The sequence below is a fragment of the Streptomyces sp. NPDC002403 genome (assembly GCF_053593015.1).
The window spans coordinates 1-56,813 of record NZ_JBSFBQ010000020.1 but is presented as its reverse complement, the minus strand read 5'-3'; the positions used below and the strand labels follow the sequence as shown (position 1 = coordinate 56,813).

Here is a 56,813-nt window from a genome sequence, read left to right as displayed (position 1 = left end):
CGTGGAACAGGCCAGGGGCCATGTCTCCGATCTCGGCCTCGACGCGATCATCCCGATCGGTGGCGAGGGCACGCTGAAGGCGGCCAACCTGCTCTCCGAGGCGGGGCTGCCGATCGTCGGCGTACCGAAGACCATCGACAACGACATCGCCTCCACGGATGTGACCTTCGGCTTCGACACCGCCGTCGGTGTCGCGACCGAGGCGCTCGACCGGCTGAAGACGACCGCCGAATCGCACCAGCGGGTGCTGATCGTCGAGGTCATGGGCCGCCACACCGGCTGGATCGCGCTGCACTCGGGCATGGCGGCGGGTGCGCACGCCATCGTCGTGCCGGAGCGCCCGTTCGACATCGACGAGCTGACCGAAGTGGTCGGCAAGCGCTTCTCGGCCGGCAAGAAGTTCGCGATCGTCGTCGTCGCGGAGGGCGCCAAGCCCCGCGAGGGCACGTCGATGGAGATCGAGCAGGGCACCAAGGACATCTACGGGCACGAGCGGTTCGCCGGCATGGCCACGCAGCTCTCCGGCGAGCTGGAGCGGCGCCTCGGCAAGGAGGCCCGCCCGGTGATCCTCGGCCATGTGCAGCGCGGCGGCACGCCGACCGCGTACGACCGGGTGCTCGCCACCCGCTTCGGCTGGCACGCGGTGGAGGCCGCGCACCGCGGCGAATTCGGCATGATGACGGCGCTGCGCGGCACGGACATCGTGATGGTGCCGCTCGGCGAGGCCGTGGAGACGCTGAAGACCGTCCCGGCCGAGCGGTACGCCGAGGCGGAATGCGTGCTCTGAGCGACACCCCGTCCCATGAACTGCCCCCGGCCGCAGCTGCGGCCGGGGGCAGTTCTACTCTGGTCGGGATAACCGGCACGAAACGGGGACGCCCCCAGCAGGAGTGAACAGATGGATCACAGCGGGCACGGCATGAACATGGATCTGCCGCCGTTCACGCTGGGACGTGGGCTCCAATTCTCCGCGGACCCCTTCTTCCTCGTCGGCTGTGTTCTCGCCATCGGCCTGTACGGGTACGCGGTGCTGCGGCTGCGCAGACGCGGGGACGACTGGCCGGTCGGCCGGGTCGTGTTCTTCGTCGTCGGCGTGCTGAGCATCGCCCTGGTGATGTGCACCAAGCTCAACGACTACGGCATGGTCATGTTCAGCGTGCACATGGTGCAGCACATGGTGATCAGCATGCTGTCGCCCATCCTGCTGCTGCTGGGCGCCCCGGTGACCCTGGCGCTGCGTGCGCTGCCGGTCGCGGGCCGTGGCCGCACGGGGCCGCGCGAGCTGCTGCTCAAGCTGCTGCACAGCCGGTACATGAGGATCATCACGCATCCGGCCTTCACGATCCCGATCTTCATCGCCAGCCTGTACGGGCTGTACTTCACCCCGCTCTTCGATTTCCTGATGGGCTCGAAGACCGGTCACATCGCGATGATGGTGCACTTCCTCGCGGTCGGCCTGGTGTTCTTCTGGCCGATCATGGGCGTGGACCCGGGGCCGCACCGACCGGGCTATGTGATGCGGATGCTGGAGCTGTTCGCCGGGATGCCGTTCCACGCGTTCTTCGGCATCGCCCTGATGATGGCGACGACGCCGATGGTGGGAACGTACAAGCATCCGCCGGCCTCGCTGGGCATCGATGCGCTGAGCGATCAGGGCTGGGCGGGCGGTATCGCCTGGGCCTTCAGCGAGATCCCGTCGGTGCTGGTGCTGATCGCGCTGGTCTTCCAGTGGTACCGCTCCGAGCAGCGGACGGCGAAGCGCTCGGACCGTCGGGCCGACCGTGACGGTGACCAGGAGCTGCAGGCGTACAACGCCTATCTCGCCTCATTGCAGGCGCGCGGGCAGTAGCGGTGGGCATGCCTCAGGGGTGACGATGGCATCCACGGCCGCACGGCCGATGAGGAGGGTGCGGGCATGTCCGGATCCACGAAGGCCATGGGAGTGCTCACGCTGACCGCGCTGGTCGTGGTCACCGCCTACACGGTGGCGCTGGGGAGCAGCGGCTGGCTCTGGTTCGGCTGGGTGGTGCTCGGCCTGATCACCCTGGGAATGGCGGCGACGCGCGAATCCTGAGCCGCGCCCCTCTTTGCGCCCTGCCGGCCGGGAACCAGGACGCACCCCACGCCCCCTTCATCCGTCGATGGAGGGGGCGTCGGCCGTTCCGCGGGCGGTGTGACGCGCCGCGGGCGGAGCAGTCATCTCCGGTTCGGTACGAGACCGCCCCTCGCCTAGGGTCTTTCGTGCCCGATCGCCCTCGCTTCTCCTGCGTCCGGGAGGCGGTTCTGATTCAAGTGTTGACAGGTGCGTGTCACTGCGTCACCTTGGGAGCGCTCCCACAGTCAAGAGTCGCACACAGCGACGGTCGTGGGTCCGACCGCGGGAGCGTTCCTGAACGCCGGGTTCCGCCATCTGTGGGGCCCGTTCGCACCGTGCACACCCCGTTCGTCGCCCGGCACCTCTCCCCCCACCACGCCACACCGATGGTCACCCCCTGAGCCGCGGGGCCCGGTGTGGGGCAGTGCGCCCCGAGCCGCTGCCCCGGTACGACACATCCCGAGGCCCGTGGGCCGACCACCCGCGGGCACCCGAGAAAACCTGGAGCCGCAATGAGAAGGACAGGCACCACTTCGCGCGGGACGCGCCGAAGGCTCGCCGCGCTCTCCGCCCTCGCCCTGGGCGCGGCACTGACAGTCGCTCTTCCCGCACCGGCGTCGGCAGCCGCCCGGGTCGACAACCCCTACGCGGGCGCCACTCCCTATGTGAATCCCGACTGGTCCGCCAGGGCCGCCGCCGAACCGGGCGGTGGAGCCATCGCCGACGAACCCTCGTTCGTCTGGATGGACCGCATCGCGGCCATCGCGGGCACGGGGGACGCACGGGGGCTGCGCGCGCATCTCGACACGGCACTGGCGCAGGGCGCCGACCTGTTCCAGGTGGTCATCTACGACCTGCCGGGAAGGGACTGCGCAGCGCTGGCCTCCAACGGCGAGCTCGGCCCCACGGAGATCGACCGGTACAAGAACGAGTACATCGACCCCATCGCCGACATCCTCGCCGACCCGGCCTACGCCGGCCTGCGCATCGTCACCCTCATCGAGCCGGACTCACTGCCGAACCTGGTGACCAACGCCGGCGGCACGGCCGGCTCCACCGAGGCCTGCGCGACCATGAAGGCGAACGGCAACTACGAGAAGGGCATCGGCTACGCCCTGCACACCCTGGGCGCGATCCCCAACGTCTACAACTACGTCGATGCCGCCCACCATGGCTGGCTCGGCTGGGACTCCAACTTCGTGCCGGCGGCGCAGGAATTCAGGAAAGCCGCGACCACGGAGGGAGCGACCGTCTCCGACGTGCACGGTTTCATCGTCAACACGGCCAACTACTCGGCCCTGAAGGAGCCCTATTTCACGATCACCGACACGGTGAACGGGACGACGGTGCGCCAGTCCAAGTGGGTGGACTGGAACTACTACGTCGATGAGCTGTCGTTCGCCCAGGCGCTGCGCACCGAACTGGTGGGCCAGGGCTTCGCCCCGGGCATCGGCATGCTGATCGACACGGCGCGCAACGGGTGGGGCGGCTCGGCCCGGCCCACCGCCGCGGGACCGCAGACCGGCGTGGACGCCTATGTCGACGGCGGCCGGGTGGACCGGCGCATCCATGCCGGCAACTGGTGCAACCAGAGCGGCGCGGGCGTCGGCGAACGGCCGGCCGCCGCCCCCGAGCCGGGCATCGACGCCTACGTCTGGGCGAAGCCGCCGGGCGAGTCGGACGGCAACAGCCAGCCCGTCGACAACGACGAGGGCAAGGGCTTCGACCGGATGTGCGACCCGGCGTACACCGGGAACGGCCGCAACGGCTACAACCCGTCCGGTGCCCTGCCGGGTGCCCCGCTCGCGGGCCACTGGTTCTCGGCGCAGTTCCGGGAGCTGGTACGCAACGCCTACCCGCCGCTGAACGGCGGGAGCGTCTGACCCCGGCACCTCCCGCTTCGGGCGGCGGTGAAGCCCGCCCGGACACGGATCGCCCCCTGTCGCTCCCGTGGCAGGGGGCGGCCGCGTCCCCTCAGGCCTGCTGGAGCCCCGGGTGGCCGGCCTCGGTCACGTAGGAGGTACGGGTCGAGACGGGCGCGCCGGGGGTGGTCACGTACGGCAGGACCCGGAAATCGGCGCGGCAGGTGTCCCGGGTCAGCTCGCAGCGTACGTAGCCGCGCTGGAAATTGGTGAACTTGATGTGCTCGTTGGCGGCGAGCAGCTTGGCACCGGAGGGGTCCAGGTCCATCCCGTCCTTGGTGGTGGAGATGGACGAGCCGACGAACTCGACGCCGAGCGTGGGCGACCCCGGATCGTCGAAGTTCTGCTTGAGGTCTGAGGCGAGGTGGCGGTGCATGTCGCCGGTCAGGACGACGGGGTTGCTCACGTTGCGGTCGGTGAGCTCCTTGAACAGCCGCCGGCGGGCGTCCACGTAGCCGTCCCAGAAGTCCATCACGAATGCCTGGCCCGGGCCCGGGTCGGTGTCGACCTGGGTCACGGGGATCTGCTGGGAGATCATGTTCCATGTCGTGTCGGAACGTCCGAGGCCGCGGTACAGCCACTGCTCCTGCTCGGGGCCGAGGATGGTGCGGCCCGGCGTCAGGCGTTCGTCGCAGCCGCTCTTGGTGCCGTCGCCGCAGGGCTGGTCGTCACGGAAGAGCCGGGTGTCGAGGATGTGGAAGGTGGCCATCCGCCCGTAGCGCAGACGGCGGTACATCCGGGCCTCGAAGCCGTTCGGCTTGTTCGGCAGCCGCAGCGGCAGGTGCTCGTAGTACGCCTGGAACGCGGCGGCTGCCCGCTCGCGGAAGACCGCCGGGTCCTGGTCGGGTTCGTTGTCGGCCTTGGACTTGTCGCCCGCCCAGTTGTCCTCGACCTCGTGGTCGTCCCAGACCAGGGCGAACGGGTGGGCCTGGTGGGCGGCGATCAGGTCGGGGTCGAAGCGGTGGAGGGCGTGGCGGTTGCGGTACTGGACGAGGTTCATCGGCTCGGGCCGCAGTTCGGCGGCGACGGGGACGTTGCGTACGCCGCCCATGGCGTCGATGGCGTTCTCGTAGATGTAGTCGCCGAGGTGCAGGACCAGGTCGATATCCTCCTCGGCGAGGTGCCGGTAGGCGGTGTAGAAGCCCTCGAACCACGCCTGGCAGGAGACGAAGGCGAAGTCGAGCTCCTTGGGCCGGCTGTGCGGCGGAGGCGCGGTGCGGGTGCGGCCGACGGGGCTGAGCGTGCCGCCGGCGCGGAAGCGGTAGTAGTAGTGCCGGCCCGGCTGGAGTCCGGAGACCTCGACGTGGACGGAGTGGGCGAGTTCGGGCACCGCGCGGGTCCGCCCCCGGCGCACGACGGACCGGAAGCGGTCGTCGCGGGCGACCTCCCACTGCACGTCGACGGCGTACGGCGGCATGCCGCCGCTTCCGTCGGGCGCGAGGGGCTGGGGGGCGAGTCGGGTCCACAGCACGACTCCGTCCGGCCACGGGTCGCCGGATGCCACCCCCAGGGTGAACGGGTTCTCGCGGAAGTGCGCGTCACCCCAGGCCCTGCCCGCCGACAGGCCGGCCGCGGCCAGGGCCATCCCGACCGTTCCGCCGAGCATCAAGCGTCTTCCGAACACTCCAGTACCACCTGACCCACTGTTCATTTGCATGAAACTCGTCCCTTCGTCGAACGGAATTCCGCCCGGTACGAGGTGGGATCGGCGCGTGATTTCACGCCCGTCCATGTGGTAATCACAGCGTGAATATCACAGGGGAATCATGCGCCACAAGACTACCCACGTATGGTCATTTTGCCGTTCACAGGCGGTTAGTTGGGGATACACCAACCTTTTCCGCAGTGGCCGACGACAGCCCGGCGACACCCTTGACACCCCTTGGAGCGGCTCATAGTCTCCACGCCACAGAATTAACGTTAGATTTCACATCGGGAAATTCGGTGCGACGGAAGGACGTGCTGTGTCCGGTTCCCCGACAGCGGGTGCACCCGCCCGCCATCGCGCCGAGGGCCGGACGGCGGGCCGTTCTGGTGTCCGGAGGCTGCGGCCGTACGCGCTGCGCTGCGAGCACCGCGCCACCCCGCTGGGCATCGACGAACCCGCGCCCCGGCTCTCCTGGCGGCTGGCCTCCGACCTCCGGGGGGACGACCCGGTGGCGTACCGGGTCCGTGTCGCCCGGCGCGCCGAGGATCTGGACGACGGCGGTCAACTCCTCTGGGACACCGGCCGGGTCACCGGTCCCGGTGCGACGGCCGTCGACTACGCGGGGCCGGCGCTCCTTGGCCTCACCCGCTTCCACTGGCGGGTCTCGGTGTGGCCTGCCGGATCGGACGCGCCGGCCGAGGCCGACTCGTGGTTCGAGACCGGTTTCACCCGGGCGGACCAGTGGCGTGCCGTGTGGATCGCCCAGGGCCCGTGTCCGGTCGGCGTCATGGACGCCCCCACCGAGGGCGAGTTCGCGCTGGACGACCACGGGCTCGCCCCGTGCCCCCTGTTGCGCCGCTCCTTCACCGTGCCCGCCGGTGCCCGGGGCCGCGTCCATGTCAGCGCGCGCGGTCTGTACGAGCTGCGGCTCAACGGCGAACGGGTCGGTGACGCCGAGCTGGCCCCCGGCTGGACCGACTACCGCCACCGCGTCCAGTACCAGACGTACGACGTCAGCGCCTTGCTGCGGGAGGGCGAGAACGTCCTCGCGGCCACCGTCGCCGACGGCTGGTGGAGTGGCTTCGTGGGCTTCGAGCCGCGCCGGGCCGGGGCGCACTACGGTTCGTCCCCCCAGTTCCTGGCCGAACTCCACCTGACGGGACCGGACGGCCGAAGCTCCGTGATCGCCACCGACGAGACCTGGCGCACCGGCACGGGAGCGATCCGCCACGCGGATCTGCTGATGGGCGAATGCCACGATCTGCGATGTGCAGCCGACGGGTGGGAGCTGCCCGGTTTCGACGACTCCGGCTGGTCCCCGGCGCTGGTCACGGAGACCGATCACCGCCTGCTGGTGGCGTCCGCCGACGAGCCCGTCCGGGCGATGGCCGAGCTGCGCCCGTGCTCGGTCGAACGCGTCTCCCCCGGCATCCACGTCGTCGACTTCGGCCAGAACCTCGCCGGACGCGTACGGCTGACGGTCCGTCGCCTCGCCGCCGGGGCACGGGTGGTGATCCGGCACGCCGAGGTGCTGGACGGGTCACGGCGGCTGTACACCGCCAATCTGCGCACCGCCGCCGCGACCGATGTGCTCGTCGGGGACGGCCGCGAGCACATCGTGTTCGAGCCGCGCTTCACGTATCACGGGTTCCGGTATGCGGAGATCAGCGGCATCCCGGAGCTGACCGAGTCCGATGTCGTCGCCGTGGCGCTGCACAGCGACACGCCGTGGGCCGGGGAATTCGACTGTTCGGACGCCGAACTGAGGCGGCTCCACGACTGTGTGGCGTGGGGGCAGCGCTCGAACTTCGTCAGTGTCCCCACGGACTGTCCGCAGCGCGACGAGCGGCTCGGCTGGCTGGCCGACGCGCAGGTCTTCCTGCCGACGGCCGCGCTCAACGCGGATGTCGCCGCGTTCTTCACCAAGTGGCTGCGCGACGTCGACGACGCCCGCACCCCGGACGGCGGCTTCACCAATGTCGCCCCGCGCCTCGTGGGAGTCGCCGACGAGGGTGCGCCCGGCTGGGCGGACGCGGGGGTGATCATCCCGTGGCACCTCTACCGCGTCTACGACGATCCCCGGTTCCTGGCCCGGTCCCTGGAGAGCATGTGCGCCTGGGTCGACCTGATCCACCGTCACAACCCCGGACTGGTCTGGCGCCATCGGGTGGGCCCGCACTTCTCGGACTGGCTCGCCCCCGGCACTCCCACGCCGCGTGACGTGGTCGCCACCGCGTACTTCGCGCGCAGTGCCCGGCTCACCGCACGGGCCGCCGAGGCCCTTGGGCGGAAGGATGCCGCAGAGCGCTACCACCGGCTCGCGGACGACATCCGCCGCACGTTCACCGAGCACTTCGTCACCGCCGAGGAGGCCCTGGAGGGCCTTCGCGTGCGCGTCGCGGGCGACACCCAGACCGGGTATCTCCTGGCGCTCGCCTTCGAGCTGCTGCCCGCCGGGCTGGTCGGGGCCGCCGCCCGCCGTCTCGCCGAACTCGTGGAGTCGGCGGGTCCGGCCCTGCTGACCGGTTTTCTCGGAGTGGCGCTCGCCGCGCCCGTACTCGACGCCCACGGACGGGCCGATCTCGCCCACGCACTGCTGCTCCGCGACGAGGTGCCGTCGTGGCGGTTTCCGCTGCGGCACGGCGCCACCACCATCTGGGAGCGCTGGGACGGGTGGACCCCCGGCACCGGATTCAGGGCGCCGTCGATGAACTCCTTCAACCACTACGCGCTCGGCTCCGTCGGCGAGTGGCTCTACCGCGGTGTCGCCGGCCTGGACCAGGCACCGGACTCCACCGGGTACCGGACACTGCGGATCCGGCCGCGCCCCGGCGGGCTCCGCCACGCGAGCGCCCGCTACGAGTCGGTCCGCGGCACCGTCTCGGTGACCTGGGAGCGGCAGGGCGGCCGGATCGCCCTGCGTGTCCTGGTGCCGCCAGGCGCCACCGCCGAGGTGTACGTGCCCACGACGGACCCGGGGTCGGTGCGCGAATCGGGCCTGGTCCCGGATGTCGGGGACCGCCACATCACGGCGGTGTCGACCGCCGCCGACCACGTGCTCTACCGGGTCTCCTCGGGTGCCTACCGCTTCACCGCGGCCCATCCCCCGGTCGGCGACCCGACCGGGGCGGACCGGCCGCGGCCGTCCCTCACTCCGAGCCGACGCACATCAGGACCGGCGGCGAAACCATCGTTCGCCCGTTCGTACGAGGAGGACACACCATGACGACGGGTTCTCGCTTCCGGCCCGACCGCAGCACGGTCGGCCGCCGGGGGTTCCTCCGGATCGGCGGCGGGGTCGCGGCGCTCGCCGCCCTTCCGACCGCTCTGACTGCCTGCTCGGATTCCGGCGGCGCTTCCGGCAAGCTGCGCGTCGTCGGCGTCGCCGACCAGCAGAAGCCGATAGAGGAGCTCGTCGCCCTCTACCGCAAGTCGCACCCCGACGACGGGTTCACCACTTCCTTCGCGCCCACGGACCAGGTGCAGACGGTGGTACGCACCCAGCTCGCCGGGGGCAACGCCCCCGATGTCCATGTGCTCTATCCGGGCAGCGGCAGCGCCATGTCCATGGTCGAGCTCGCCAAGGCCGGACTGCTCGCCGACCTCAGCGCGCAGCCGTGGGCCAAGGAGGTCCCGGCGAACTTCCACCCCGCTTACCGGCACGAAGGAAAAACGTATCTGTACTCGGCGGGAAGCAGCGTCATCGGCGCCATCCACAACAAGAAGGCCTTCGCCGAGGCCGGGGTCGAACCGCCGAAGACCTGGAGCGAACTCCTCGACGTCTGCGCGAAGCTGAAGGCCAAGGGCATCATCCCGATCGCGCTCGGCACGCAGACGCCCTGGGTCACCCAGCTGATCACCTACGCGCTGGTCCCCAACGCCGTCTATGCGAAGAACCCGGGTTTCGACGCCGAGATGGCCTCCGGCAAGGCGCACTTCCGCGGCTCCGGGTGGGCTGATGCGATGGGCAAGTACCAGGAGCTGCAACGCCGGGGCTTCTTCAACGAGAACCCCAACGGTACGACGTACGAGCAGCAGACCTCGATGGTCGCGAGCGGCAAGGCGGCGATGGCCGTCCAGGTCTCCGCCGTGCTCGCCAACTTCCGCCAGGCCGCCCGGAATCCGGACGACCTCGGTATGTTCCCCTTCCCCGGCGGCGACGACGCCGCGGACCTGTGGATCCCGGCGGGCATCGTCGTCGGGCTCGGGGTGTCCGCGCGGACCGGGAAGTCGGCCGCGGCGAAGGAGTTCATCGAGTTCCTCGGGAAGCAGGAGAACGTCGACCGCTGGGCGCAGTCCGTGGCCGCGATCCCGTTCAAGCGCGGCGCCTCGACGAAGACCGACCCGGTCCTGGACGGCTTCCTGCCCCTCATCGACGGCAACCGGGCCGTCCCCTTCATGGACCAGAGCTGGCCCAACGCCGAGGTGCAGCCCGCCCACTTCGCCGCCGTGCAGAACCTCCTCGCGGGCAAGACGGACGTCGACGGCGCGCTGGGGCAGATGGACGAGGCCTACGGGAAGAAGTCGTGACGAGCACCTCCGAGAAGACGGTCCCCGGCCCGGCCGGCACGGCCGGGGACCGTCCGCGGGCCGGTCGCGGCCGCCCGGTCCGGCACCGCGACCACACCGTCCCGCCCTGGCTCTTCGTCGTCCCGGCGCTCGTCGTCTACGGCATCGTCGTGCTCTACCCGAGCCTTGCCGGGGTGATGTACGCCTTCACCGACTGGTCCGGGATCGGCGGATTCTCCTTCACCGGGACGGAGAACTTCCGCACCCTTCTCGACGACGGCCGGGCCCTGGAGTCCGTCGGCAACACCCTGCTCCTCACCGTCGCCGTGGTCGTGGTCCAGAACGGCATCGGCCTGCTGCTCGCACTCGGTGTCCACACCAACATCAAGTCCCGCGCGCTACTGCGGCTGGTCTTCTTCGCTCCGGCCGTGGTCAGCCCCGTCATGGTCGCGATCCTCTGGAAGTACGTCTACAACCCGGAGAACGGCGCCGGCCTGAACGGTCTCCTCGGTGCGGTCGGGCTCGGCGGGCTGCGTCAGGACTGGCTCGGCGATCCCTCGCTCGCCCTGTGGTCCGTCGCGGCGATGGTCGTGTGGCAGTACGCGGGCTACTCGATGGTCGTCTTCCTGGCCGGACTCCAGGGCGTACCCGCCGAACTCCACGAGGCCGCCCGGATCGACGGGGCGGGTTCCTGGCAGCGCTTCCGCTATGTCACCTGGCCGCTGCTGGCCCCGGCGCTGACGATCAACCTGATGCTGTCGACCATCGGCGGACTCAAACTCTTCGACCAGGTATACGCCGCCACCAACGGCGGACCCGGCACCTCCAGCGAGACGCTGTCGACCGTCCTGTACAAGGAGGCCTTCGTCTACGGGAAGTTCGGCTACAGCACCGCTGTGGCCCTGGTCCTCGCGCTGTTCGTCGCCGCCGTCTCCCTGGTCCAGCTCCGCTACCTGCGTGCGAGGGAGGTCACCGCGTGAGCACCTCGACGAGCCCGAGAACACCGGCACCCGGGCACGGACGCCGCCGGCCGCGGTACGGGCAGTACCTCCTCGAACTGGTCATGATCGCCGTCGCGGTGGTCTTCCTGTTCCCGGTGTACGCCCTGATCACCCTGGCGATGAAGGACCCCCGGCAGATCTCCGAATCGCCCCTCTCGCTGCCCTCGCCGCCCACCTTCGGCAACTTCGGCGACGCCTGGTCCTCCGCCTCGCTGGGGCCCGCCCTGGTCAACAGCACGGTCATCACCGCGGTCAGTCTGCTGCTGCTGATCGTCCTCGGATCCACGGGGGCCTACTACCTCGCGCGGTGCGCCCGCGGCCTCGGCTACGGTCTGTACATCCTGTTCCTGCTGGGCATCGTGCTGCCGTTCCAGCTCGGCATGATCCCGCTCTACAGACTCGTCGACGACCTGGGCTGGCTCGGCACGTACCAGGGCATGGTGCTCTTCTACACCGGCATCCAGCTGCCCTTCACCGTCTTCCTGTACACCGGGTTCATCCGCGCGCTGCCGCCGGACTACGCGCAGGCCGCGCTGATCGACGGCTGCAACCACCGGCAGGCGTTCACCCGGGTCGTGTTCCCGCTGCTGCGCCCCATCACCGGCACCGTGATCATCCTGAACGCGGTGTTCATCTGGAACGACTTCTTCACTCCGCTGCTGTACCTGGGCGGCTCCGACAAGGAGACCGTGCCGGTGGGCATCTTCGCCTTCGTCGGCCAGTACGTCTCGGACTACGGACTCGTCTTCGCCGGGCTGGTCCTCGCCGCGCTGCCGATCCTGATCGTCTTCGTGGTCCTGCAACGCTATGTGATCAAGGGCTTCGCGGGCGGTCTCAAGGGCTGAGGAGCTCTCATGACACACCTGGAGGACGGCCCTCTCCTCCCGCCGGACATCGCGGCGGCCCTCGCCGGGCCGCCGCGTGCCTTCTCGCCCGTCGCGATCTGGTGGTGGAGCGGGGAGCGGCTCGACCGGGCCCGGCTGCGGGCTCAGCTGGAGCGCTTCGCACAGGGCGGGGTGCACAATCTCGTGCTCCTCAATCTCGCGCCGTCGGGACCGCTGTTCGGCTCCGACGCCGACGATCCGCCGTTTCTCTCCGACGCGTGGTGGGCGTTGCTCGACGGGGTGTGCGAGGACGCCCGGGAGCTGGGGGTCGCTCTCTGGTTCTACGACCAGCTCGGCTTCTCCGGCGCCGATCTGCAGGCACGCCTCGTCGACGAGCTGCCCGCCCACGCGGGCCGGCGGCTCGACCGGGTGCGGGCCGTGGCGGAGTCCACGGCGGACCGGGCCGGTGAGCTGCGCTGTCCGCCGGACGGCCGGCCGCTCGCGGGCAGCGCCGAACCGCTCGACGCCGACGGCCGGAGCACCGGCCCGGCGGTCCCGGTGACGGTGTCCGACGGAGTCGTACGAGCGCCCGGCCCCGGACGCTGGCGCCTGACGCTGCATCATCATGTGGCACTGGGCTTCGACTACCTGGGCGCCGAGGCCTGTGCGGCGCTGCTGGACCGGGTGCACGGGGAGTTCGAGCGCCGGCTCGGCGACCGGCTCGGGTCCGTCGTCGTCGGCTCGTTCCAGGACGAGCTGCCCTCCCTGCCCACCTGGTCCACCGGCTTCGCCGATGCCTTCCGGCGTCTTCGCGGATACGACATCGGCGAGCGGCTCGACGCCCTGTACGACGACTGCGCGGAGCCGGACGTCCACCGGGTCCGCCGCGACTACCACCTGACCCGGGCCGAACTGGCCGAGGCGGCCTTCTTCCGGCCGCTGGCCGCCTGGCACGAACGTCATGGACTGCTCGTCGGCTGCGACCAGCAGGACCCCGCCCGGGCCGGGCACCCGGTGGCCGGCGTGGAACTGTACGCCGACTACGCGCGCACGCACCGCTGGTTCTCGGCGCCCGGCTCCGACCACCACGGGGATGCCCGCGTCCACTCCTCGCTCGCCCACCTCTACGGCCACCGCCGCACCTGGGTGGAGGCCTTCCACTCCACCGGCTGGGGCGGCACCCTGGAGGAGACCTTCGACTGGCTGCTGCCGTGGCTGCGGGCCGGCGCCACGCTCTACAACCCGCATGCCGTCTACTACACGACCAAGGGCGGCTGGTGGGAGTGGGCGCCGCCCGCGACCGACTGGCGCCAGCCGTACTGGCGCCACCACCGTGTGTTCGCGGACGCCGTGAGCAGGCTGTGCGCGATTCTGAGCCTCGGTCACCATCTGTGCGACATCGCGATCCTGCTGCCCACCACCACCGCCCAGGCGGGCACCGCCCTGGACGGGGTCACCGAAGCGGCGAGGCGCGCCCAGTCGGTGTACCTCGCACTCGTCGGGGACATGGCCTGGTTCCGTACCCGGCCCGGCGTCATGGACCGCCTCGGCCTCGATGCCGACGTCATCGACGACGCCTCACTGGCCCGCGCCCGGGTCTCCCGGCTCGACGACGGGGTACGGCTGAAGGTCGCGGACGAGGCGTACGCCACGATCGTGCTGCCCTCGTGCACCGTCCTGGAACGGGAGACGGCGCGGCGGCTCATCGAATTCGCCTCCGCCGGTGGACGGTTGATCGCACTGGGCGAGCTCCCCGGGCGGCTGGTCGGCCCCGGCACGGCCACCCCGGCCGGGCTGCGGGAGTGCTTCGCGGACGGCCGGGCCGTGCACATCCCCATGACGGACGACCCGACCGGTGCGCTCGCCGCCGCTCTCTGCGGCGCGCACCCGGTCGTCCGGGCCCCGGTCCCCGCGCTCGCACGCCGGGTGGACGGCGCCACGGTGGTGTTCCTGACCGCGGCCGCGCCTCGGGCGACCCGCGCGTCCGTCGCCGCCCCCGACGAGCGGGGCGCCGCACTGGGCTGGCTGGACGCCCGCTACGACTTCGACCCCGGCCGCTACGCGCGGCGGGCCCGGGTGCGGGTGCGGGACGTTTCGGGCCCGGCCGTGCTGGTGGACCCGTTCGGCGGTGCTCCGCGGACGCTGCCGACACGGCCCGCCGAGGACGACGCGCGGGCCGTCGAGGTCGTGGTCCCCTTCGACACGGGGCCCGCGGCCGTGCTGGTCTTCCCGGCGGACGACCGGGAGCCGGCCGCGCCCGTGGCGCACCGTCCCGGACCGGGTGCCACCGTCGCGGAGATCCCTCCGGACGCGGAGTGGGACATGGTGCTCGTCCCGACGCTCGACAACACCTGGGGCGATTTCGCCCGCCCCGCGACGGGTCCGCCCACCGGTACGGCCGTCACCGAGTGCCGGACCTTCCGCCACCGGGTGGAGGCGGCCGGTGAGGACGGTCTCCGGGACGGCTGGGCCGCGCCCTGGGGCCCCGGTCGTTCGGCCGGGACCACGGTCCACGCGACGTTCGGCCCGCGCGCGGTCGTGCTCCGCGAGGGGCCCGGCCGGGACTGGGACGCCTCGGTACTCGAATGGTCGGAGACCCTGGGCGTGTACAAGGACCCGGTGCATCGCGCGGTTCTGGGGCCCAAGGGGCATGTGCCCGAGGAGTTCGCGCACATCGGCCGCGCGGTCGCCGGGGAGGTGGTGCGGCTGCGGGTGGCACTGGGTCTGGACGAGGCCTTCGAGGGTCATTTCGCGATCGGTGCCGCGGCGGCCAAGCGGGTACGGATCGACGGCGTGCCGGTGGCTCTCGACGACGGGGGCCACCTCGCGGTTGGCCCGGTGCGGGCAACGGCCGGAGCCCATCTCCTCGAACTGGACCTGACCCCCGATCAGGACTGCGAACTGCGCGCGCACTTCGCGCTCGTACGGGATCCCGGCCGCTACCGGCGCCCCGAGTGGATCCACGCGCCCGGCACGATGGGCACCGCGCTGCGCCTGTCGGCGCTCCCCGACCGGGGCGTCGTCCAGGTGGCCTCCCGGGCGCCCTGCACTTTGCGGGTGAACGGACAACTCATCGGCGGACAGGGCGGTTTCGACCCGTACGCCGAGCACGCGGTGCCACGTGTGCGGCGGTACGACGTGGCGGCCGCCCTTCGCCTCGGCGACAACGAGATCACGGTCGAGACGTCCGGCGACGGCGAGCGCGCGGTCCTGGTGGACGCGGTCCTCGACGACGGGCACGGAGGGCGGGTCGCGACTCTGCACAGCGACTCCCGCTGGTGGGCCGAGGACGCGCGGGGACGCGGGCCGGTCCGGGTACGCCGGGAGCCGGTGGGTGATCCCGCCGCCCTGTTCCTGCGCCGCCGCCCCCATCCGCTGCCGGGTGCCGCGTGGCTGGACCCGGAGGCCGACGACGGCACGGTGGTGCCGGTACGGTTCGCGGTTCCGGGACGCCGGGGCGGTGTGGAGTGGCTGTGGTGCGAACTCCCGCCCGGAACACATCGGTTGACGACAACGGTGCACGGCGGGGTCACGGTCCATGTGGACGGCGCCGAGTGCCCCGCCGCCGTGACCGCCGTCGACGCCCGGGGGGTGCGCACCGTGACGGCCGAGCTGCCGCCCGCCGGCCGCGGCGGGCCGCGGACCGCGGCGCTGCGGGTCCGGACGCGCCCCGGGTACGAAGGCGGTGCCGCGCTGGCGGGTCCGCTGCGGTGCGCGGTGGGCCCCGGGCGGATCCGGCTCGGCGACTGGAAGAGCCAGGGACTGGCCGAGTACAGCGGCGGGGTGCGGTACGGCCGCGTGCTGACCGTGCCCGCCGATGCCGCGGCGGGTCCGGTGTGGCTGGACCTGGGGCGGGTCCGGGGCACGGCGGAGGTACGGGTCGGGGGCGCCGAGGCGGGGGTGCGGGTGTGTTCCCCGTACGTCTTCGAGCTGACGGGGCTGGTCGTGCCCGGGGCCAATGCCGTGGAGATCACCGTGTTCGGGACGCTGGCACCCCACCTGGACGCGACGAGCCCGACCCATTTCGTCTTTGCCGGGCAGCGGGTCAGCGGCCTGCTGGGTCCGGTACGGCTGCGCACCGGGCGGATGTGACCGGCGGGGCGGGACGCGGTGCGCGACGAACGGCCACCGGCCGGCGCGTACCACCCCCCGCCCGCGCCCGCTCCGAGGGCGGCCGCGGCCCGCCTGCTACCTGTCTCCCGTCAGCATCGGCAGCAGCAGCGCCGCGGACCAGCTGAAGTTGGGCGAGTTGAGCGGCGCCCCGGTGGTCGGGTCGTAGTTCTCCATGATCGGCCCCTTGCCGGCGAGGCCCGACGCATGGGTGAGGAGCCGCTCCGTCAGGGCGTCCGCGTCCTTGCCGTAGCCGTAGCGGCGCAGGCCGCCGAGGGCGAAGTAGGCCTGGTCGAACCAGACCGGGCCGCGCCAGTACGCGGTCGGCGAGAAGTAGGGGGAGCTCTTCGCCACGGTCGGGAAGGGCACGGTGGTGGCGAACTCCGCCGGATCCGTCAGCCTGTCGCGCACGGAGCGGGCCTGTGCGGCGGACGCCGTGCCGGTCCACAGCGGGACGGCACCCTCGATGCCGCGGCCCCGGGAGGTGAGCGGTGTGCCGGTGCCGAGCGCGGTGTCGTGGAACCAGCCGTCCGCGGCGTCGTACATCCTCGTGCGGACGGCGGTGGCGGTGGCGTCGGAGCGCTGCTGCCAGTTCCGGGCGTCGGCACCGCGGCCGAGTGCACCCGCGATGCGCGCCAAGTAGCCCTGGTCGGCGGCGAGATAGGAGTTCAGGTCGACGGACTCCTGATCGGCGGAGTAGCCGAGGAGCGTTCCGTCGGCGGCCCTGTTGGCGACGATGCCGGTGCCGAGGGTGGCGTCGAAGCGGGGCGCGTTGTCCATGCCGCTCTCCCAGGCGGCGGCGAGGCGCCGCTCCTCGGGGGAGTCGTTGGCCGGGTCGACGGTGGCACCGTACTCCGCGAGCCCGTTGTGGTCGTGGTCCCGGTTGCGGTACCACCACGCCTGGTACGCGGCGAGCTTCGGGGACATCTCGCGCAGGAAGGCCCTGTCCCCGGTCTTCTTGTACACCTCCCACACCGCCCAGGCCGCCAGCGGGGGCTTGGAGTTGCGTTCGTTCCAGTTGCCGCCGCCGCGTGCGGGGTCGTTGTAGAAGATGACGTCGGGGATCATCCCGGCGTCCTGGGGGCGGGTCGTGGAGCCGGGACGGATCTGCCAGTCGAACATGGAGCGGATCTGCGACTCGGCCAGCTCGGGGGCGAAGCGTGCGGTGCCCACGGCCTGCTTCCACGTGTCCCAGGCCCAGATGCCGCCGGTGAACCACTTGTAGGAGATCGACGGTGTGATCCCGTCGTGCTTGATCTGTCCCGCCGCACCGCGCCAGTTGGTGACGAGGGTCTCCAGGGACTTCACGGCCGTACGCCGCCGGTCGGCGGGCACGCCCCGGGTGACCCCGGCGACATAGCCACGCCAGCGCGCGTCGGACGCGGACACGACGGATGCGGGGCGGGCGAGCACCTCGCGGGCCTTCGCCCGCTCCTTGCCGCGCTCGGCGGCAGTGAAGGTGTAGGACTCGGTCCAGTCGAAGCTGTGCGAGCGACCGGGGGCGAGGGTCACCGGGTCCGCCGTCTCGGTGCGGTAGCTGTCGCCGTCCACCGTCGTGCGGACGCGGTCCCTGTGGGTGACCTCGAAGCGCTCCGTGCCGTCGGTGAGGTAGTCCCAGGTCTCGCGGACCTTCGCGAAGTCGACGCCGACGCCGGAGCCGGTGGCGGTCAGCGACGGTGCGTCGCGCATCGGCCTGTCGGCGGGCCTCAGCAGGCTGCCCGTCCAGTCGGCGCCCAGGGTGCGGGATGCCGGGCCGGTGTTGCGGACCTCGGCCCTGACCAGGGCGCTGCGGTCGGTGGCGAAGCGGAGTTCCAGGGTGAGGCGAAGGCCCCGGCCGAGGTCGTAGGACTGCAGGAGGCGGCCCGGGAGCGAGGTGAGCCGGGGCGCGCCGCCGCCTGCCAGATCCAGGGTGCGGCCGTGTTCGGTGAGGCGGATGCGGCTGAAGGACTTGCTGAGCCACCAGGGGTATTCCTGGGCGATGTAGAGGGGCCCGGAGAAGCCGCCGTACGCGTCCTTGTCGCCGGCCTCCGGCAGGGCGTAGGCGTGCCAGGCCCCCCGGTCGGCGAAGACGTTGACGGGATTGTTGTCCTCGTCGTCGCCGGGCTCGGCGGCGGCGGGGGCGCCGTGCAGGTCGAGGACGTCGGCGTACGCAGGCGGGGGCTCCGGGTGCCCGTGGGCGGTCGCCGTCTGCGGCACTGCGAGGGCACCGCCCGCCAGGAGGAGTGCGGTCAGGGCGCTCAGGGAACGGCGTCCGGTCGGGTGTCGGTCTCTCCAGCGGGTCATTTCCCGGTCTCTCCAGGTGAGTCGGTGGCGATGCGCAGGACGGCGGCGCCGAGCGGGCCGAGGTCGATGCGGTCGCGGACGGTGTTTCCGGTGAGCAGATCGGTGCCGCCGACGGCGTATCGGCCCGTCAGCGGGGTGCGGGTGATGTGGTCGTTGTGGTTGAGGACGAAGAGGTACGTGCCCTGAGCGCCGGAGCGCACGGTCGCCTCGACGCCCTCGGGGACGTCGAGCACGGGTCGTACGCCCGCCGCCCCCAGCGCCTCGTCGAGCACGGCCGCGATGCCGTCGCCGAGGTGGGCGCTGATGTACCACGCGCTGCCGGTGCCGCAGGGGTGGCGGGTGATCGCGGGTCGACCGTCGAGCTCGCCGGCCGCGTACGAGTCGATGACCTCCGTGTCCGGGCCTCTGGGCTCGATCCACTCGCTCCACAGGGTGGCCTCGGCGCCGGAGGCCAGGGGCACCGCCGCGTCGTCGGGGATCGGCCAGAACTCGTCGACGGACACGCCGAGTACGTCCCTCAGCGGACCGGGTGCGCCGCCGTCGTGGATGTGGTCGTGGCCGTCGACGACGCCGGAGAAGGGGCCGCACACGAGGTGGCCGCCGCCGTGTACGTAGGCGGTGAGGCGTGCGGCGTTCTCGGGCCGCAGCAGATGGAGGTTGGGGGCGAGGACGGCCCGGTAGCCGTCGAGGCGGGCGTGCGGGGGCACGAAGTCGATGGTGACGGCGCGGGCGTGGAGCGCCGCGTACCAGGGGCGCAGCAGCTCGCGCCAGCGCATCCGTGCCGAGGGGTGGTCGTCGGCCTCCAGGGCCCACCAGGAGTCCCAGTCGAGGACGATCGCCACCTCCGCCGGGGTGGTGGTGCCGGTGACCTCGCCGAGCCTGGAGAGTTCGGCGCCGAAGCGCACCGTCTCGCGCCAGCCCCGGGACGCGGTGCCCCGGTGCGGGAGCAGGGCGCTGTGGTATTTCTCGGCTCCGGCACGGGAGGCGCGCCACTGGAAGTACATGATGCCGTCGGCGCCGCGGGCCAGTGCCTGGAGGGACCAGAGACGTTGCAGTCCGGGTTTCTTGGGGACGTTGACCGGCCGCCAGCTGACGGCGGACGGCGCCTGTTCGAGGAGCAGCCACGGCCGGCCGCCCTTGAGGGAGCGCATCAGGTCGTAGTTGAGGGCGGCGTTGACCTGGGCGCGGGGGTCGGCGGGGTCGGGGTAGGCGTCGTCGGAGACGAGGTCCTCGTGCTCGGCCCACTTCCAGTAGTCGAGTGCCTTGAACATGGACATGAAGTTCGTGGTGGCCGGGGTGCCGGGGGCGATCTCCGCGAGTGCCTCGCGCTCGGCCCGGTGGCATTCGAGGAGGGCGTCGGAGCAGAAGCGCCGCCAGTCGAGCAGCTGCGTCGGGTTGACCGGTCCCGGGGCGGTGCGGGGCGGTTCGATCTCGTCGTACGCGCTGTAGCGCTGCGACCAGAAGGCCGTGCCCCAGGCGTGGTTGAGGGCGTCGACGGTGCCGTAGCGGGCGGTGAGCCAGGCACGGAAGTGTGCGGCGGAGCGGGCACAGAAGCACTCGGTTACATGGTCGCCGTACTCGTTGTGGATGTGCCACAGGGCGAGCGCCGGATGGTGTGCGTAGCGTTCGGCGAGGGTGCGGGTGAGCCGGAGTGCGGCGGCGCGGTAGTCGGGCGAGGACGGGCAGTAGTGCTGGCGCGAGCCGAATTCGAGGCGTACGCCGTCGGCCGTGACCGGCAGGATCTCCGGGTGGGCGCGCACCAGCCAGGCCGGCGGTGACGCGGTGGCCGTGGCCAGGTCGACGGCGATGCCATGGGCGTGCAGCAGGTCCAGGAGACGGTCGAACCAGTCGAAGTCCCAGGAATCCTGGCCGGGTTGGAGCCGGGCCCAGGAGAACACACCGACGGTCACCATCGTGACACCGGCCTCGCGCATCAGCCCGGCGTCCTCGGCCCAGACCTCCTCGGGCCACTGCTCGGGGTTGTAGTCACCGCCGTAGAGGACGCCGGGGACACGGGTCAGGCGGCTCATCCCTTCACCGCCCCGCCGAGGAGTCCGGCGACGAACTGCCGCTGGAAGACCAGGAAGAGGAGCATCAGCGGAAGCGTGGCGAGGAGCGAGCCGAGCATCAGGCCCGAGTAGTCGACACGGGAGAGCCCGGTGAGGGTGTTGAGTGCTACGGGCACGGTGTATTTGTCCTCGGAGTTCAGCATGAGCAGCGGCCAGATGAAGCTGTTCCACTGCGCCATGAACGTGAAGATGACCAGGGCGCCGAGTTGTGGGCGCACGCACGGCAGCACGACCTGGTAGAAGGTACGCAGCTCGCCGGAGCCGTCGATCCGGGCCGATTCGAGGAGCTCGTCGGGGAAGTCGACGAAGCTCTGCCGCATCAGGAGGATGCCGAAGGAGTTCGCCAGGAACGGCAGGATCACCGCCTGGTACGAGTCGATCCAGCCGACGCTCGCCATCATCTGGAACAGCGGCACGAGCAGCACCTGGAACGGGATCATCATCGTGGCGAGCACGGCGCCGAGCAGAAGACCCCGGCCCCGGAAGCGGTACTTGGCCAGTCCGTAGCCGCACATGGCGGAGATCAGCGAGCTGAGCGTGGTGTGGACGACGGCGATGCCGACGCTGTTGAGGAGGACCCGCCCGAAGCCGATGGTGTCCTGGAGCCGGACGAGGTTGTCGAGGAGCCGGCCGCCGGGCAGGAACGGCGGCGGTGAGTGAAACAGCTCGGACGTGGAGTGTGTCGCGGCGATCGCCATCCAGAGGAACGGCACCAGGCTGAGGACCGCGCCGGCCGCGAGGAGGAGGCGGACGAGGTACCGGCCGGCGCGCCGGGCCGGGTGGATGCGTGCGGGGGCCTGCTGGAGGGCGGTCACCGGCGGCGCTCCCTTCCGAAGGCGACGTACTGGAGGGCCGAGACGGCGGCGATGATGGCCACGACGACCCAGGCGATGGCGGCGGCGTAGCCGAAGTCGAGCTGCTGGAAGCCGACCTTGTAGAGGTAGACGACCGGGGTGAGGGTGGCGTCGTCGGGGCCGCCGCGGGTGAGGACGTAGTTCTCGTCGAAGAGCTGGAGCGTGCCGATGGTGGAGGTGATCACGCAGAACAGGACGACCGGGCGCAGCTGCGGCAGGATCACGCGCGTGTACGTGGACAGGGTGCCGGAGCCGTCGATCGCCGCGGCCTCGTACTGTTCCTTGCCGATGGACTGGAGTCCGGCGAGCAGGATGACGGCGTTGTAGCCGGTCCAGCGCCACGTCAGGGACGCGATCAGGGAGACGCGGGCCCAGGTGGGGCTGTTGAGCCAGTCGACCTGGCCGATGCCGACTGCGCCGAGGATCTGGTTGACGAGGCCGCCGTCGGTCTTGAGGAGGACCTGGAAGACGACGGCGTACGCGACGAGTGTGGTGACGGCGGGCAGGAAGTAGACCGCTCGCCAGGTGCCGCGGAAGCGCAGCCAGGACTGGTTGAGCAGGACGGCGAGCACGAGTGCCAGGCCGATCATCACGGGGACCTGGACGACGAGGATGATCCCGGTGTTGAACAGGGACTCCAGGAAGGCGGGGTCTTCGATCATGCGCCGGTACTGGTCGAGTCCGACCCAGTGGATGGCGCCGGCGTCCTCGGTGGTGAAGCTCTGCAGGAGGCTCGCGCCCAGCGGGTAGGCGAAGAAGAGCGCGAAGAGGACGGCCGCCGGTCCGGCGAAGATCCAGGCGGCGGGACGCCGTCGTCCGCGGCGTGCCCGGGCCGGGGAACGGGCGGGAGCCATGGGCCGGTCGTAGGTGGTGGGGGCTGCCATCGGGCTACTCCACCCTTTCGCGGCCGGTGGCCGTGGCGAGCTGCCGCGCGGCCGAGTCCAGGGCGGCGCGCGGGTCCTTGCCGCGCAGCATCACACCGGTGACGGCGGAGACCATGATGTCGGTGGCCTTCGCGTCGTCCTTGTTGTACTCGACCGGCGGGATGTTGCGGGCGAGCCGGGCGAACACGTCGAGGGCCGCCTGCCCGCCGAAGTACTCCTGCTTCGTACTCAGGTACGGGTCGTCGAGCGCGGGCAGATAGGCGGGGAAGAGGCCCTCGCGCTTCAGCATGGAGACCTGGTTGGCCTTGCCGGTGAGCAGGTACTCGATGAACGCCCAGGCGAGGCGGGGGTTCTTGCTCTGTGCGGGGACGCAGAGCGTGGAGCCGCCGATGTTGGAGGTGCGGATGCCGTCGGCGGTGAATCCGGGCAGCGGCACCACCGAGAACTTCCCCTTCAGCTCCGGCATCTCGTCGGTGAGGGTGCCCGTCCACCAGGCGGCGGTGGGCGTGGTGGTGGCCTTGCCCTCCTTGGTGCCGGTGACGAGCCCGTCCCAGCCCTTCTCGTAGTCGACGAGCCCCTGGTCGTGCAGGGTCTTCATCAGTGTGAGGGCCTTCACGACCTCCGGGGTGTCGACGGCGACCCGGCCGTTCCTGAAGTAGAACTGGCCCTGCTGCTGGAGCAGCATCGGCAGGATCCCGGTGTCGGTGGAGTCCATGATGAGCAGCTTGCGGCCGGTGGCCTGCTTGATGCGGACGCCCGCTGCCACATAGTCGTCCCAGGTCAGCAGTGACGCGGGGTCGACTCCGGCGACACGGAAGTGGTCCGTGCGGCAGTAGAGCGCGCAGGGGCCGATGTCCCAGGGCAGGGCGAAGACGGCGCTGTCCTTGCCGGTCACGGTGCGCCACGCGGCGCGGTCGAAGTCACCCCCGTAGCGGCCGCCGAGGCTCGTCAGGTCGTAGAAGCCGCCCGGGAAGTTGCCCAGGTAGCGCGGCATGTAGCTGCCCTCGACCGTGAGGACGTCGGCGAGGCCCGAGCCGCCGCGCAGGCCCACGGTGATCTTGTCGTAGGCGTTGTCGTAGCCGATGTCGACGATGTCGACGATGGTGCCGGGGTGGTGCTTCTCGAAGGTGCGGGCGAGGCGCTTCATGGCCTTGGCGGCCACGTCCCACGACCAGACGGTGATCCTTCCGCCGACCTTGCCCCCTTCGTCGTCCTTCCTGCCGCCGATGTCGCGGGCCTGGCCGCCGCCCGCGCCGCCCATGGCGCATCCGCTGACCAGGGTCGATGCCGCGGTCGCGATGCCTGTGGCCAGAACGGCCCGTCGGGTGGGTCCTGTTGACACTCTTGCCTCCTGGAGCCTGAATGCCTAATGCTGTATTCAGAACACTGAATGACGGAGGCTGCCGTCAAGAGGTGTACACCCAAAGACTTTTGCTGCTGTGGTCCATGGCCGGCCCCGAGCCGGCTCACGCGAAAGGCGCGGCATGACGTCACCCCAGGACTCCGTACACACCTACACCCATCCCTACATCCCGAACGCGGTCCCGGCCGTACGGCAGGCGATGCTGGAGGAGATCGGCGCCGGGAGCGTAGAGGACTTCTACGCCGACATCCCGGACGGCATCCGGCTGCACCGCCCCCTCGACCTGCCGGCCCCACTGCGTTCGGAGGCCGAACTCACCCGCCACATGGACGAGTTGCTCGGCCGCAACACCTCGACCCGGCAGGCGCTCAGCTTCCTGGGCTCCGGCTGCTACCAGCACCACGTCCCGGCGGTGGTGGACGAGGTGGTCAACCGCAGTGAATTCCTCACGGCATACGCCGGCGAGCCGTACGAGGACCACGGCCGCTTCCAGGCGCTGTGGGAGTACCAGTCGATGATGGCCGAGCTGCTGGACGTCGAGGTCGTCAACGTCCCGGTGTACGACGGTTTCCAGGCCGCGGGCACCGCCCTGCGCATGGCCGGCCGGATCACCGGCCGCCGCCGCCTGCTCGTCGCCACCGCGATCGACGCCGACAAACTCTCCCGGATACGCGACTACGTACGCCCCGACCACGACGTGACGGTGATCCCGGTCGATCCGGACACCGGCTGCGCCCGCCTGACCGCGGTGCGCGAGGCGCTCGCCGCCGGGGACACGGCCGCGGTGTACGCGGACTCGCCCTCCGCGCTCGGCATCGTCGACGAGGCGCTCCCCCGTCTCGCCGAACTCGCCCACGAAGCAGGGGCGTTGTACGTCGTGGGCTGCAATCCGCTCACCCTCGGCGTGCTCGCGCCACCCTCCGCTCACGGCGCCGACATCACCTGCGGCGACATCCAGCCGCTCGGCCTGCACCAGAGCTTCGGCGGCGGCAACGCGGGCTTCATCGCCACCCGCGACGAGGAGCGGCTGGTCGCCGAGTACCCCTCGCGTCTGTTCGGCCTGGTGCCGACGAGCGTCGAGGGCGAGTACGGCTTCGGCGACGTCGCCTACGACCGGACCTCGTTCGCGCTGCGCGAGGAGGGCAAGGAGTGGGTCGGCACGGCCGCCGCGCTGCACGGCATCGGGGCCGGTGTCTACCTCGCGCTGATGGGACCGCAGGGCATGCGGGAGATCGGCGACACCGTCCTCGCGCTCACCGCGTACGCCCGCAGGCGCCTTGCCGAGGTGCCCGGCATCGAGGTCCCGTACGGCGACGCCCTGCACTTCGCCGACTTCACCGTCCGGTACACGGGTGGCAGGACCGCCGACGAGATCCGCGCCGGCCTGAAGGAGCGGGGCATCTTCGGCGGCGTGCCGACCGGCGAGCACGAGGCCGCATACTGCGTCACCGAAGTCCACACCGGCGCCGACATCGACCGGCTCGCCGCGACCCTTGAGGAGATCGTCAAGTGACCGCCCACGCGCCCGAGTCCGTCTCCCCCGAGGAAGCGCGCATCGCCGGCAAGCCGCCTCTGCGCCGGTTCCGGCAGGCGTCCTGGGACGAGAAGCTGATCTTCGAACTCGGCTCGCCTGGCGAGCGCGGCGTCCTCGTACCGTCCGCCGACCCGACCCTCGAAAGGCCCGCGATCCCCGCCGCCCTGCGCCGCGCCGAACCGCCCGCCCTGCCGGAGATGTCCCAACAGCAGGTCCTGCGCCACTACTTGCGTCTCTCGCAGGAGAATCTCGGCGCCGACCTCAACATCGATGTCGGCCAGGGGACCTGCACCATGAAGTACAGCCCCAAGGTCAACGACCAGTTCGTCCGCGACCCCCGGATCGCCTCGCTGCACCCGCTCCAGGACGAGGACACGGTCCAGGGTGTCCTCGGGATCATCCACAGCCTGGAGCAGCTCCTGAAGGAGATCTCCGGCATGGACCGGGTCTCGCTCCAGCCGGGTGCGGGCTCCGCCGCGATCTACACCAACGTGGCGATGATCCGCGCCCATTTCGCGGCGCGCGGCGAGCTGGAGCAGCGCGACGAGATCATCACGACCCTCTTCTCCCACCCGTCGAACGCGGCCTGCGCGAAGACGGCGGGCTTCAAGGTCATCACCCTCCACCCGGACGCGGACGGCTACCCGGACATCGAGGCGCTCAGGGCCGCGGTCGGCCCGCGCACCGCGGCACTCCTCATCACCAACCCCGAGGACACCGGGATCTACAACCCGCGCATCGAGGAGTTCGTCCGGATCGTGCACGAGGCGGGCGGCCTGTGCTCGTACGACCAGGCCAACGCGAACGGCATCCTCGGCATCACCAGGGCCCGGGACGCGGGCTTCGACCTGTGCCACTTCAACCTGCACAAGACGTTCTCGACGCCGCACGCCTGCGGTGGCCCGGCGGCGGGCGCCTGTGCCGTCACCGAGGAACTCGCCCCGTATCTCCCGCGCCCGACCGTCGAGTTCGACCCGGAGACGGGCACGTACCGGCTGGACGACGACCGGCCCGAATCGGTCGGCAAGATGCGGCCGTTCTACGGCGTCGTGCCGAACCTGGTCCGCGCGTACGCGTGGATCATGTCGCTCGGCGCCGAGGGGCTGCGGGCCGCCGCCGAGACAGCCGTCCTCAACAACAACTACCTGCTCCACAAGGTCCGGCAGATACCGGGCGTCTCCGTCCCGTACGCGGTGGGGCGCCCCCGCGTCGAGCAGGTCCGCTACAGCTGGCAGAAGCTCCACGAGGACACCGGCCTGCACTCCGAGGACCTGGGCCTGCGTGCCGCGGACTTCGGCACCCACTACTGGACCAGTCACCACCCCTATGTGGTGCCGGAACCCATGACGCTGGAACCGACCGAGTCCTACACGCGCGCCGACCTCGACGAGTACGCGGCGATCCTCGCGGAGATCGCCCGCGAGGCGTACGAGGACCCGGAGACCGTGCGCACGGCGCCGCACCGTTCGACCATCCACCGGATGCGCCCGCAGGCCCTGGACGACCCCGCGGTCTGGGCGGTCTCCTGGCGCGCATACCGCCGCAAGGTGCTCGGCGAGGCCGGCCGGTGACGAAGGTCGGCCTGGTGGTCAACCCGGTCGCCGGGCTCGGCGGCCGGGTGGGTCTGGGCGGCACCGACGGACCGGACCGGGCCCGCACGGCACTGTCGCTGGGCGCACGCCCGCAGGCGGGGGCGCGCGCGACCGCGGCGCTGGGTGAACTGGCGGCGCGTACGGGCGGGCCGGCCCGGGACGGGCTTCTCGTCGTCACCGCCGCCGGCCCACTGGGCGCCGAGTCCGTCGCCGCCGCGGGGCTCACGGAACGGATCGTGTACGCCGCCGGGACCGGCCGGGACACCTCGGCCGCGGACACGGCCGCCGCCGTGCGGGCCGTGGTCGCCGAGGGCGTCGGCCTTCTGCTCTTCGCCGGGGGCGACGGCACGGCGCGGGACGTGCTCGGCGCCCTCGGCTCCCCCGGCGACGTGTCCTGCCCGGTCCTCGGTGTGCCGACCGGCGTGAAGATGCACTCGGCCGTCTTCGCCGTCAGCCCGCGCGCCGCGGGTGAGGTCGCGGCGGCGTGGCTCGCCCGCACGGGCGGGGTCCGGCTGCGGGACGCCGAGGTGATGGACCGCGACGAGGACGCCCTGGGCCAAGGGCGCGTCACCTCCCGGCTGTTCGGGTGGCTTCCCGTCCCCGACGTGCCGGTCCGCGTGCAGCAGCGCAAGACCGGCAGCGGCGCCGCCGCGCCGGAGGCCGTCGGCGGGATCGCGGCCGAGGTCGCCGAGCGGGTCGGGGCCGGGCGGCTCGTGCTCGGCCCCGGCAGCACCACCCGGGCGGTGGCGGCGGCGCTCGGCGCGGACGTGTCGCTCACCGGGGTCGACGTGCTCGACCTGCGGCCGGGCCGCCCGCCCCGGGTCGTGGCCCGGGACGCGGGCGAGGACGCCCTCCTCGCCCTGGGCCCCGCCTGGATCGTCCTCTCCCCCATCGGAGGCCAGGGCTTCCTCCTGGGCCGCGGCAACCAGCAGATCTCGCCGCGCGTCCTGCGCGCGGCGGGCGGCCGCGAGCGCCTGCTCGTGCTGTGCACCGAAGCGAAACTGGCCGCGCTCGGCGGCCGCCCCCTTCTCCTGGACACCGGCGACGACGCGCTCGACGCGGAGCTGTCCGGCCACCTTCCCGTCATCACCGGCAGGCGGCACACCTCGCTGTACCGCCTGGCCATGTGACCACGTACCCCCGACAGCGGACACAAGGAGCCCAAGATGATCTCCCTCGACGGCAAGCGCGCGATCGTGACCGGCGGCGGAGCCGGCATCGGCCGTGCCACCGCCCAGGTCCTCGCCGAACTCGGCGCCCGCGTGGTGATCGCCGACATCGACACGGACGGCGGCGGACGCACCGCGAAGGACACCGGCGGAACCTTCGTGCACTGCGACGTGTCACGGCGCGAGGACTGCGAGGCCGTCGTCCGCACGGCGCAGGAGCGGTTCGGCGGCGTGGACGTCCTCTTCAACAACGCGGGCATCATCCGCCGTTCCACGGTCTGCGAGATCACCGAGGACGACTGGGACCTGGTGATGGCCGTGAACATCCGCTCGGTGATGCTGATGAGCCGTCTCGTGATCCCCGGGATGGCGGCACGCGGCGGCGGCTCCATCGTCAACACCGGCTCCGGGTGGGGCATCCGCGGCGGCGGACGGGCCGTCTCGTACTGCGCCTCGAAGGGCGCCGTCGTCAACATGACCCGCGCCATGGCCATCGACCACGGCCCCGACAACATCCGTGTCAACTGTGTCTGCCCCGGTGACACCGCGACCGGGATGCTCGCCGAGGAGGCCCGTCAGCTCGGCGAGAGCTCCGACGCCTTCTACGCCGACGCCGCGGACCGGCCGCTCGGCCGGATCGGGCAGCCCCGGGACATCGCCCAGACCGTGGCGTTCCTCGCCTCCGACGCCTCGGCGTTCCTGAGCGGAGCGGTCATCCCGGTCGACGGCGCCGGTACCGCGTGACCCGCCGGTAGCGGATAATCGACCGGACCGAAGGGGAGGGCAGCCTCACATGCCAATCGAAAACCGCCCGCTGCGCGAACAGGTCAAGGAGGAACTGATCAAGCGCCTCGGGCGCGGCACGATCGCGACCGGTGAGCCGATCAACGAGGGGCAGCTCGCCACCGAACTCGGCGTCAGCCGCACGCCGCTTCGCGAGGCACTGATCACGCTGGAGCGCGAGGGCGTCATCACCAGCGAGCGCGGCAAGGGCTTCCGCTTCACGCCGCTCAGCGCGCAGGAGTTCCGCGACCTGTCCGCGATCGTCGCGACGCTGGAGGCGCTCGCCCTGGAGTCCAGCGATCCCGAGCACCTGGCGGCGACGGCTCCCCGTCTGCTGGCGGAGGCGCGCGCCTTCTCGGCGCCGCAGGCGCCGCACGACGTCATAGAGCGTTACGACGACGCCTGGCACGACCTGCTGCTGTCCGGTTGCACCAATGACCGTCTGATGAAGCTGATCACCTCCCTGAAGGTGACGATGCACCGCTACGAGCGGGTGGCCCTGGGCGACCAGGACATCCTGGAGCGTTCGGCACAGGAGCACGAACGGATCGCCGAGTGCCTGCAGCGCGGCGATCTGGACGCGGCCGTCGCGGCGCTCAGGGAGAACTGGAGCAGCGGCATGCACCGGATCCTGGAGCATCTGAAGGACTGACGCCGCGCGGCGGCGGTGCGGGGCCCGCAGTGGTCTTGACCCGCACCGCCCCTTCGGGGTCCGATCACGGTGGACCCGCCGCCCGACCCAGGGACTGTGACCGCATGACTCTGCAGATCAGCGCCACCAACCCCGAACACCCGGCCCTCCTGCTCGAACTGCCCTGGCACATCCCCCTGGAGGAATGGCCCGAGGAGTACCTCGTGCCGCTGCCCCGCGGCATCTCCCGGCACGTCGTGCGCTACGCGCGAGCGGGCGAGGAGACCGTGGCCGTGAAGGAACTCGCCGAACGGCCGGCGCTGCGCGAGTACGAGCTCCTGCGCACGCTCGACCGTCTCGGGATACCGGCAGTCGACCCGCTGGCGGTGGTCACCGGCCGGACCGAGGCCGACGGATCGCCCCTCGAACCCGTGCTGATCACCCGCCACCTGGGCGGTTCGCTCCCCTACCGGTCGATGTTCGAGACGACCATGCGCCCCGGCACGGTGCACCGCCTGATGGACGCCCTCGCCGTCCTCCTGGTCAGGCTGCACCTGACAGGGTTCGCCTGGGGCGACTGCTCGCTGTCCAACACCCTGTTCCGGCGGGACGCGGGCGCGTACGCGGCCTATCTCGTGGACGCCGAGACCGGGGAGCTGCACCCCCGGCTGAGCGACGGGCAGCGCGCGTACGACATCGAGCTGGCGCGGGTCAACATCAGCGGCGAGATGCTCGATCTGGAGGCGGCCGGGGCGCTGCATCCGTCCATCGACCCGATCGCGTTCGGTGTGGAGATCGAGGAGCGCTACCAGGGACTGTGGACGGAGCTGACGCGCACCTCCGTCTACCCGGCGGGCAAGCACCATTACATGGAGCGCCGTATCCGCCGCCTCAACGACCTGGGCTTCGACGTCGCCGAGATGCAGATATCGCACTCGGACCACGGGGACACGGTCACCTTCGTGCCGAAGGTCGTGGACGCCGGCCATCATCAGCGCCAGCTCCTGCGCCTCACCGGGATGGACGCCGAGGAGAACCAGGCGCGACGGCTCCTGGGCGACCTGGAGAGCTGGATGGCCACCCAGGACGACTACGCCCCGGGCGACCGGCACGGCGCCCGCACCGAGGTACTGGCCCACCGCTGGGTCCGCGAGATCTTCCGGCCCACGGTCCGCGCGGCGCGCGACCGCGTGCCCGCCCGGATGGACGCGGCCGAGCTCTACCACGAACTCCTCGAACACCGCTGGTACCTGTCCGAGCGGGCCCAGCACGACATCGGGCTCGACGCGGCGGTCGAGGACTACGTCAGGAAGACGGCTGCGGCGGACGACACCTGCACATAGGCTGCCCTCCCGGAGATGCGCGCCGGCCGGCCGGACATGATCCGGACGGAAGCCCCTGGGGTCTTTCGTCCGGATCAGGACGGGACCGGCATGATCCAGACGAGAGGCCCTAGGAGCCGCCCCGTGTTCTATCACGTACTCAAATACGTCTTCATCGGGCCGCTTCTGCGCTTGCTCTTCCGCCCCCGGATCGAGGGCCTGGAGCACATCCCGGAGGACGGCGCGGCGATCGTCGCCGGAAACCATCTGTCGTTCTCCGACCACTTCCTGATGCCCGCGATCCTCAAACGGCGGATCACGTTCCTCGCCAAGGCCGAGTACTTCACCGGCCCGGGGGTGAAGGGGCGGCTGACCGCCGCGTTCTTCCGCGGCATCGGGCAGATCCCGGTGGACCGTTCCGGCAAGGAGGCCGGGCAGGCGGCGATCCGGGAGGGGCTCGGGGTGCTGAGCAAGGGCGAGTTGCTGGGCATCTACCCGGAGGGCACCCGTTCGCACGACGGCCGGCTCTACAAGGGCAAGGTGGGTGTGGCCGTCATGGCGATCAAGGCGCAGGTGCCCGTGGTGCCGTGCGCGATGGTCGGCACGTTCGAGATCCAGCCGCCGGGACAGGTCGTCCCGAGCATCAGGCGCGTCACCATCCGCTTCGGTGAGCCGCTGGACTTCTCCCGTTACGCCGGCCTGGAGAACCAGAAGGCCGCGATCCGGGCCGTCACCGACGAGATCATGTACGCGATCCTGGGGCTCTCGGGCCAGGAGTACGTCGACGAGTACGCGGGCAAGGTGAAGGCCGCGCAGGCCGAACAGAGCGGCCGGCCGGAGAAGTTCCCGAAACTGCGACGCTCACGGCGGATCCGCGCTCGGTGAACGACGCCGTCCCGGGTGCCCGACCGGCCTTAGCGTGGCCCGCATGAGCAGAGGTAACGCATGGGTGCTGGGGGCGACGGGACAGATCGGGCGGGTGGCCGTGCAGTCGCTCGTCGAGGACGGCTGGGAGGTGACGGCCGCCTCGCGCGGCGGCGGCCGGGACGCGCGGTGGGACGGGGCGGTGCGCACGACGGCCCTGGACCGGGACGCCGACGGGGCGCTCGCGGCGGCGCTGGGCGACGGCTGTGACGTACTGGTGGACATGGTGGCGTACGACGGGGGGCACGCCCGTCAGCTGACCGCTCTCGCGGACCGGATCGGCTCGGCGGTGGTCATCTCCAGCGGCGCGGTGTACGAGGACGACCGGGGCCGCAGCTTCGACACCCAGGGCGAACCCGACGGTGCTCCGCAGTACCCGTTGCCGATCCCGGAGTCGCAGCGCACCCTGCCGGCCGGCGACGCGACGTACGGGACGCGGAAGATACGGCTTGAGCAGGATCTGCTGACGGCCGGGGACGCGCTGCCCGTGACGCTGCTGCGGGCCGGTGCGATTCACGGGATGTACTGCCGCTCGCCGCGTGAGCTGTTCTTCGTGAAGCGGCTCCTGGACGGCCGCGACCGGCGGGTGCTCGCGTTCGGCGGGGAGTCCCGTTTCCACCCGGTCCACGTCTCCAATGTGGCCGAGCTGATCCGGCTTGCCGCCCTGCGGCCCGGTTCGCGGGTGCTCAACGCCGGGGATCCTCGGGCGCCGACGGCCGCGGAGATCGGCGAGGCCGTCGACGCGGCGCTCGGCCGCACGACGGAGACCGTGCTGATGACGGGCGCGCCCGGGGAGGACGGCGTCGGTGACACCCCATGGGGCGGCGCCCACCCCGTCGTGTACGACATGACGGCCGCCGAGCGCGAGCTCGGGTACCGGCCGGTCACGGACTACGCGCGGTCGCTTCCCGGGACGGTCGAGTGGATCGCGGCGCAACTGGAGGGCAGGGACTGGACGGAGGCCTTTCCCGCCATGCTGCGGGCCTACGGGAGGAAGCTCTTCGACTACGCGGCGGAGGACGCCTGGCTGGAGGCGTACGACCGGAAGGCGTGAGGCACGGCCCGGTGCTGTTCACTCCGCCGGGGAGCCGAGCAGCTCGTCCAGCGCCTGGTCCAGGACCCCGCGCAGCAGGCGTGCGTCGGGGGCGACGGCTGTGACCAGCACGGCCGGTCCGGCGAGCGGGGTGAGGGCGGCGGTCTCCCCCAGCAGGCGCGCTTCGGGGCGCTTCTCGTCGAATGCCGGTTCCACGACGAGGAGTTGGCCGACGGCCCGGTGGCCGCCCAGGACCGCCGCACCGTCCCAGCCGCCGGGGGTTCCCGGCCCGTACGCCAGCTGCTGGTCGATCAGCGGGCGTCCGGCGCGGTGCACGGTGAGGCGGCTGACAAGGGTGCCGGTGCCTTCGGCGTGGCGGCCGAGGATCTGCTCCTCCCTCAGTACCAGCCGTGCGGTGGCGGCGAGTTGTACCCGGGTGGTCATGCGCAGCACGCTGCCGTGTGCCGAGACGAGCTGTTCGGGCAGCCAGCGCAGCTCGGCCCGCTCCCCCACGCTCAGCTCGATCCCGTACGTGGCGGCCTCACCGCCCGGCCCCGGAAGGGCCACGGTCGCCGCCGCGGAGTCGACGGTGAGCCGGGCGCCGTCGCCGACCCGGGTCTCGATGGCGAGCCGGTCGCCGCCCAGCGGTGCGCTCATGGCGCCGACGACGGTGACCCGGGCACCGGACCCGTTGGCGGCCCGGGTCCGGCGCGGGACGAGCGGTCCGTCGCCCCGCAGCACGGGCAGCGCGGTGGCGCCCCGGCCGTCGAGTGCGGCGGTGATCCTGGCGGTGGCCCGGACGCTCACGCGGTCCAGGCGGCGAGCCGCGCGCGCACCCAGTCCGCGACGGGCGCCACGCCCTCCTCCGAGGTGAGCGAGGTGAGGGCCACGGGAAGCGGTCCGCGCTGCTGTGCGGCGTCGTGGGCCATCCGGTCGAGATCGGAGCCGACATACGGGGCGAGGTCGGTCTTGTTGATGACGAGCAGGTCGGAGGTGGTGACGCCGGGGCCGCCCTTGCGCGGGACGTCGTCGCCGCCCGCCACGTCGATGACGAAGATCTGGGCGTCGACCAGGCCCCTGGAGAAGGTGGCGGTGAGGTTGTCGCCGCCGGATTCGACCAGGATCAGATCGAGGGGCCCGACGGTGTCCTCCAGGTCCTCGACGGCTTCGAGGTTGGCGGAGATGTCGTCGCGGATCGCGGTGTGGGGGCAGGCGCCGGTCTCCACGGCCTGGATGCGCTCGGGAGGCAGGACGGCGTGGCGCAGGAGGAAGGCGGCGTCCTCGCGGGTGTAGATGTCGTTGGTGACCACCGCGATGGAGAGCTGTTCGCGCAGGGCCCGGCAGAGGGCGGCGACGGTCGCGGTCTTGCCGGAGCCGACCGGTCCGCCGAGTCCGATGCGCAGGGCGCGGCGGGTGCCGTCGGGGCGGGCGGCGTCGGCGCTCACGGCGGCGGGGCCGTGCTGGGCGTGATCGAGATGCATGGGTGCGGCTCCTGATGCGTGTGGGGTCACGAGGCGAACAGGCGGACCGGGCGGGCCGCGTGTGCCTCGGCGGTGATGTCGAGGAGCGGGGCCGAGGCGGCGGGCAGGGCGTCGATGGCGCCGTGCGCCGCGGTGGCGGCCTGTTCGGCGATCCGGTCGAGTTCGGGGGCGAGGCGGGCGAGGACGGCGGTGGCCTCGAAGGGGTCGAGGGAGAGCAGGCGGACGACGGCGGTGGCCGGTCCGCCGACGGTTTCGTAGGCGATGCAATGCGCGGCGTCCTGGGGTCCGAGTCCCGCCGAGCGCGCGGTGAGGCCGAGAACCACGGGCTGGTGGGCGCCGCGCGGCCGGGCGGCGGCGAGCGCGGCGAGTCCGGGGCCGGGCCAGGTGGCGCGGGCCGCCCGCATCAGCTGCCGGCCGAGCCTGCGGGAGACGGACCGCAGCGCGGCTGAGGGGGTACGGGCGTCCGCCGCCTCGTCGAGTGCCAGCGGGTCGTGGCCGTGGGCGGCCGCCGCGGCGAGTGCGGCGGCGGTGAGCCCGGTGGTGTGCAGGCGACCCCGGCAGAACTCGGCGAGGTCCTCGGCGTTGCGGATCCGTCCCGCCCGCACGGCCTCTTCGGCGCCGCCGGAGTGGGCGTGGCCACCGGCGGGGAACCGGCCGTCGGCGAGGACGAGCAGCGCGGCGCGGCTCACCGCGCGACCTGCCCGGGGCATCGCGTGCTCCGCATCAGAAGAGGAAGTAGCGCTGGGACATGGGCAGTTCCACCGCCGGTTCCGGTTCGACCGGTTCGCCGTCGATCGTCACGGCGAAGCTGTCGGGATCGACCTGGACCCGCGGGGTCGCGTCGTTCTCCCGCATGTCCGCCTTGGTGACGCCGCGGGTGCTGGTGATCGGCACGAACCGCTTCCCGGGACCGAGGCGCTCGGGCAGCCCGTCCTCGATCGCCGCCCCGGTCACGAAGTTGCAGGAATTGGCCGCAGCGGAACGGCCCACCGCGCCGAACATCGGGCGGGGCAGCACGGGTTGCGGGGTCGGGATGGAAGCGTTGGCATCGCCCATCTGCGCGTAGGCGATCTGGCCGCCCTTGATGACGGTCTGCGGCTTGATGCCGAAGAACGCCGGTTCCCACAGCACCAGGTCGGCGAGCTTGCCCGTCTCCACCGAGCCGATCTCCCGGTCGAGCCCCTGGGCGACCGCCGGATTGATGGTGTATTTGGCGACATAGCGACGCACCCGCAGGTTGTCGGCCCTCCCGTCGCCGGGCAGTGCTCCACGGCGCTTCTTCATCACATGGGCGGTCTGCCAGGTGCGCAGCACCACCTCGCCGATGCGACCCATGGCCTGGGAGTCGGACGAGATGATCGAGATGGCCCCGAGGTCGTGCAGGATGTCCTCGGCCGCGATGGTGGACGGCCGGATCCGGGATTCGGCGAAGGCCAGGTCCTCCGGCACGGCCGGGTTGAGGTGGTGGCAGACCATCAGCATGTCGAGGTGTTCCTCGATGGTGTTGACGGTGTGCGGCCGGGTCGGATTGGTGGAGCTGGGCAGGACGTACGGCTCCGAGACGATGCGGATGATGTCCGGCGCGTGCCCGCCGCCGGCACCCTCGGTGTGGTACGCGTGGACGGTGCGCCCGGCGATGGCGGCGAGGGTGTCGGCGACGAATCCGGCCTCGTTGAGGGTGTCGGTGTGGATGGCGAGCTGGGCGCCGGTCTCCGCGCAGACACCCAGGCAGGCATCGATGACGGCGGGGGTGGCACCCCAGTCCTCGTGGATCTTGAATCCGATTGCGCCGGCCCGCAGTTGGGAACGCATGGCCTCGCGCGACATGGTGTTGCCCTTGCCGAGCAGACCGATGTTGACGGGGTAGGCGTCCAGCGCCCCGAACATCCGGGCGAGGTGCCATGGTCCGGGAGTGACGGTGGTGGCCTTGGTGCCTTCGGCGGGCCCTGTGCCGCCGCCGACCAGGGTGGTGATCCCGCAGGAGAGCGCCTGGTCGATCAGGGTGGGCGAGATGAAGTGGACATGGGCGTCGATGGCCCCCGCGGTGACGAACCTGCCGTTGCCCGCGATGATCTCGGTCTCGGGGCCGATGACCAGATCGGGGTGGACACCGTCCATGGTGTCGGGGTTGCCGGCCTTTCCGATCCCGGTGATCCGGCCGTCCCGGATGCCGATGTCCGCCTTGACCACGCCCCAGTGATCGATGATCACGGCGCCGGTGACGACGGTGTCCGGGGCCCCCTCGGCGCGGGTGGTGCGGGCCTGTCCCATCGATTCGCGGATGACCTTGCCGCCACCGAACACCGCCTCGTCACCGGCGAGTCCCGGGCCGCCCGAACGGTCCTCCTCGATCTCGACGAGCAGATCGGTGTCGGCGAGCCTGATGCGGTCGCCGGTCGTGGGGCCGAACAGGTCGGCGTACACGGCGCGGTCGAGTTCAGCCATCGAGGGCACCTCCGGTCTCGCCGCGCAGCCCGGGAACGATGCGCCGTCCGGCGAGCGGTACGAGTTCGACGCCGACCGGTACGCCGGGTTCGAAGCGCACGGCGGTTCCGGCGGCGATGTTCAGCCGCAGGCCGCGGGCGGCCTGACGGTCGAAGTCCAGGGCGGGGTTGGCCTCGGCGAAGTGGTAGTGCGAGCCGACCTGGACGGGCCGGTCGGCGGCGTTGAGCACGGTGAGGCGGGTCACGGGGCGGCCCTCGTTGAAGGGCACGGGCCCGTCCGCGTACAGGATCTCTCCGGGGATCATCGGTGCCGGCTCCCGTCAGACGATCGGCTCGTGGACGGTGACGAGCTTGGTGCCGTCCGGGAAGGTGGCTTCGACCTGGACGTCGTGGATCATTTCGGGCACCCCGTCCATCACGTCGTCCCTGGTGAGCACCTCGCGGCCCGACGCCGTCAGCTCGGAGACCGTACGGCCGTCGCGGGCGCCCTCCAGCAGATGCACGGTGATCAGCGCGATCGCCTCGGGGTGGTTGAGCCGCAGTCCGCGCGCCCGGCGCCGCCGGGCCACATCGGCGGCAACGTGGACGAGCAGGCGTTCCTGCTCGTGCGGGGTCAGTCGCATGCGTCCACCTCACAGTCGTGTGCCCAGTACCGGCCCTGGGCGCGCCGAGGCGACAGCCGAGTCCGACGCGGTCGTCGAACTGCGAGCCGCCGAATCGCGGCGAGGTGGTGCAGATTAGAGCCGAAGTTTTTCCGGCGCGTTAACCGGCCTCCGGAAGATGCATGGACATCGGGCCGCGCGGGCCGTTCTCCAGCACCTCCACCGGGGCATGCCGGGGCGCCCGTCGCAACGGCCCGGGGCCCGGCAGGCCCGCTTCATGAACCGCCGGCACGGCGCTCAGCTGCCCGGTTCGTGGTGTCCCCGGTGCTCGGCCGCGATGCCGAAGCGGCGCCGTTCGCCGGGAGCGGACACCGAGGAGCCGGTCGAGGAGACCGAGCTGATCACCTGTTCCTCCGCGGCCGCCTCGTCCTTCTCCAGTCGCTCCAGGTCGGCGGCCGAGACGAGCGCCACCAGCGGCTTGCCGTGCCGCGTCACGACGACGCGTTCACCGCCGTAGACGACGCGGTTGATCAGATCGGCGAGCTCAGCCCGGGCTTGCGTCACCGGAATCTCGTAGGCCATGCTCCCTAGTTTATGCAGTGTCCACCTGGTCCGCCGTGGTCCATGGCGACAGCGATTGTCCAGGTCAGAGGCGTTCGTGCGCTCTCGTCCGTGAGAGATGTGTGGGACGAGGTGCGACGGAGAGTTTTCCGGTGACGCGATCGGGCTGGTGCTGCCAGACGTCCTGGCCGTGAGTTCTCCCGGCCGGGACGAGGGCGTCGGCGGGCGGCTCACCGAGGCCGGCATACCGCGCGCACAACCTCGGTCCGCTCCCACGAGCAGCGCCTCCTGAAGCATCTCGTTCCACTCGCGGTCCGCCTTCTCCTCCGGCTCCTCGTTCCTGCCCGCCGTTCCCCTTCGTGCGCCACCACCCTGCCGCCTACATGGTTCGGACCGCCCAGAGGTCGTGGGTGGCCACGCGGCACGGCCGGGCTGCGTGCTGCGGGCTGCGGTCGGCTCAGCGTTCACCGGGTGCCGGTGCATTGTGCCTCTCGCAGTGGTGTCCCCGTCGGGGTCGGCGTGCTCAACGGACCCGGCGCAGGGGCGTGAGGCCGTGGTCGACGAGGGGGCCGACGGTCAGCCCCTCGGTCCGAAGGCCGGTGATCATTTCCGGCAGCATCGCGAGTGCGGGCCGCCACCGGCCGGATGCCGACAGGTCGGCATCGTGGAGGAGGATTGTGCCGCCGCCTCGGAGTCCGCTGCGCACGGTCGCCAGAACTCCCTCGGGGGTCGCGCCCTCAGTCCAGTCCCGGCCCCAGGCCGACCACAGTACCGGCCTCAGTCCTGACTGCAGGGCCGCGGTCCAGCGGCCACCGGTCAGAATTCCGTACGGAGGCCGGTACCACAACGGCCGGACGCCCGAGATCCTTTGTACCGCCTCGGCGGCGCGCGAGACCTCGCGCGCGTCCCGTGCAACGGTGGGAAGCCATGGGCGGCTGTGTGTCCATCCGTGAACGGCGAGTTCGTGTCCGCGGCCGACGATGTCGCGGCCGAGTTCCGGGTGGCGCAGAAGGCTGTCCCCGAGCACGAAGAACGTGGCGCGTGCGGACAACTGGTCCAATACGCGGAGGAAGTGCGGGGTGGAGCGGGGATCCGGGCCGTCGTCGAAGGTCAGGGCGATGTGCCAGGGGTGCCCGAGGCCGGCCAGGGAAGGAAAACAACTGCGCCGCAAACCGGGCAGCCAGGTGCCGGCGGGGGCGACATGAGCGGTCAGCGCCAGCGCAGACGCGGCCAACGGAACGCGGAACGCAGGGGGGAGTCCCATGGGCCGGGCATTCATCGGGATTCCGTGCCTCCGTCGTTGTCGGCCATCGGTTGCGGTCGGGCCTGTTCCGCCGCGTTGTCGTTTCCTCTTGTCGAGTCCCAGTGGCCCGCGACCGCCGGGGAGAGCGACAGCCCCACCGTTCCGGCGACGATCAGGCAGACACCGAGCGCGGTCGGCAGCAGACGGGCACCCAGCGCGATCCGTTCATCGAACAGTGTCTTCCCCAGCAACACGCCCACCAGCGCATCCCCGAGGGTGAGCGCCGGCTGGGAGGCGGCGAGTGTCCCGGCACGCAGCGTGCTCTGGAGCAGCAACAGACTCAACAGACCGGCGCAGCACATCGCGTACAGGTACGCCGTGGCGAAGACCGCGGCCACACCCTCCGGGATCCGGCCCGTGACCTCCTTGATCAGAGCGGCTGTGCATGCGAAGGAGACGGCGGTGGCGCAGCCCAATACCGCGGCGCAGGCGGCCCCGTCGAGGATCCGGGCGAGCAGGGTCAGCGCAGCCATTGCCGTCGCGGCGGAGATACCGACAGCCAGCCATGTGCCGGCCTGTCCCGTTGCCTCACCCGCCGAGGGGCCGGCGGCACTCAGGAAGAGTCCCAGCCCCACGGCGAGCATCAAGAACGACATCCACGTCCTGCCGTCCGGACGGTGATGGAAAACCGCTGTGCCGAGCAACAGTGTGAAGAGGAGTTCGCTCGCCATCAGCGGCTGGACCACCGACAGGCTGCCGACCGCCAGCGCGCCCGTCTGGAACGCCGCGGACAGCCCGAGCGCCGACGCGCCGGCCAGCCAGAAAGGGCGGCGTACCAGTTGTGACAATCGGCGCGTCGCCTGCCGCACACCCGGCCTGCCGCCCGCTGCTTCGAACTCCACCTGTTCCATGGCGGCCCGCCGTTGCAGCACGGATGCGGCGCCGTTGGCGAGAGCTGCCGACAGCGCCAGCGTCACGGTGAGCACGTTCATTTCGCTGTTCAGCCGAAGCGGGTGGCGAGCCGGTGATAGAGCCCGGGGGCAATGGAGCGCACGCATCCCGGCAGACGCAGCCAGCCGGGGACGAACACCTCGTCGCGGCCCGCCACGACGGCGTCCCAGACCGCGTCCGCGACACGTTCCGGCAGCATGGGCCGGGGCCACGACCGGGTGTAGGGCAATCCCCGGCGTTCGAAGAACGGAGTGTCCACCACTGCGGGGACCAGATGGGTGATGCGTACTCCGGTTCCCCTCAGTTCGTAGCGCAGAGCGTCGGCGAAGGCAGCAATCGCCGCCTTCGCCGCCGAGTACACCGCCTCACCGCGCACACCTGCGGATCCCGCCACCGATCCGATCAGCACGATGTGCCCACGCCCCGCTGCCAGCATGTGCGGCAGCAGGAGCCGTACCAGATGGACGACGGAGACCAGATCCACGGTGAGGACCCGGTCGGCGGCGGCAGCCGGCATGGAGCGGAAGGAGCCGGCCCATCCGACGCCCGCCGCCGCCACGAGCAGGTCGACTCCGCCGGCGTGGTCGAGGGCCTCCTCGACCAGTTGCTCCGTACTGCCGGTCGACATCAGGTCCGCGTAGAGCGCCGTCGAGCACGTCGTCGTCGCCACGTCGTCCAGTCGCTCGCGGTCGCGACCGGCGACCAGGAGCCGCCACCCGCCTTCGGCCGCGATCCGGCGTGCGACCGCGGCGCCGATACCCGAGGAGGCCCCTGTCACCAGGGCCACACCCGCCCGGACGCCCCTGCCGTCCGACGCATCACCACTGGGCACGCCGCGATGAGCGATCCCAGGAGCACGTGACATGGCCTCTCCCCTGTCTCAGCACGGTACGGCGCGGTGTGCCCGCCCCTCACGCATTCAGGACGGCGGGACATCGCGTCGCCGCGTCGGGTTAGGAGTAGCCCGGACGGGCGTCGGTAAACCGTCGGGGCCCATGCCTCACTGCACCGCACCGCTCTCACCCACAGAATGGAAGAGCCGGGTTCCGTGTCCCTTCCGACAAATGCTCCGAATACTCGCCGGACGAAGGTGGTCATGTGACTGCTGGTCACGCGGCTGAGCCTCCGGCCGCGCATCGAATCCTCGGACGGTCGGGGGTGGTTCCGCTGCGACGCGTGAAGGCGCCTTCGGCGCTGCCGGCTCCGGATGGCGACAAGGGACTCAGGGGGCCGGTAGCTGCCCCCTCCGGTACCAGCGCCCGGGCGAGGGGGCACGAGAGATGAACACGGCGCCCGGACGCTTCCTCATCCTGAGCGCAGGCATGGGTTCCGGTCACCACGCGGTGGCCGCCGAACTGACCCGTCGGCTGGAGGCCGGCGGAGGGCTGACGACGACGATCGATGTCCTTGACCTGCTGCCCACCGGTATCGGCAGCGGACTGCGCTCCTTCTACCGGTCGGTCATCTGCCGCGCGCCCCTGGTCTATGCCGGCCTGTACGCAGCGTTCTTCCGCGCCGGGGGCGCCCCCCGCCCCGGGAGCGCCCCCCTGGCCGCCCTCGCGGAGCGAAGGCTGCTGATGCTCGTCGCACAACAACGACCGGACGTGATCGTCCCCGTCTTCCACCTCGCCGCCCAGCTCACCGGCGGGCTCCGCTCGCGCGGCGCGCTCCCGGTCCCGAGCGCTGTCGTCATCACCGATTTCGCTGTTCACCGCCAATGGATGCATCCTGGCAACGACCTCCATCTGTGTCTCACAGCCGACGTTGCGCATCAGGTGCGGCGAACGGTACGGCGCCCGGCCGTGACCTCCGGCGCTCTGGTGGCCCCCCGGTTCCACGCGCCGGCGCCGACGGCGGACCGGCAGCAACGGTTCGACTCGCCGGACCGTCCGCCGGTACTGATCTCGACGGGTGCCTGGGGTGTCGGCGCCCGCCTGGGGCAGACCACTCGGTTGGTGGCTTCGGCGGGCTACAGACCCGTTGTGCTCTGCGGCACGAATACACGCCTGCGCCGGGACCTGTCACGCATTGCCCATGCCGATGCCAGAGGCTGGGTCGACGACATGCCGGGACTCATGACGGCGTCCCGCGCTCTCATCGACAACGCGGCAGGGCAAACCGCGCTCGAAGCGATGGCTGTCGGATTGCCGGTGGTCAGCTATCGGCCCATTCCGGGGCACGGCAGAGAGGGCGCCCGACGGATGGCCGAGCACGGTCTCACCGAGTACGCACCGGACCCGTGGGCCCTGATCCGGGCCCTGGACCGCCTGACCACCTCAGGCCCGGCGCGCGAGCACCGCATCACCACGGCCCGCAGCCTGTTCTCCGGCGCGGGCGTGCGTCCTCTTGAGGACCTGGTCCGGCAGGGCTGAACGGCAACCACCGCTACGAACGTCGACCGGGCAGTCACCTGCGCGGCCTCGCTGCGGTGCTGTGCCGCTACAAGCGCCTTCTCCGGACCACCGCACAGGACACCGTCCACGGCCGGCGCGCCGTACACGATCACTGTCGGAGATCCGGTCCTCGGGCCCCGGGCCGCCACGGACCGTTCTTGACGTCGGTGTCCACGTGGGTGAGAGTGCCGGACCCTCGTGCACGGGCATGACACCGGTACCGGGCCGGGCTCGTCGTACATTCACGTCAGCAGGCGCAGGACCGCCTTCTCAACGGCTCCCAGTGTGGCCGGCCGACCGAGGACTGTGCCGTCGCCGAGCCGGCCGGAATGTCTCGCGGGCATTTCGAGGACCTGAGGCGTGCCCATGCAGGGGTGGCCAGGGGAGTGATTTCGCGAGCGGGTCGGGGAGCAGCGGCACGCGGTGCCGGAGCATCGGTGCGCTCTTTCGCTAGTGTCCGGGGGGCGCCGCGCCTTCACGGGCCTGCAGGTGCCACGCTCATCGATTCCGGCAACAAGGGGTGCTCCTCATGGCCGTGTGCGAGGTCTGCCACAACGACTACGAGATGGCGTTCGAGGTACATACCTCGGAAGGGGTGGTCCACGTCTTCGACAGCATCGAGTGCGCAGCCCAGAAGATCGCCCCGACCTGTGTCAATTGCCTGTGCCGCATCCTCGGCCACGGTATGCAAGCCGACGGGCAGTTCTTCTGCTGCGCACACTGTGCACGTGAGAAGGGCTTGTCCCGGTCCCAGCTGGTGGATCACGCCTGACCCTCCCGGCCCGGTCGCCGGAGCGGACCGCGGTGCCGCCCTTCCTCTCGCACCCGTCGCTGCTCGCCCTGCTGCCGACCGTCCTCGTGGCACTCCTCGTCGGCGATCCGGTCGGTCTCGCTCGTTCCCCGCCACCCTGCGCAGCACAGGCCGGACACGGAACTCGGGGTGCTCTGAGCAGCGCCTCGTCGCACCCTGGAGATATGAAGGCCCCGATAGTCGTCCACGGCCTCTCGCGTTCCGGCGGGCGGCGAGTCGCCATCGAGGGGAAGGTCGTCGGGCTCGCCCGTAACGACAGCGACCTCGTCGAATTCCTGAGGCGCGCCGGGCTCGAAGACGCCTGGGAACTCGTCGACGACCCCCACTGGATCGAATGGCGCGACGGACGGGCGCACTGCTACGAAGCAGCGCGGAAGCGCAGCGCGTCCTGAGCGGGCGCGGAGCGTCATGCGGGCCTGCCACGGATCGCTCCTCGCGACTCCGCGCAGTCTGCCGGGTGACGAGACGGTGCTCCTGCGGTACCCGTTCGAGGCGGGCCTCACCGCCGCCCACCCGGAACTAGCGGCAGTCGGTTCCGTGCTCGGCTGCCCCGCGGTCCTGGACGGCGAGATCGTCGCACGCGACCGTGAGGAGCGCAGCGGCTTCAAGTGTTCCCCGGCGAAAGCGGCCCGCATGGCCCACCTGGTACCCAACCACAGGCCGGCCGCTCCCCTGGCCCCGGAGAGCCAGGGCCAGGGGCTTCCGCCGACCGCCGGTCGAAGGACGTCCTCTTCATTGCTCTCCCCTGTTCTGCAGCGGCAGCCACCGTGCGCCTGCGCATGGACGACTCCCGGCTGTGGACGAAACTCGGCGGCCCATCCGCAGGACTGGCTGTGCGACCTGTCCTGCCTCCGGGGCCCGCTTCCGGGAGCCCAGGATCGGAAGGATCCTGAGGTTGTGCCGGCCGTGCAGCCCTTCTTGACGATCCGTGCAGCGATACGGCCCCGATCTCGGCGGCGCTCCGGCCCGAAAAGCAACGGAACGGAAGAGGGTGCTGCCGACCGCCGGGCGCATCAGGCCCGTTGCTCGGCCACCACGCGCGGCTCCTGCGCCTCGGAGCGGTAGGCCTGCGGGGTGACGCCGTAGACGGCGCGAAAGCCACGGCTGAACGCCGCCGCGTTGCCGAACCCCCACCGGGCGGCGATCGCATGAACGGGCTGACGGCGCAGTTGCGGGCTGCCCGGATCGGCTCGGCAGCGCTCCAGTCGACGCCTGCGGATCGCCTCCGCAACCCCCTCGCTCGACGTGGTCCTGGAACAGTGTGTACAGGCTGCGCAGCGAGATGTGGTGCTGGTCGGCGATGGCGCGCGGGGTCAGATCGGGGTCCGCCAGGTTCTGCTCGATGAACGCGTCGATCTGACGCAGCAGCACATGCGCCCGGGCCGCTTCCGGCGGCTGCGGCTCAGCGCCCAGCTGCTGGATGAGGCATGCGGCCGCCAGTTCCACCGCCACGCTGCCGAGGCTGCCCAGGTCGTGCGGCTGGCAGTCGGATCCGTTTCGGGCCACGGCGCCCAGGAACTGGGCCGGCACCGCCCTCATGCCTGTGGTGCTGTCCATGCGCCGGGCGACGAGCCGGTCGACCTGCGGGGCGGCCAACGGCAAGCGCGCCTTGGGGATTTGCAGGACCAGGACCCCGACGCTGCCGTCGTCGAGTCCCGAGCCGGAGTCGTAGGGACGGGAGGTGTCCCACAGCACCAAGTCACCGGCGTGCAGCTCCGCCTCACTGCCTCCCTGCGCCTACCAGGCCGATACCCTGGTCACCAGCCCCAGTTGGTACTGCTCCGGGTCCCCGCGACGGATCAGGGCGGGGTGAGTCGGAGCCTGCTACAAATCACACGCCTGGCGCGATGCCCTGACAGCGGCCGGGATCACCCACAAGCGAACCCGGCCCTACCGCCCACAGACCAACGGCAGGGCCGAACGCCTCAACCGCACCCTGCTCGACGAATGGGCCTACGCCCGCCCCTACCGCTCAGAACAGGAACGACGCGACGCCTTCCCGCAATGGCTGCACACCTGCAATCACCACCGCGGACACACCGCACTCAAGGGCCAACCACCCGCCAGCCGCGTCCCCAACCTCGCGGGTCAGTACAACTGGTGCCTCTCGTTCGGATCATGTCGGGCTTGTCGCCGACGAGCTACGGCCCTCGGGGCGGGCCCTGGTGTTTTCGGCATGCTCGCGACACCGTCCGCGACGCAACGTTCGGCGGCCGGTGAGCGTCTCATCGGGTGTGATGGATCTTCCTGAGACCACGAACTCCGTCGACACCCAGGACGAGCACGAGGACGAGCGAGTGCGGTCCGGCCCGCTGTGGCGCCATGCGCTGTGGGCGGCGCTCGTCACCGCCGGCGGAGTGACGCTGGGGTGGTTGGGCGCCCTGTTCCGCATCGGCCCGGAGGAGTACGGCCTGCCGCCCGCCGCGCCGGGAGCGCTCTGGCCCTATCTGCTCGCCTGGGTCGTGATCGGCCTGGGGCTGGGCGCCATCCTGCGGTTCGTGGCGGCCAAGGTGCCTGTCTACTCCCCGTCGGAGGTCCTCCTCGGCACCGTCATGATCGGTACCCGGCTGTCCCTGGGCTGGCGGCCGGATCCCCTCGGAGTCGCGGGCCTGGCCGCGGCCGCGCTGCTCCTGGTGGCCGTCTGGTGCGCCGTCGCACTGCGCGGGGCGGCCGTCGTGCGACGGTCCAAGGACGCTTCCGGGGTCGCCTAGGCCGGCTCGCTTGGATCACTTCCGCCGGCCGGGGCTGTCGTTGACGATGTCCATGTGACTGACCACATCAGCGCTCTGCTCTCGGCCTTCGGCGTCCTTGCCAGCGTGATGCTGCTCGTTCTTGCCGTTCGTGAGTACCGCTCTGGGGCCTCGTTTCTCCGGCTCGTGGCTGGATCCGTGATCTTCCTCAGCGCTACGTACACGCTCGCGCGGGACGCGCGGCGGCTCCGCACTGGGCCGACCGCCTGACGGCGGCGCCGTTCCGACCGGCACCGCCGGCCGTTGTTCGTGTGTGCCGTTGACTGACGCGCAGTGGGCGCGAATCGAGCCGTTACCCCCAGATCGGACACCGCGGCGGGGTGGCCGGTGGCGGGATCACCGAGAAGTGATCGACGCGATCGCGTGGAAATGCCAGACGGGATCGCAGTGGATCCGCCTCCCGGAGCAGTACGGCAACTGGCGAGGCGTCTACAACCGGCTGCGGATGTGGGCCCTCGACGGCACCGGGGAGCGGGTGTTCACCGCGCTGGTCGCACAGGCCGACGCCGACGACAACCTCAACTGGGCTGTCTCGGTGGACTTCACCATCGTGCGCGCACACCAGCATGCGGCCGGGGCCCGCAAGAAGGGGCCCCAGCAGGCGAACCGGCAGATCACGCAGCCAACGGCTTCCCCAACCAGGTCCGGGCACCGCCACGCAAGCCGAAGGACAAGGTGCCGCTGGACGAGAACTACGCCTGGCGCGAGTCCTGCGCCCAAACCAACGCCGCCATCGCCGCACCGGTCTCCGACCGTGCGGCCACAGGCCCACCCGGCCGGCACACCCGGACCTCAATCGCGTACCGAGTCGTCGGCAGGGTACGTCCACCCGAGCCCTCAGGACCTCCGCGTCGCCTCGGATATCCGCCCTCGGCGAACAGCCAGAACAGCCTCTGACCTGGAAATTCCACTGGAGCGCCAGGATCTTCTCCCACCACAACCGTCTGTACGTCCTGTACATTTTTTACGGAAGTCGGCGCGACCCCGTGAAGAGACCCCGCAGAGCCGTGCAGTACCCAGAGGAGAGGTATCGCCATGCTGTTCCGTCCCACCGCCCGTCATGTACTGCCCGAGTTCACCGAGCGCACGACCAACGGGACCCGAACCCTCGACCCGTACTCCAAGCTGCTGTCCGAACGGATCGTCTTCCTCGGTACCCCGGTCGACGACGCCGCGGCCGGCGACCTGATCGCGCAGTTGATGTACCTGGAGCACGATGCCCCGGACCTCCCCATTTCGCTCTACATCAACTCCCCCGGCGGCTCGTTCGGGGCCATGTCCGCGATCTACGACACGATGCAGTACCTCACGTGCGAGGTGGAGACCTACTGCCTCGGCCAGGCCGGTTCCTGCGCCTCCGCGCTGCTCGCCGCGGGCGCCCCCGGCCGACGGCACGCACTGCCCGGCGCGAGGGTCGTCGTGCGGCAGCCCGAGCTCACCGAACCGATGCGGGGCCAGCCGTCCGACCTGGAGATCGAGGCCCAGGAGCTGGAACGGGTCCGCACGATGCTCACCACACTGTTGGCCCGTCACACGGGTCGCGACACCGAGCGGATCACCGGGGACATCGAGCGCGACCTCATCCTCGACGCGGCGGGCGCCAAGGCGTACGGGCTGGTGGACCACGTCCTGGAGAACCGGAAGTCCTCACACCACCCGCGCGGCACGAGGTGAACCCGCCGATGCGGCCACCGGAGTTCCCACCGCTTCCCGCACTGACGGGCGCCGAGGGGGAGTTCATCGACCGCTACCTCGAAGTCCTCGACCAGGTCGGCCGGATCAATCCGGCCCGCGGCAGCGACACCTACGGCGCCCTGCGCGCAGCTCAGGCGCTGGTATCGCACGTGGCCGCGCTGCGGGACGCGCTCGCGTCCATGCACGAGCGCGGGGAGGCGCAGATCCACGCCACGACGCTCGCCCGGGCGCTGCGGGTACTGGACGGGGAGCGGCGGGCCGGGCGCGTCACCGTACCGCCCGCTCCCGCGAGTTGACCGGCTTCCGTGCTCCGCGCGGACGCCGGGACCGGGCCAACTCCCCCCGCCCCGGCGTCCGGCGCCCGGTGGCCGTCACCCAACTCCCGTACCCGACACGCCCGACGATCCGATCGAAATTCCTCGCTCGTTCGGCGTAGGAAGCCCCCCTCACGGGGGACCGCTCAACTTGCGTTTTCCGAGTGGACTGTGATCGAAATCCACCCTTCCACCCCAGGTACGACACCGGTCGGATTCGCCGCCGGAGCCTCGAAAAGCACCATGCCCACCCGAACGGATCAGCCGTGAGGAGCCTCACATATCCCTGTTTCTGCTCGGAAATCAGGCAGTCCGTGAGTCAAGATCCCTGGGACGACAAGCCCCCGCCACCGCGGCGGGGCGGTCCGGGCGGACGCCGAGTCCTGCCGCCGCCCGGATGACTGGTCGACAGATAGTGGATCGGCAGGAGTGGAGGACCCGAGCACAACGGGTCGGCCTGAACACCGGTCGACCCTCGGGGTGAAGCCGCCGCAAGCGGCCGGGCAACTTCGCCAGCCCGAACCCGACAGGTCATCCTTCACAGGCGGCTGACGAAGGGTTGCGCATGACTGCGCAGGTTCATGTCCCGTCTCTGCTCGTCCGGGCCGGAACGGCCTCGGTTCTGACTCTCGCCGCTGTCGGCACCACCATGTTCGCCCCGGGCGCCGCGACGGACGCCCAGGCGGCGACTCTGTCGATGAAGGCGCTCAACATCGCGGCGTCGAAGAAGGGATCGCCGTACAGGTGGGGGGCCACCGGCCCCAACCGCTTCGACTGCTCGGGGCTGACGTTCTACTCGTTCAAGAAGGCGGGCAAGAAGCTCCCCCGCACGGCCCAGCAGCAGTACAACAGGACCCGCCACATCTCGGCCTCGCACAGGAAACGCGGCGACCTGGTCTTCTTCCACTACGGCCGCAGCGTCTACCACGTGGGCATCTACGCCGGAAAGGGCAAGATCTGGCATTCGCCGAGGACCGGCGCGGTGGTCCGGCTGGAGAAGATCTGGACCAAGAGCGTCTACTACGGCCGGGTCCGCTGAGACGGTCCTGCCCGGCGGATCGGGGCCGTGTCCCCGGCCGTGCTCCGCCGGGCGGGGGGCCGGGGCGCGGCGGGTTCGGGGGCGGGGCCGGCGCGGAAGCCGGGTGACCGCGCGGTCGGGCGGTCACCGCAACGCGTCGGTCAGCTCTGCACCGGGACGCTCCACGGAAGCGCGATCCACACCGTCTTGCCACCGTCGGCGGTCGGGCTGACGGTGAGCCGTCCCCCGCACTCCTTGGCCAGGGTGCGGATGATCACCATGCCGCGCCCGTTGTCCTGTTGAACTGCGGCGGGCAGCCGCCTGGGCCAGCGGGGATGGCTGTCCGTCACTCCCAGATACAGCTGCTCCTCCCGCTCCAGCCGGAGGTCCACGGTGAAGGTGGGCGACTGCCCGAAGGTGTGCTGGACGGCGTTGGTCGCGAGCTCCGAGACGATGAGCCGGACGCTGTCGGTGAAATCGGTGTCGGCGACCGGGCCCCATTCGCCGAGCACCCGGTCCACGTAGCTGCGGGCCGCCGAGACCGAGACCGGCTCGCTCGGCAGAGTGACGCTTGCTTCCTGATGGTCTGCCATGGCGAGCCGTCCCTTTCCCACCCGGACGGACCCGCGATCGGTCCGGGTTGTGCTTCGCGCCAGATTGCCATTGATGCTGCCCCCTGGAACGGCGATCCACCAAGATATGCATATATCTGTCGCTCAATGCGGTGAACCCTGCCACACAAGACCGTATGCGGGCGGCACACTGTCCGCTCGGCAGAAGAGGGAGGGAGGCCGCGGATGCAGCACGGCCCTGCGGTTCGGCGCCGCAAGCTCGGGGAGGAGCTCCGGAGTCTGCGCCATGCGTCGGGACTGACCAGTCGGGACGCGGCGCGGATACTCGGCTGGCACCAGTCGAAGGTGAGCCGGATCGAGACCGGAGTGAGCGGGGTGCGGCCCGCCGACGTGACCCGGCTCCTGGACACGTACGGCGTGGACGACACCCGATTGCGGGACCTGCTGGCCACGTTGGCGGGCTCGGCGGGCGGTGGCGGCACCGGATGGTGGCACGCCTATCGCGGCCTGATCCCGCCCCAGTACCGCGACTTCATCAGTCTGGAGTCCCAGGCGCGGACCGCGCGCACGCTGGAGACCTCGGTGGTGCCGGGGCTGCTGCAGACCGCCGACTACGCGCGTGCGGTGACCCGGGCATCGCTGGACGGGCTGCCTTCGGGCCAGTTGGACTCGCTGGTGGAGGTGCGGCTGGCCCGGCAGGGCGTACTGCGGACCGATCCGCCGCTGCGGCTGAGCGCGGTGCTCGACGAGGCGGTGCTGCGGCGCAAGGTCGGCGGGTGCCGGGTGATGCGGGAGCAGCTGCGCCATCTGACCCGGGTCGCTCAACTGCCCCATGTGCAACTTCAGTTGTTGCCGTTCTCGGTGGGCGGATACGCCGGCCTCACCGGGCCTTTCGTTATCTTCTCATTTCCGAGCACTTCTGATCTGGATGTGGTCGTTCTCGACCATTTGACGAGTAGCCTCTATCTGGAGCGGAAAGAAGACCTTGAGGCGTACAGCTCGGCCTTCCGCACGATGCAGGCACACGCGCTGTCGCCGGAGCACTCGTTGGACCTCATCGCCGCGATCGACCGCGGCGGTCGGTGAACCCCGGAGCGCCCGAGGGAGGCCCTCATGTCGGATTGCCTCGCACAGCACGGCTTACGGTGGCGGCGCAGCAGCCGCAGCACGGGCATGAACAACTGTGTGGAGGCCGCACCGTTCGGTGACGGGCGGCTGGCGGTGCGGGACTCCAAGGATGTCTCCAGGCCACCGCTGCGGTTCTCCGCGGCGGCCTGGGCCTCGTTCGTCGGCGGTCTGCACCGGGTGCCGGTCAGCTGACCGGAGCGGTGCGCCGCACGACCGACACGGCGGTGGCGATCTGGTCCTCGGTCAGATCGGCCCGCGCCGTCAGCCTCAGCCGGGACACCCCGTCGGGCACCGACGGGGGCCGGAAGCACCCGACCGCGATTCCGGCAGTGCGGCAGTCGGCCGCCCAGCGCACCGCGGCGTCGGCCGAGGGGGCACGCACCGAGACCACGGCCGCATCGGGCCGCACGGCGGTCAGACCGGCCGCGGTCAGCCGCTCGTACAGCGCGGTGGCGACCTCGCGGGCCCGGCCGGCCCGTTCCGGCTCGCGGCGCAGCAGCCGCAGGCTCGCCAGTGCGGCGCCCGCCGCGGCCGGCGCCAGACCGGTGTCGAAGATGAATGTACGGGCCGTGTTGACGAGGTGTTCGATGACCCGGGCGGGGCCCAGGACCGCTCCGCCCTGGCTGCCCAGGGACTTGGAGAGAGTGAGCGTGGTGACGATTCCCCCGCCGCCCGAGAGACCGGCGGCGGCGAGTGCGCCCCGGCCGCCCTCCCCCAGCACGCCCAGACCGTGCGCGTCGTCGACGAGCAGTGCGGCGCCCTCCGTACGGCACACCTCGGCCAGCCGGGGCAGCGGTGCCGCGTCGCCGTCGACCGAGAAGACCGAGTCGGTGACGGCCAGCGCCCGCCCCTCGTGCGACCGCAGGGCCTTGCGTACGGCCTCGGGATCGGCATGCGGGACGACCGCGGTCGCGGCGCGCGAGAGCCGGCAACCGTCCACGATCGAGGCGTGGTTGCCCGCGTCGGAGACGATCAGCGAGCCGTGGCCGGTGAGCGCCGTGACCGCCGCGAGGTTGGCCGCGTAGCCGGACGACAGCACCAGCGCCGCCTCGAAACCACAGAATTCGGCCAGCTCGTTCTCCAGTTCGGCATGCAGCGCGGTGGAACCGGTGACAAGTCGCGATCCGGTCGCGCCCGCGCCCCAGTCGCGCGCGGCCCCGGCCGCGGCGGCGGTGATGTCGGGGTGCCGGGTCAGCCCCAGATAGTCGTTGCTCGCCAGGTCCAGAAGTACGGGGGCGGCGGGCCGGGGGCGCAGGGTACGGACGAGTCCGGCGTCGGCGCGGCGGCGCGCCTCCTCGTCGATCCAGTCGAACGGGTCCAAGGACATGAGCGGTCCCTTTTGTAGGCAGCTCACAGACCCTAACCGTGTGCGCAGCCGGGCATGGTGTGGCAATACACACACCCTTGCCGGGCTCTGTTGTCCGGTTCCTCCTTGGCTGCGGGCCGTGCCGTAGGCCAGGATCTTCGCCATGGACCTCCTGAACACGCTGGTGGACAAGGGGCTGCGGCGCGAGCTGCCGACCCGCGAAGAAGCCCTCGCCGTACTGGCGACCTCCGACGACGATCTGCTCGAAGTGGTGGCCGCGGCCGGAAAGGTGCGCCGTCAGTGGTTCGGGCGGCGCGTGAAACTGAACTATCTGGTCAACCTCAAGTCCGGCCTCTGCCCCGAGGACTGCTCCTACTGCTCGCAGCGGCTCGGCTCCAAGGCCGGGATCCTCAAGTACACCTGGCTGAAACCGGATGAGGCCTCGAAGGCCGCCGCCGCCGGGGTGGCGGGCGGGGCCAAGCGGGTCTGTCTGGTGGCGAGCGGCCGCGGCCCGACGGACCGCGATGTCGACCGGGTGTCGGAGACCATCGAGGCGATCAAGGAGCAGAACGAGGGCGTCGAGGTGTGCGCCTGCCTCGGTCTGCTGTCCGACGGACAGGCCGACCGGCTGCGCTCGGCCGGCGCCGACGCGTACAACCACAACCTCAACACGTCCGAGGGGACGTACGGGGACATCACCACCACCCACACCTACGCCGACCGGGTGGAGACCGTCCAGCAGGCGCAGGCCGCCGGGCTCTCGGCATGTTCCGGACTGATCGCCGGGATGGGCGAGAGCGACACCGACCTGGTCGATGTCGTCTTCTCGCTGCGTGAGCTGGACCCGGACTCGGTACCGGTGAACTTCCTGATCCCGTTCGAGGGAACTCCGCTGGCCAAGGAGTGGAACCTCACTCCGCAGCGCTGTCTGCGGATTCTGGCGATGGTCCGGTTCGTCTGCCCGGACGTGGAGGTACGGCTCGCGGGCGGGCGCGAGGTCCATCTGCGCTCGATGCAGCCGCTGGCCCTGCACCTGGTCAACTCGATCTTCCTGGGCGACTACCTCACCAGCGAGGGGCAGGCGGGCCAGGCGGACCTGGACATGATCGCGGACGCCGGTTTCGAGGTGGAGGGGGCGACGACGACGACGCTGCCCGCGCACCGGTCGCAGCCGGGCGGTGGATGCGGTTCGCACGACGGCGGGTGCGCCCCTTGCGGTGACGCGCCCGGGGAGGCCGCGCCCGATGCCCAGGAGGTGCCGGCCGCGCGCACGGATCTGGTGGCGGTCCGCCGTCGCGGCGCGGGAACGGATCTCGCCCCCAATGCCTGAGGCCCTCTCCCCCGCCGAGCTGCGGTCCCTGGACCGGGCGCACGTCTGGCATCCGTACGGCCCGATGCCGGGGCGTCAGGAGCCGCTGGTCGTGGAGTCCGCGTCCGGGGTGCGGCTGAAGCTGGCCGAACCGGCCCACGGGCAGAGCGAGTTGGTCGACGGCATGTCGTCCTGGTGGTCGGCGGTGCACGGCTACAACCATCCGGTGCTCAACGAGGCGGCCCGTGGTCAGCTGGACCGGATGAGCCATGTGATGTTCGGCGGGCTCACCCATGAACCCGCCGTGCGGCTGGCGACCCGGCTGGTCGAGATCACCCCCGAGCCGCTGCGCCATGTCTTCCTCTCCGACTCGGGGTCGGTCTCCGTCGAGGTCGCCGTGAAGATGTGTCTGCAGTACTGGCGCTCGGCCGGGCGGCCGGCCAAGCAGCGGCTGCTGACCTGGCGCGGCGGCTATCACGGCGACACCTGGCAGCCGATGTCGGTGTGCGACCCCGAGGGCGGCATGCACGAACTCTGGTCGGGTGTCCTGCCCCGCCAGGTCTTCGCGGACGAGCCCCCGGCCGGTTTCGACGCCGAACCGGATGCCGCGTACGTCCGGCACCTGCGGGAACTGATCGCGGAGCACGCCGACCGGCTGGCCGCGGTGATCGTGGAGCCGGTGGTACAGGGCGCGGGCGGGATGCGGTTCCACTCCCCCGCGTATCTGCGGGTGCTGCGCGAGGCGTGCGACGAGCACGATGTGCTGCTGGTCCTCGACGAGATCGCCACGGGTTTCGGCCGTACGGGGAAGCTGTTCGCCGCCGGGCACGCCGGGATCTCGCCCGATGTCATGTGCGTGGGCAAGGCACTGACCGGCGGCTATCTGACGATGGCGGCGACGCTGTGCACCTCCCGGGTGGCGGAGGGCATCTCGCGCGGCGAGGTGCCGGTGCTCGCGCACGGACCGACGTTCATGGGCAATCCGCTCGCGGCCGCGGTGGCGTGCGCCTCCGTCGATCTACTGCTCGGCCAGGACTGGGAGCGGGAGGTGAAGCGGATCGGCACCGGACTGCGGGAGGGGCTCGCCCCGGCGTCGGAACTGCCCGGGGTGCGGGATGTCCGGGTACTGGGTGCGATCGGCGTCGTACAGCTCGATCACGAGGTGGACATGGCGGCCGCGACCCGGGCCGCGGTACGGGAAGGGGTGTGGCTGCGGCCGTTCCGCGATCTCGTCTACACGATGCCGCCCTACGTGACGGGCGACGAGGACGTGACACGGATCTGCCGCGCGGTGTGCGCGGCTGCGCGAGAGGGATGAGATGACGGTTCTGGTAGTGACGGGGACAGGCACGGAGATCGGCAAGACCGTCGTGACGGCGGCCGTGGCGGCGGCGTCTCCGGACCGCCGTGTCGCGGTGCTGAAGCCCGCGCAGACGGGGCTGGCCCCCGGCGAGCCGGGAGATGCCGCCGAAGTGGCACGGCTGGCGGGCGGCCATGTGACCGCGGTCGAACTGGCCAGATTCCCCGAACCGTTGGCACCGGCCACCGCGGCCCGCAGGTCCGGGCTCCCGCCGGTGCGGCCGTACGAGATCGCCGAAGCGGCCCGGAAGCTGGCGACCGAGCACGATCTGGTGCTGATCGAGGGCGCGGGCGGGCTGCTCGTACGGTTCGACGACGAGGGCTCGACCCTTGCCGACGCCGCCCGGCTGCTGGCCGCCCCGGTGCTGGTGGTGACGCCCCCCGGTCTGGGCACGCTCAACACCACCGAGCTGACCTCCGAGGCACTGCGGAACCGGGGGCTGGAGTGCCTCGGTGTGGTGGTGGGCAGCATGCCCGCCGAACCGGATCTCGCGGCGCGCTGCAATCTGGCGGACCTTCCCGTGGTGGCGGGTGCCCCGCTGCTGGGGGCGGTGCCGGCCGGTGCGGGGGCCTTGGAGCCGGCCGACTTCCGTGCGCGTGCCCGGAGTTGGCTCGCGGCGGAACTGGGCGGGAATCGGCCTGCGTCCTGAGCGTCTGAGCCGCTCAGGACGGGGGAGAATCCAAGTAGCGTGCTTTCTGCCCGAGCGCCCGGTCGAGGAGGTCGTCATGCGTCTGCGCAGCACGGGAATCCCCGAGGACGCCGTGCACCACCCCGTCTTCGCCCGGTTCTACGCCCGGATGAGCGTGGCAGCGGAGACCAAGGCGGGGCTGGGCGCGGTGCGCTCGGAGCTGCTGGCCGGCCTGTCCGGCCGGGTCATCGAGATCGGTGCGGGCAATGGCCTGAATTTCGCGCACTACCCGCCCGCGGTGTCGGAGGTGGTGGCCATCGAACCCGAGCGCAGCCTGCGGCAGTTGGCGGTGCGGTCGGCGCTGCGGGCGGGAATCCCGGTGGATGTGGTGCCCGGCGCGGCAGAAGCCCTGCCGGTGAAGAGCGAGGCGTTCGACGGGGCCGTCGCCTCGCTGGTGCTGTGCACCGTACGGAGTGTGGAGCGTTCGCTCGCGGAGCTCGTGCGGGTGCTGCGGCCCGGCGGTGAGCTGCGCTTCTTCGAGCATGTACAGGCCGACGACCGGGCCATGGCCATGACGCAGCGGGCGCTGGACCGTACGGTCTGGCCGCTGGTGACGGGCGGGTGCCACACGTCGCGCGACACCCTGGCCGCCATCGAGCGGGCCGGGTTCGTGGTGGAGACCTACCGCAGGGTACGGATGCCGGAGTGGGGCGTCCGGCTGCCCACTTCGGCCTGCGTGCTGGGGGTGGCGCGCCGCCCTGCCGTGCTGGACTGAGGCATCGGCCCGCCGTCGCGCGCCGGGGGCCGTCACAGACTCCACTGGCGGAGTTCGTCGGCGATGGCCCGGACGTCCGCCTTGCCCTCCTTCACCAGTCTGGCGAGGTCGCGCACCTGCTCGGGCGAAGTGATGACCTTGAGCCCGGAAGCGACGAGATATCCGTACGCGACGGCCGAGGAGAACATCGCGTTGGAATGTTCGAGCGCGGGGACGTGGAGCAGCAGCTGGAGAAGGGCAGCGGCCCGGGAGTGGGGGTCGCTGTAGACGGGGCTGCCGAAAATCTCGGCCTCATGCCGGGCCACCGCGGCCACGAGCGCACCCCAGTCGACGACCTGCGGGTCACCGGGGGTCTTGTGCTCGGCCACCATGAGCAGCCAGGAAAGGTCGATCTGCAGGTTCAACGCGTGCCTTTGCGCTCCGGGCCGAACTCCTCGGCGAACACCGACTCGTACTGCTTCATGAAGTCGGCCGCGGCCTCGACGAAGGTGTGTCCGACCTCGCCCGCATCCTGCCGCACGAGCTCTTCTATGTACCGGTTCACGCTCATCCCCCTCTGCAGCGCGCGTTGCCGCGCGGCCTCGGCGGTGGACTCGTCCACTCTCACGTTCAGCTGTGTCTTGGGCACATGAACACGCTAGCGCGCGTGCGCTAGCACCGGCAAGAGATGGCCGGTGCCCCGTAGGCGGACCCAGACCCGCAGACCGCCGCACACGGACCCCGACCCCGGCCTCGCAAAGGGCTCGAAGGGGTGCCGAAATGGCCTCGTGGATGTGATGCCACCCATAGGGGCCACGTCACATCCTAGGGCGGGTAGTAGACACGCACCCCGCCCGAACAGTGCAGAACCTACGCAGAATGGTTTATTTCGGACATTGCTCCGTATTGGGGTAGTACGTCACATCATTGACCCCCACCGAGG

At 71.2% G+C, this 56,813-nt stretch carries 51 protein-coding genes, 3 pseudogenes and 1 riboswitch (1 of these 55 running past the window's edge); of the genes and pseudogenes, 33 read left to right on the top strand and 21 right to left on the bottom strand.

Annotation, left to right across the window (positions count from 1 at the left end; all coding sequences use genetic code 11):
- The 4 genes and pseudogenes from ACWCPY_RS22340 to ACWCPY_RS22325 form a co-directional block, all read left to right on the top strand.
- A protein-coding gene (locus tag ACWCPY_RS22340; RefSeq protein ID WP_362452501.1) for a 6-phosphofructokinase crosses the window boundary here: on the top strand, positions 1-787 show its 3' portion. The gene continues 242 nt to the left of window position 1, outside the view; only the last 787 of its 1,029 coding nucleotides appear in the window; its start codon lies beyond the left edge, outside the window; it ends in the stop codon at positions 785-787.
- A gap of 111 nt (positions 788-898) precedes the next feature.
- A complete protein-coding gene (locus tag ACWCPY_RS22335; RefSeq protein ID WP_451267517.1) occupies positions 899-1,849 on the top strand; it encodes a cytochrome c oxidase assembly protein in 951 nt (316 codons plus the stop codon).
- A 66-nt stretch (positions 1,850-1,915) separates the two neighbouring features.
- Positions 1,916-2,074 (top strand): hypothetical protein, encoded by a 159-nt coding sequence (locus ACWCPY_RS22330; protein ID WP_107408259.1) that lies wholly within the window; start codon positions 1,916-1,918, stop codon positions 2,072-2,074.
- Positions 2,075-2,607: 533 nt separating this feature from the next.
- A pseudogene (locus ACWCPY_RS22325) lies at positions 2,608-3,969 on the top strand (glycoside hydrolase family 6 protein); the annotation flags it as partial.
- Between the two features lie 100 nt (positions 3,970-4,069).
- Here the strand turns inward: ACWCPY_RS22325 and ACWCPY_RS22320 are convergent.
- The gene (locus ACWCPY_RS22320; protein WP_451267515.1) at positions 4,070-5,668 is read right to left on the bottom strand and encodes an alkaline phosphatase D family protein; all 1,599 of its coding nucleotides are present in this window, start codon (positions 5,666-5,668) and stop codon (positions 4,070-4,072) included.
- 313 nt (positions 5,669-5,981) lie between these two features.
- Between ACWCPY_RS22320 and ACWCPY_RS22315 the strand changes: the two genes are divergently transcribed.
- The 5 genes from ACWCPY_RS22315 to ACWCPY_RS22295 are packed head-to-tail and all read left to right on the top strand — an operon-like array spanning position 5,982 to position 16,091.
- Entirely contained in the window at positions 5,982-8,891 is a 2,910-nt protein-coding gene (locus ACWCPY_RS22315) for a family 78 glycoside hydrolase catalytic domain (protein WP_451267513.1), read from the top strand.
- A complete protein-coding gene (locus ACWCPY_RS22310) occupies positions 8,888-10,195 on the top strand; it encodes an extracellular solute-binding protein (RefSeq protein ID WP_451267511.1) in 1,308 nt (435 codons plus the stop codon). Before ACWCPY_RS22315 ends, ACWCPY_RS22310 begins: the two co-directional genes overlap by 4 nt.
- Positions 10,192-11,154, top strand: a complete 963-nt coding sequence (locus ACWCPY_RS22305; protein WP_451267509.1) for a carbohydrate ABC transporter permease — start codon at positions 10,192-10,194, stop codon at positions 11,152-11,154. Before ACWCPY_RS22310 ends, ACWCPY_RS22305 begins: the two co-directional genes overlap by 4 nt.
- Complete coding sequence (locus tag ACWCPY_RS22300) at positions 11,151-12,020, top strand: carbohydrate ABC transporter permease (protein WP_451267507.1); 870 nt, start codon at positions 11,151-11,153, stop codon at positions 12,018-12,020. Before ACWCPY_RS22305 ends, ACWCPY_RS22300 begins: the two co-directional genes overlap by 4 nt.
- Before the next feature lie 9 nt (positions 12,021-12,029).
- Complete coding sequence (locus tag ACWCPY_RS22295) at positions 12,030-16,091, top strand: hypothetical protein (RefSeq protein ID WP_451267505.1); 4,062 nt, start codon at positions 12,030-12,032, stop codon at positions 16,089-16,091.
- Between the two features lie 96 nt (positions 16,092-16,187).
- Here ACWCPY_RS22295 and ACWCPY_RS22290 read toward each other — a convergent pair whose 3' ends face one another.
- Genes ACWCPY_RS22290 through ACWCPY_RS22270 form a run of 5 tightly spaced genes read right to left on the bottom strand, consistent with a single transcriptional unit; the run spans position 16,188 to position 23,541 of the window.
- Positions 16,188-18,392, bottom strand: coding sequence for an MGH1-like glycoside hydrolase domain-containing protein (locus tag ACWCPY_RS22290; RefSeq protein ID WP_451267503.1), 2,205 nt, complete (start codon positions 18,390-18,392; stop codon positions 16,188-16,190).
- The gene (locus ACWCPY_RS22285; protein WP_451267501.1) at positions 18,389-20,422 is read right to left on the bottom strand and encodes a beta-galactosidase; all 2,034 of its coding nucleotides are present in this window, start codon (positions 20,420-20,422) and stop codon (positions 18,389-18,391) included. The genes ACWCPY_RS22290 and ACWCPY_RS22285 overlap by 4 nt, the downstream gene beginning before the upstream one ends.
- Positions 20,419-21,276, bottom strand: coding sequence for a carbohydrate ABC transporter permease (locus ACWCPY_RS22280; protein WP_451267499.1), 858 nt, complete (start codon positions 21,274-21,276; stop codon positions 20,419-20,421). Before ACWCPY_RS22280 ends, ACWCPY_RS22285 begins: the two co-directional genes overlap by 4 nt.
- Complete coding sequence (locus ACWCPY_RS22275) at positions 21,273-22,199, bottom strand: carbohydrate ABC transporter permease (protein WP_451267497.1); 927 nt, start codon at positions 22,197-22,199, stop codon at positions 21,273-21,275. The genes ACWCPY_RS22280 and ACWCPY_RS22275 overlap by 4 nt, the downstream gene beginning before the upstream one ends.
- Positions 22,200-22,203: 4 nt before the next feature.
- The gene (locus ACWCPY_RS22270) at positions 22,204-23,541 is read right to left on the bottom strand and encodes an ABC transporter substrate-binding protein (RefSeq protein WP_451267495.1); all 1,338 of its coding nucleotides are present in this window, start codon (positions 23,539-23,541) and stop codon (positions 22,204-22,206) included.
- Between the two features lie 142 nt (positions 23,542-23,683).
- Between ACWCPY_RS22270 and gcvPA the strand changes: the two genes are divergently transcribed.
- From gcvPA to ACWCPY_RS22230, 8 genes are all read left to right on the top strand, one after another.
- The gene (gene gcvPA, locus ACWCPY_RS22265) at positions 23,684-25,075 is read left to right on the top strand and encodes an aminomethyl-transferring glycine dehydrogenase subunit GcvPA (protein ID WP_451267493.1); all 1,392 of its coding nucleotides are present in this window, start codon (positions 23,684-23,686) and stop codon (positions 25,073-25,075) included.
- On the top strand, positions 25,072-26,667 hold the full coding sequence (gene gcvPB, locus ACWCPY_RS22260) for an aminomethyl-transferring glycine dehydrogenase subunit GcvPB (RefSeq protein WP_451267491.1): 1,596 nt from the start codon (positions 25,072-25,074) through the stop codon (positions 26,665-26,667). The genes gcvPA and gcvPB overlap by 4 nt, the downstream gene beginning before the upstream one ends.
- Positions 26,664-27,818 (top strand): ATP-NAD kinase family protein, encoded by a 1,155-nt coding sequence (locus tag ACWCPY_RS22255; protein WP_451267489.1) that lies wholly within the window; start codon positions 26,664-26,666, stop codon positions 27,816-27,818. Before gcvPB ends, ACWCPY_RS22255 begins: the two co-directional genes overlap by 4 nt.
- Before the next feature lie 36 nt (positions 27,819-27,854).
- The gene (locus ACWCPY_RS22250; RefSeq protein ID WP_451267487.1) at positions 27,855-28,601 is read left to right on the top strand and encodes an SDR family NAD(P)-dependent oxidoreductase; all 747 of its coding nucleotides are present in this window, start codon (positions 27,855-27,857) and stop codon (positions 28,599-28,601) included.
- Positions 28,602-28,650: 49 nt separating this feature from the next.
- The gene (locus ACWCPY_RS22245; protein WP_451267485.1) at positions 28,651-29,292 is read left to right on the top strand and encodes a GntR family transcriptional regulator; all 642 of its coding nucleotides are present in this window, start codon (positions 28,651-28,653) and stop codon (positions 29,290-29,292) included.
- A gap of 104 nt (positions 29,293-29,396) precedes the next feature.
- On the top strand, positions 29,397-30,614 hold the full coding sequence (locus tag ACWCPY_RS22240; protein WP_451267483.1) for a DUF4032 domain-containing protein: 1,218 nt from the start codon (positions 29,397-29,399) through the stop codon (positions 30,612-30,614).
- 123 nt (positions 30,615-30,737) lie between these two features.
- On the top strand, positions 30,738-31,478 hold the full coding sequence (locus ACWCPY_RS22235) for a lysophospholipid acyltransferase family protein (RefSeq protein ID WP_451267481.1): 741 nt from the start codon (positions 30,738-30,740) through the stop codon (positions 31,476-31,478).
- Between the two features lie 43 nt (positions 31,479-31,521).
- Entirely contained in the window at positions 31,522-32,571 is a 1,050-nt protein-coding gene (locus tag ACWCPY_RS22230; RefSeq protein ID WP_451267479.1) for an NAD-dependent epimerase/dehydratase family protein, read from the top strand.
- Positions 32,572-32,589: 18 nt separating this feature from the next.
- Here the strand turns inward: ACWCPY_RS22230 and ACWCPY_RS22225 are convergent, their stop codons facing one another.
- The 10 genes from ACWCPY_RS22225 to ACWCPY_RS22180 form a co-directional block, all read right to left on the bottom strand.
- Positions 32,590-33,357: an urease accessory protein UreD gene (locus tag ACWCPY_RS22225; protein ID WP_451267477.1), complete on the bottom strand. Its 768-nt coding sequence runs from the start codon at positions 33,355-33,357 to the stop codon at positions 32,590-32,592.
- On the bottom strand, positions 33,354-34,031 hold the full coding sequence (gene ureG / locus ACWCPY_RS22220; protein ID WP_451267475.1) for an urease accessory protein UreG: 678 nt from the start codon (positions 34,029-34,031) through the stop codon (positions 33,354-33,356). Before ureG ends, ACWCPY_RS22225 begins: the two co-directional genes overlap by 4 nt.
- Before the next feature lie 26 nt (positions 34,032-34,057).
- Complete coding sequence (locus ACWCPY_RS22215; protein WP_451267636.1) at positions 34,058-34,720, bottom strand: urease accessory protein UreF; 663 nt, start codon at positions 34,718-34,720, stop codon at positions 34,058-34,060.
- 34 nt (positions 34,721-34,754) lie between these two features.
- Entirely contained in the window at positions 34,755-36,476 is a 1,722-nt protein-coding gene (locus tag ACWCPY_RS22210) for an urease subunit alpha (RefSeq protein WP_451267473.1), read from the bottom strand.
- Positions 36,469-36,780, bottom strand: a complete 312-nt coding sequence (locus ACWCPY_RS22205) for an urease subunit beta (RefSeq protein WP_451267471.1) — start codon at positions 36,778-36,780, stop codon at positions 36,469-36,471. Before ACWCPY_RS22205 ends, ACWCPY_RS22210 begins: the two co-directional genes overlap by 8 nt.
- A 15-nt stretch (positions 36,781-36,795) precedes the next feature.
- Complete coding sequence (locus tag ACWCPY_RS22200; RefSeq protein ID WP_451267469.1) at positions 36,796-37,098, bottom strand: urease subunit gamma; 303 nt, start codon at positions 37,096-37,098, stop codon at positions 36,796-36,798.
- Positions 37,099-37,374: 276 nt separating this feature from the next.
- Positions 37,375-37,659, bottom strand: a complete 285-nt coding sequence (locus ACWCPY_RS22195; protein WP_451267467.1) for a type II toxin-antitoxin system Phd/YefM family antitoxin — start codon at positions 37,657-37,659, stop codon at positions 37,375-37,377.
- 502 nt (positions 37,660-38,161) lie between these two features.
- Positions 38,162-38,902 carry a polysaccharide deacetylase family protein gene (locus ACWCPY_RS22190; RefSeq protein ID WP_451267465.1) on the bottom strand — a complete coding sequence of 247 codons (741 nt, stop codon included), beginning with the start codon at positions 38,900-38,902 and terminating at the stop codon, positions 38,162-38,164.
- 11 nt (positions 38,903-38,913) lie between these two features.
- The gene (locus ACWCPY_RS22185) at positions 38,914-39,873 is read right to left on the bottom strand and encodes a DMT family transporter (protein WP_451267464.1); all 960 of its coding nucleotides are present in this window, start codon (positions 39,871-39,873) and stop codon (positions 38,914-38,916) included.
- A gap of 8 nt (positions 39,874-39,881) precedes the next feature.
- Complete coding sequence (locus ACWCPY_RS22180) at positions 39,882-40,697, bottom strand: SDR family NAD(P)-dependent oxidoreductase (RefSeq protein WP_451267462.1); 816 nt, start codon at positions 40,695-40,697, stop codon at positions 39,882-39,884.
- 415 nt (positions 40,698-41,112) lie between these two features.
- Between ACWCPY_RS22180 and ACWCPY_RS22175 the strand changes: the two genes are divergently transcribed.
- From ACWCPY_RS22175 to ACWCPY_RS22165, 3 genes are all read left to right on the top strand, one after another.
- Entirely contained in the window at positions 41,113-42,204 is a 1,092-nt protein-coding gene (locus tag ACWCPY_RS22175) for an MGDG synthase family glycosyltransferase (protein WP_451267460.1), read from the top strand.
- A 550-nt stretch (positions 42,205-42,754) separates the two neighbouring features.
- Positions 42,755-42,997, top strand: coding sequence for a hypothetical protein (locus ACWCPY_RS22170; RefSeq protein ID WP_451267458.1), 243 nt, complete (start codon positions 42,755-42,757; stop codon positions 42,995-42,997).
- Positions 42,998-43,200: 203 nt separating this feature from the next.
- Complete coding sequence (locus tag ACWCPY_RS22165; protein WP_451267456.1) at positions 43,201-43,428, top strand: hypothetical protein; 228 nt, start codon at positions 43,201-43,203, stop codon at positions 43,426-43,428.
- A gap of 340 nt (positions 43,429-43,768) precedes the next feature.
- Here ACWCPY_RS22165 and ACWCPY_RS22160 read toward each other — a convergent pair whose 3' ends face one another.
- Positions 43,769-44,731, bottom strand: a complete 963-nt coding sequence (locus ACWCPY_RS22160) for a hypothetical protein (protein WP_451267634.1) — start codon at positions 44,729-44,731, stop codon at positions 43,769-43,771.
- A gap of 121 nt (positions 44,732-44,852) precedes the next feature.
- Here ACWCPY_RS22160 and ACWCPY_RS22155 point away from each other — a divergent pair.
- The 7 genes and pseudogenes from ACWCPY_RS22155 to ACWCPY_RS22125 all read left to right on the top strand — a co-directional run.
- Positions 44,853-45,131 (top strand): annotated as a pseudogene (locus tag ACWCPY_RS22155) (integrase core domain-containing protein); the annotation flags it as partial.
- Positions 45,132-45,273: 142 nt separating this feature from the next.
- Entirely contained in the window at positions 45,274-45,747 is a 474-nt protein-coding gene (locus tag ACWCPY_RS22150) for a hypothetical protein (protein ID WP_451267454.1), read from the top strand.
- Between the two features lie 54 nt (positions 45,748-45,801).
- Positions 45,802-45,996 (top strand): hypothetical protein, encoded by a 195-nt coding sequence (locus ACWCPY_RS22145; protein WP_451267452.1) that lies wholly within the window; start codon positions 45,802-45,804, stop codon positions 45,994-45,996.
- Between the two features lie 43 nt (positions 45,997-46,039).
- Positions 46,040-46,255, top strand: a pseudogene (locus ACWCPY_RS22140) (transposase); the annotation flags it as partial.
- Between the two features lie 569 nt (positions 46,256-46,824).
- On the top strand, positions 46,825-47,460 hold the full coding sequence (locus ACWCPY_RS22135) for an ATP-dependent Clp protease proteolytic subunit (RefSeq protein ID WP_451267632.1): 636 nt from the start codon (positions 46,825-46,827) through the stop codon (positions 47,458-47,460).
- Between the two features lie 8 nt (positions 47,461-47,468).
- Positions 47,469-47,777 (top strand): hypothetical protein, encoded by a 309-nt coding sequence (locus tag ACWCPY_RS22130; RefSeq protein ID WP_451267450.1) that lies wholly within the window; start codon positions 47,469-47,471, stop codon positions 47,775-47,777.
- A gap of 414 nt (positions 47,778-48,191) precedes the next feature.
- A riboswitch (cyclic di-AMP (ydaO/yuaA leader) is annotated at positions 48,192-48,357 on the top strand.
- A 3-nt stretch (positions 48,358-48,360) separates the two neighbouring features.
- Entirely contained in the window at positions 48,361-48,834 is a 474-nt protein-coding gene (locus ACWCPY_RS22125) for a C40 family peptidase (protein WP_451267449.1), read from the top strand.
- 140 nt (positions 48,835-48,974) lie between these two features.
- Here ACWCPY_RS22125 and ACWCPY_RS22120 read toward each other — a convergent pair whose 3' ends face one another.
- Positions 48,975-49,406 (bottom strand): ATP-binding protein, encoded by a 432-nt coding sequence (locus ACWCPY_RS22120; protein WP_451267447.1) that lies wholly within the window; start codon positions 49,404-49,406, stop codon positions 48,975-48,977.
- Between the two features lie 204 nt (positions 49,407-49,610).
- Here ACWCPY_RS22120 and ACWCPY_RS22115 point away from each other — a divergent pair, with 204 nt between their 5' ends.
- Positions 49,611-50,471, top strand: a complete 861-nt coding sequence (locus tag ACWCPY_RS22115; protein ID WP_451267445.1) for a helix-turn-helix domain-containing protein — start codon at positions 49,611-49,613, stop codon at positions 50,469-50,471.
- A gap of 27 nt (positions 50,472-50,498) precedes the next feature.
- A complete protein-coding gene (locus ACWCPY_RS22110; protein ID WP_451267443.1) occupies positions 50,499-50,705 on the top strand; it encodes a DUF397 domain-containing protein in 207 nt (68 codons plus the stop codon).
- On the opposite strand, the gene ACWCPY_RS22105 is transcribed toward ACWCPY_RS22110, so the two are convergent.
- Positions 50,698-51,840 (bottom strand): 8-amino-7-oxononanoate synthase, encoded by a 1,143-nt coding sequence (locus ACWCPY_RS22105; protein ID WP_451267441.1) that lies wholly within the window; start codon positions 51,838-51,840, stop codon positions 50,698-50,700. The genes ACWCPY_RS22110 and ACWCPY_RS22105 overlap by 8 nt on opposite strands.
- A 142-nt stretch (positions 51,841-51,982) precedes the next feature.
- On the opposite strand from ACWCPY_RS22105, the gene bioB reads away from it, so the two are divergent.
- The 4 genes from bioB (at position 51,983) to ACWCPY_RS22085 (ending at position 55,891) form a co-directional block, all read left to right on the top strand.
- Positions 51,983-53,149, top strand: coding sequence for a biotin synthase BioB (gene bioB, locus ACWCPY_RS22100; protein ID WP_451267439.1), 1,167 nt, complete (start codon positions 51,983-51,985; stop codon positions 53,147-53,149).
- On the top strand, positions 53,142-54,446 hold the full coding sequence (locus ACWCPY_RS22095) for an adenosylmethionine--8-amino-7-oxononanoate transaminase (RefSeq protein WP_451267437.1): 1,305 nt from the start codon (positions 53,142-53,144) through the stop codon (positions 54,444-54,446). Before bioB ends, ACWCPY_RS22095 begins: the two co-directional genes overlap by 8 nt.
- A gap of 1 nt (position 54,447) precedes the next feature.
- On the top strand, positions 54,448-55,137 hold the full coding sequence (gene bioD / locus ACWCPY_RS22090; protein WP_451267435.1) for a dethiobiotin synthase: 690 nt from the start codon (positions 54,448-54,450) through the stop codon (positions 55,135-55,137).
- Positions 55,138-55,213: 76 nt separating this feature from the next.
- On the top strand, positions 55,214-55,891 hold the full coding sequence (locus ACWCPY_RS22085; protein ID WP_451267433.1) for a class I SAM-dependent methyltransferase: 678 nt from the start codon (positions 55,214-55,216) through the stop codon (positions 55,889-55,891).
- A 32-nt stretch (positions 55,892-55,923) separates the two neighbouring features.
- On the opposite strand, the gene ACWCPY_RS22080 is transcribed toward ACWCPY_RS22085, so the two are convergent.
- Together ACWCPY_RS22080 and ACWCPY_RS22075 are read right to left on the bottom strand one after the other, a co-directional pair.
- Positions 55,924-56,295 (bottom strand): fic family toxin-antitoxin system, toxin component, encoded by a 372-nt coding sequence (locus tag ACWCPY_RS22080; RefSeq protein ID WP_093551070.1) that lies wholly within the window; start codon positions 56,293-56,295, stop codon positions 55,924-55,926.
- Positions 56,292-56,519, bottom strand: coding sequence for an antitoxin (locus ACWCPY_RS22075; protein ID WP_329820831.1), 228 nt, complete (start codon positions 56,517-56,519; stop codon positions 56,292-56,294). Before ACWCPY_RS22075 ends, ACWCPY_RS22080 begins: the two co-directional genes overlap by 4 nt.
- Between the last annotated feature and the right edge of the window lie 294 nt (positions 56,520-56,813).

Bases quoted from the DNA above. Each gene is read 5' to 3' on its own strand.
- ACWCPY_RS22335 (WP_451267517.1), top strand. From the start codon at position 899: ATGGATCACAGCGGGCACGGCATGAACATGGATCTGCCGCCGTTCACG.
- ACWCPY_RS22330 (WP_107408259.1), top strand. From the start codon at position 1,916: ATGTCCGGATCCACGAAGGCCATGGGAGTGCTCACGCTGACCGCGCTG.
- ACWCPY_RS22320 (WP_451267515.1), bottom strand. From the start codon at position 5,668: ATGAACAGTGGGTCAGGTGGTACTGGAGTGTTCGGAAGACGCTTGATG.
- ACWCPY_RS22310 (WP_451267511.1), top strand. From the start codon at position 8,888: ATGACGACGGGTTCTCGCTTCCGGCCCGACCGCAGCACGGTCGGCCGC.
- ACWCPY_RS22295 (WP_451267505.1), top strand. From the start codon at position 12,030: ATGACACACCTGGAGGACGGCCCTCTCCTCCCGCCGGACATCGCGGCG.
- ACWCPY_RS22290 (WP_451267503.1), bottom strand. From the start codon at position 18,392: ATGACCCGCTGGAGAGACCGACACCCGACCGGACGCCGTTCCCTGAGC.
- ACWCPY_RS22285 (WP_451267501.1), bottom strand. From the start codon at position 20,422: ATGAGCCGCCTGACCCGTGTCCCCGGCGTCCTCTACGGCGGTGACTAC.
- ACWCPY_RS22275 (WP_451267497.1), bottom strand. From the start codon at position 22,199: ATGGCAGCCCCCACCACCTACGACCGGCCCATGGCTCCCGCCCGTTCC.
- gcvPA (WP_451267493.1), top strand. From the start codon at position 23,684: ATGACGTCACCCCAGGACTCCGTACACACCTACACCCATCCCTACATC.
- ACWCPY_RS22250 (WP_451267487.1), top strand. From the start codon at position 27,855: ATGATCTCCCTCGACGGCAAGCGCGCGATCGTGACCGGCGGCGGAGCC.
- ACWCPY_RS22245 (WP_451267485.1), top strand. From the start codon at position 28,651: ATGCCAATCGAAAACCGCCCGCTGCGCGAACAGGTCAAGGAGGAACTG.
- ACWCPY_RS22240 (WP_451267483.1), top strand. From the start codon at position 29,397: ATGACTCTGCAGATCAGCGCCACCAACCCCGAACACCCGGCCCTCCTG.
- ACWCPY_RS22230 (WP_451267479.1), top strand. From the start codon at position 31,522: ATGAGCAGAGGTAACGCATGGGTGCTGGGGGCGACGGGACAGATCGGG.
- ureG (WP_451267475.1), bottom strand. From the start codon at position 34,031: ATGCATCTCGATCACGCCCAGCACGGCCCCGCCGCCGTGAGCGCCGAC.
- ACWCPY_RS22210 (WP_451267473.1), bottom strand. From the start codon at position 36,476: ATGGCTGAACTCGACCGCGCCGTGTACGCCGACCTGTTCGGCCCCACG.
- ACWCPY_RS22205 (WP_451267471.1), bottom strand. From the start codon at position 36,780: ATGATCCCCGGAGAGATCCTGTACGCGGACGGGCCCGTGCCCTTCAAC.
- ACWCPY_RS22200 (WP_451267469.1), bottom strand. From the start codon at position 37,098: ATGCGACTGACCCCGCACGAGCAGGAACGCCTGCTCGTCCACGTTGCC.
- ACWCPY_RS22195 (WP_451267467.1), bottom strand. From the start codon at position 37,659: ATGGCCTACGAGATTCCGGTGACGCAAGCCCGGGCTGAGCTCGCCGAT.
- ACWCPY_RS22190 (WP_451267465.1), bottom strand. From the start codon at position 38,902: ATGGGACTCCCCCCTGCGTTCCGCGTTCCGTTGGCCGCGTCTGCGCTG.
- ACWCPY_RS22185 (WP_451267464.1), bottom strand. From the start codon at position 39,873: ATGAACGTGCTCACCGTGACGCTGGCGCTGTCGGCAGCTCTCGCCAAC.
- ACWCPY_RS22180 (WP_451267462.1), bottom strand. From the start codon at position 40,697: ATGTCACGTGCTCCTGGGATCGCTCATCGCGGCGTGCCCAGTGGTGAT.
- ACWCPY_RS22175 (WP_451267460.1), top strand. From the start codon at position 41,113: ATGAACACGGCGCCCGGACGCTTCCTCATCCTGAGCGCAGGCATGGGT.
- ACWCPY_RS22170 (WP_451267458.1), top strand. From the start codon at position 42,755: ATGGCCGTGTGCGAGGTCTGCCACAACGACTACGAGATGGCGTTCGAG.
- ACWCPY_RS22165 (WP_451267456.1), top strand. From the start codon at position 43,201: ATGAAGGCCCCGATAGTCGTCCACGGCCTCTCGCGTTCCGGCGGGCGG.
- ACWCPY_RS22150 (WP_451267454.1), top strand. From the start codon at position 45,274: ATGGATCTTCCTGAGACCACGAACTCCGTCGACACCCAGGACGAGCAC.
- ACWCPY_RS22130 (WP_451267450.1), top strand. From the start codon at position 47,469: ATGCGGCCACCGGAGTTCCCACCGCTTCCCGCACTGACGGGCGCCGAG.
- ACWCPY_RS22125 (WP_451267449.1), top strand. From the start codon at position 48,361: ATGACTGCGCAGGTTCATGTCCCGTCTCTGCTCGTCCGGGCCGGAACG.
- ACWCPY_RS22120 (WP_451267447.1), bottom strand. From the start codon at position 49,406: ATGGCAGACCATCAGGAAGCAAGCGTCACTCTGCCGAGCGAGCCGGTC.
- ACWCPY_RS22115 (WP_451267445.1), top strand. From the start codon at position 49,611: ATGCAGCACGGCCCTGCGGTTCGGCGCCGCAAGCTCGGGGAGGAGCTC.
- ACWCPY_RS22110 (WP_451267443.1), top strand. From the start codon at position 50,499: ATGTCGGATTGCCTCGCACAGCACGGCTTACGGTGGCGGCGCAGCAGC.
- ACWCPY_RS22105 (WP_451267441.1), bottom strand. From the start codon at position 51,840: ATGTCCTTGGACCCGTTCGACTGGATCGACGAGGAGGCGCGCCGCCGC.
- bioB (WP_451267439.1), top strand. From the start codon at position 51,983: ATGGACCTCCTGAACACGCTGGTGGACAAGGGGCTGCGGCGCGAGCTG.
- ACWCPY_RS22095 (WP_451267437.1), top strand. From the start codon at position 53,142: ATGCCTGAGGCCCTCTCCCCCGCCGAGCTGCGGTCCCTGGACCGGGCG.
- bioD (WP_451267435.1), top strand. From the start codon at position 54,448: ATGACGGTTCTGGTAGTGACGGGGACAGGCACGGAGATCGGCAAGACC.
- ACWCPY_RS22085 (WP_451267433.1), top strand. From the start codon at position 55,214: ATGCGTCTGCGCAGCACGGGAATCCCCGAGGACGCCGTGCACCACCCC.